General features: G+C 33.0%; 48 protein-coding genes and 2 tRNA genes (1 of these 50 running past the window's edge). 29 read left to right on the top strand and 21 right to left on the bottom strand.

The features are described from left to right. Nucleotides 1–981, bottom strand: partial view of a LysM peptidoglycan-binding domain-containing protein gene (locus ACIQ0M_RS05770; protein WP_396150639.1) — the 5' portion only. 1,332 nt of this gene lie to the left of the window's left edge; the window shows 981 of its 2,313 coding nt (coding positions 1–981); the start codon lies at nucleotides 979–981; its stop codon lies off the left edge, out of view. A gap of 115 nt (nucleotides 982–1,096) precedes the next feature. Further along, the gene (gene glyA / locus ACIQ0M_RS05765) at nucleotides 1,097–2,371 is read right to left on the bottom strand and encodes a serine hydroxymethyltransferase (protein ID WP_396150637.1); all 1,275 of its coding nucleotides are present in this window, start codon (nucleotides 2,369–2,371) and stop codon (nucleotides 1,097–1,099) included. 108 nt (nucleotides 2,372–2,479) lie between these two features. Here glyA and fahA point away from each other — a divergent pair, with 108 nt between their 5' ends. Next, nucleotides 2,480–3,763 carry a fumarylacetoacetase gene (gene fahA / locus ACIQ0M_RS05760; RefSeq protein ID WP_396150635.1) on the top strand — a complete coding sequence of 428 codons (1,284 nt, stop codon included), beginning with the start codon at nucleotides 2,480–2,482 and terminating at the stop codon, nucleotides 3,761–3,763. A gap of 252 nt (nucleotides 3,764–4,015) precedes the next feature. Continuing rightward, complete coding sequence (locus ACIQ0M_RS05755; RefSeq protein WP_396150633.1) at nucleotides 4,016–5,197, top strand: hypothetical protein; 1,182 nt, start codon at nucleotides 4,016–4,018, stop codon at nucleotides 5,195–5,197. A 237-nt stretch (nucleotides 5,198–5,434) separates the two neighbouring features. Here ACIQ0M_RS05755 and ytxJ read toward each other — a convergent pair whose 3' ends face one another. After that, on the bottom strand, nucleotides 5,435–5,824 hold the full coding sequence (gene ytxJ / locus ACIQ0M_RS05750) for a bacillithiol system redox-active protein YtxJ (protein ID WP_396150631.1): 390 nt from the start codon (nucleotides 5,822–5,824) through the stop codon (nucleotides 5,435–5,437). 164 nt (nucleotides 5,825–5,988) lie between these two features. Here ytxJ and clpB point away from each other — a divergent pair, with 164 nt between their 5' ends. The 3 genes from clpB to ACIQ0M_RS05735 all read left to right on the top strand — a co-directional run bounded on the left by clpB (nucleotide 5,989) and on the right by ACIQ0M_RS05735 (nucleotide 10,016). Beyond that, nucleotides 5,989–8,592 (top strand): ATP-dependent chaperone ClpB, encoded by a 2,604-nt coding sequence (gene clpB, locus ACIQ0M_RS05745; RefSeq protein WP_396150629.1) that lies wholly within the window; start codon nucleotides 5,989–5,991, stop codon nucleotides 8,590–8,592. A 307-nt stretch (nucleotides 8,593–8,899) separates the two neighbouring features. Beyond that, on the top strand, nucleotides 8,900–9,610 hold the full coding sequence (locus ACIQ0M_RS05740; protein WP_396150627.1) for a hypothetical protein: 711 nt from the start codon (nucleotides 8,900–8,902) through the stop codon (nucleotides 9,608–9,610). Further along, on the top strand, nucleotides 9,600–10,016 hold the full coding sequence (locus ACIQ0M_RS05735) for an energy transducer TonB (RefSeq protein WP_396150625.1): 417 nt from the start codon (nucleotides 9,600–9,602) through the stop codon (nucleotides 10,014–10,016). The genes ACIQ0M_RS05740 and ACIQ0M_RS05735 overlap by 11 nt, the downstream gene beginning before the upstream one ends. A 60-nt stretch (nucleotides 10,017–10,076) precedes the next feature. Here the strand turns inward: ACIQ0M_RS05735 and ACIQ0M_RS05730 are convergent, their stop codons facing one another. Both ACIQ0M_RS05730 and ACIQ0M_RS05725 read right to left on the bottom strand, forming a co-directional pair. Continuing rightward, nucleotides 10,077–10,370 (bottom strand): hypothetical protein, encoded by a 294-nt coding sequence (locus tag ACIQ0M_RS05730; RefSeq protein WP_396150623.1) that lies wholly within the window; start codon nucleotides 10,368–10,370, stop codon nucleotides 10,077–10,079. An 11-nt stretch (nucleotides 10,371–10,381) separates the two neighbouring features. Next, nucleotides 10,382–10,675 (bottom strand): hypothetical protein, encoded by a 294-nt coding sequence (locus ACIQ0M_RS05725; protein ID WP_396150621.1) that lies wholly within the window; start codon nucleotides 10,673–10,675, stop codon nucleotides 10,382–10,384. Between the two features lie 751 nt (nucleotides 10,676–11,426). Between ACIQ0M_RS05725 and ACIQ0M_RS05720 the strand changes: the two genes are divergently transcribed. Then, the gene (locus ACIQ0M_RS05720; protein WP_396150619.1) at nucleotides 11,427–11,894 is read left to right on the top strand and encodes a GNAT family N-acetyltransferase; all 468 of its coding nucleotides are present in this window, start codon (nucleotides 11,427–11,429) and stop codon (nucleotides 11,892–11,894) included. A gap of 295 nt (nucleotides 11,895–12,189) precedes the next feature. On the opposite strand, the gene ACIQ0M_RS05715 is transcribed toward ACIQ0M_RS05720, so the two are convergent. Beyond that, nucleotides 12,190–12,263, bottom strand: a tRNA-Pro gene (locus ACIQ0M_RS05715). Between the two features lie 93 nt (nucleotides 12,264–12,356). Here ACIQ0M_RS05715 and ACIQ0M_RS05710 point away from each other — a divergent pair. After that, complete coding sequence (locus tag ACIQ0M_RS05710; RefSeq protein ID WP_396150617.1) at nucleotides 12,357–12,842, top strand: phosphoglycerate mutase family protein; 486 nt, start codon at nucleotides 12,357–12,359, stop codon at nucleotides 12,840–12,842. A gap of 104 nt (nucleotides 12,843–12,946) precedes the next feature. Here the strand turns inward: ACIQ0M_RS05710 and ACIQ0M_RS05705 are convergent, their stop codons facing one another. Further along, entirely contained in the window at nucleotides 12,947–14,461 is a 1,515-nt protein-coding gene (locus ACIQ0M_RS05705; RefSeq protein WP_396150615.1) for a S8 family peptidase, read from the bottom strand. A gap of 146 nt (nucleotides 14,462–14,607) precedes the next feature. Next, nucleotides 14,608–15,291, bottom strand: coding sequence for an OmpW family protein (locus ACIQ0M_RS05700; RefSeq protein ID WP_396150612.1), 684 nt, complete (start codon nucleotides 15,289–15,291; stop codon nucleotides 14,608–14,610). A gap of 138 nt (nucleotides 15,292–15,429) precedes the next feature. Between ACIQ0M_RS05700 and smpB the strand changes: the two genes are divergently transcribed. Together smpB and ACIQ0M_RS05690 are read left to right on the top strand one after the other, a co-directional pair. After that, nucleotides 15,430–15,882 (top strand): SsrA-binding protein SmpB, encoded by a 453-nt coding sequence (gene smpB / locus ACIQ0M_RS05695; RefSeq protein ID WP_396150610.1) that lies wholly within the window; start codon nucleotides 15,430–15,432, stop codon nucleotides 15,880–15,882. A gap of 155 nt (nucleotides 15,883–16,037) precedes the next feature. Further along, on the top strand, nucleotides 16,038–17,090 hold the full coding sequence (locus tag ACIQ0M_RS05690; protein ID WP_396150608.1) for a Fic family protein: 1,053 nt from the start codon (nucleotides 16,038–16,040) through the stop codon (nucleotides 17,088–17,090). Nucleotides 17,091–17,118: 28 nt separating this feature from the next. Here the strand turns inward: ACIQ0M_RS05690 and ACIQ0M_RS05685 are convergent, their stop codons facing one another. Both ACIQ0M_RS05685 and ACIQ0M_RS05680 read right to left on the bottom strand, forming a co-directional pair. Beyond that, nucleotides 17,119–18,399 carry a T9SS type A sorting domain-containing protein gene (locus ACIQ0M_RS05685; protein WP_396150605.1) on the bottom strand — a complete coding sequence of 427 codons (1,281 nt, stop codon included), beginning with the start codon at nucleotides 18,397–18,399 and terminating at the stop codon, nucleotides 17,119–17,121. Between the two features lie 148 nt (nucleotides 18,400–18,547). Then, complete coding sequence (locus ACIQ0M_RS05680; protein ID WP_396150603.1) at nucleotides 18,548–19,189, bottom strand: protein-L-isoaspartate(D-aspartate) O-methyltransferase; 642 nt, start codon at nucleotides 19,187–19,189, stop codon at nucleotides 18,548–18,550. Between the two features lie 182 nt (nucleotides 19,190–19,371). On the opposite strand from ACIQ0M_RS05680, the gene mnmE reads away from it, so the two are divergent. The 15 genes from mnmE to ACIQ0M_RS05605 all read left to right on the top strand — a co-directional run bounded on the left by mnmE (nucleotide 19,372) and on the right by ACIQ0M_RS05605 (nucleotide 41,644). Next, nucleotides 19,372–20,772 carry a tRNA uridine-5-carboxymethylaminomethyl(34) synthesis GTPase MnmE gene (gene mnmE / locus ACIQ0M_RS05675; protein ID WP_396150643.1) on the top strand — a complete coding sequence of 467 codons (1,401 nt, stop codon included), beginning with the start codon at nucleotides 19,372–19,374 and terminating at the stop codon, nucleotides 20,770–20,772. Nucleotides 20,773–20,990: 218 nt separating this feature from the next. After that, nucleotides 20,991–21,362, top strand: a complete 372-nt coding sequence (locus tag ACIQ0M_RS05670) for a helix-turn-helix domain-containing protein (RefSeq protein ID WP_396150601.1) — start codon at nucleotides 20,991–20,993, stop codon at nucleotides 21,360–21,362. A gap of 7 nt (nucleotides 21,363–21,369) precedes the next feature. Further along, nucleotides 21,370–22,476: a phage integrase SAM-like domain-containing protein gene (locus ACIQ0M_RS05665; RefSeq protein WP_396150599.1), complete on the top strand. Its 1,107-nt coding sequence runs from the start codon at nucleotides 21,370–21,372 to the stop codon at nucleotides 22,474–22,476. A 1-nt stretch (nucleotide 22,477) separates the two neighbouring features. Further along, the gene (locus ACIQ0M_RS05660) at nucleotides 22,478–23,299 is read left to right on the top strand and encodes a hypothetical protein (RefSeq protein ID WP_396150597.1); all 822 of its coding nucleotides are present in this window, start codon (nucleotides 22,478–22,480) and stop codon (nucleotides 23,297–23,299) included. A gap of 32 nt (nucleotides 23,300–23,331) precedes the next feature. Then, nucleotides 23,332–24,660, top strand: a complete 1,329-nt coding sequence (locus tag ACIQ0M_RS05655) for a hypothetical protein (protein WP_396150595.1) — start codon at nucleotides 23,332–23,334, stop codon at nucleotides 24,658–24,660. 230 nt (nucleotides 24,661–24,890) lie between these two features. After that, a complete protein-coding gene (locus ACIQ0M_RS05650) occupies nucleotides 24,891–25,187 on the top strand; it encodes a helix-turn-helix domain-containing protein (protein WP_103804733.1) in 297 nt (98 codons plus the stop codon). Nucleotides 25,188–25,190: 3 nt separating this feature from the next. After that, complete coding sequence (locus ACIQ0M_RS05645) at nucleotides 25,191–25,469, top strand: helix-turn-helix domain-containing protein (RefSeq protein WP_396150592.1); 279 nt, start codon at nucleotides 25,191–25,193, stop codon at nucleotides 25,467–25,469. After that, nucleotides 25,466–27,742, top strand: coding sequence for a DUF3987 domain-containing protein (locus ACIQ0M_RS05640; RefSeq protein ID WP_396150590.1), 2,277 nt, complete (start codon nucleotides 25,466–25,468; stop codon nucleotides 27,740–27,742). The genes ACIQ0M_RS05645 and ACIQ0M_RS05640 overlap by 4 nt, the downstream gene beginning before the upstream one ends. A 1-nt stretch (nucleotide 27,743) precedes the next feature. Further along, complete coding sequence (locus tag ACIQ0M_RS05635) at nucleotides 27,744–31,064, top strand: helicase-related protein (protein WP_396150588.1); 3,321 nt, start codon at nucleotides 27,744–27,746, stop codon at nucleotides 31,062–31,064. A gap of 134 nt (nucleotides 31,065–31,198) precedes the next feature. After that, nucleotides 31,199–34,465 carry an Eco57I restriction-modification methylase domain-containing protein gene (locus ACIQ0M_RS05630; protein ID WP_396150586.1) on the top strand — a complete coding sequence of 1,089 codons (3,267 nt, stop codon included), beginning with the start codon at nucleotides 31,199–31,201 and terminating at the stop codon, nucleotides 34,463–34,465. A gap of 10 nt (nucleotides 34,466–34,475) precedes the next feature. After that, on the top strand, nucleotides 34,476–36,362 hold the full coding sequence (locus ACIQ0M_RS05625) for an AAA family ATPase (protein WP_396150584.1): 1,887 nt from the start codon (nucleotides 34,476–34,478) through the stop codon (nucleotides 36,360–36,362). Nucleotides 36,363–36,393: 31 nt separating this feature from the next. Further along, nucleotides 36,394–36,867: an aspartate-ammonia lyase gene (locus ACIQ0M_RS05620; RefSeq protein ID WP_396150583.1), complete on the top strand. Its 474-nt coding sequence runs from the start codon at nucleotides 36,394–36,396 to the stop codon at nucleotides 36,865–36,867. Nucleotides 36,868–36,977: 110 nt separating this feature from the next. Beyond that, entirely contained in the window at nucleotides 36,978–39,044 is a 2,067-nt protein-coding gene (locus ACIQ0M_RS05615) for a DUF262 domain-containing protein (protein WP_396150581.1), read from the top strand. 27 nt (nucleotides 39,045–39,071) lie between these two features. After that, nucleotides 39,072–39,641, top strand: coding sequence for a hypothetical protein (locus ACIQ0M_RS05610; RefSeq protein ID WP_396150580.1), 570 nt, complete (start codon nucleotides 39,072–39,074; stop codon nucleotides 39,639–39,641). A gap of 1,580 nt (nucleotides 39,642–41,221) precedes the next feature. Continuing rightward, entirely contained in the window at nucleotides 41,222–41,644 is a 423-nt protein-coding gene (locus ACIQ0M_RS05605; protein ID WP_396150578.1) for a DUF6943 family protein, read from the top strand. A gap of 153 nt (nucleotides 41,645–41,797) precedes the next feature. Here the strand turns inward: ACIQ0M_RS05605 and ACIQ0M_RS05600 are convergent, their stop codons facing one another. Continuing rightward, nucleotides 41,798–42,601 (bottom strand): hypothetical protein, encoded by an 804-nt coding sequence (locus ACIQ0M_RS05600; RefSeq protein ID WP_396150576.1) that lies wholly within the window; start codon nucleotides 42,599–42,601, stop codon nucleotides 41,798–41,800. An 89-nt stretch (nucleotides 42,602–42,690) separates the two neighbouring features. On the opposite strand from ACIQ0M_RS05600, the gene ACIQ0M_RS05595 reads away from it, so the two are divergent. Next, entirely contained in the window at nucleotides 42,691–43,182 is a 492-nt protein-coding gene (locus ACIQ0M_RS05595) for a thermonuclease family protein (RefSeq protein WP_396150574.1), read from the top strand. A gap of 205 nt (nucleotides 43,183–43,387) precedes the next feature. Then, nucleotides 43,388–45,049, top strand: coding sequence for a GLPGLI family protein (locus tag ACIQ0M_RS05590; RefSeq protein ID WP_396150572.1), 1,662 nt, complete (start codon nucleotides 43,388–43,390; stop codon nucleotides 45,047–45,049). Nucleotides 45,050–45,093: 44 nt separating this feature from the next. Here the strand turns inward: ACIQ0M_RS05590 and ACIQ0M_RS05585 are convergent, their stop codons facing one another. The 9 genes from ACIQ0M_RS05585 to ACIQ0M_RS05545 all read right to left on the bottom strand — a co-directional run bounded on the left by ACIQ0M_RS05585 (nucleotide 45,094) and on the right by ACIQ0M_RS05545 (nucleotide 53,843). Beyond that, a complete protein-coding gene (locus ACIQ0M_RS05585) occupies nucleotides 45,094–45,282 on the bottom strand; it encodes a DUF2892 domain-containing protein (RefSeq protein ID WP_396150570.1) in 189 nt (62 codons plus the stop codon). Between the two features lie 94 nt (nucleotides 45,283–45,376). Beyond that, nucleotides 45,377–45,682, bottom strand: coding sequence for a hypothetical protein (locus tag ACIQ0M_RS05580; protein ID WP_396150568.1), 306 nt, complete (start codon nucleotides 45,680–45,682; stop codon nucleotides 45,377–45,379). 68 nt (nucleotides 45,683–45,750) lie between these two features. Further along, nucleotides 45,751–48,945: an efflux RND transporter permease subunit gene (locus tag ACIQ0M_RS05575; RefSeq protein WP_396150566.1), complete on the bottom strand. Its 3,195-nt coding sequence runs from the start codon at nucleotides 48,943–48,945 to the stop codon at nucleotides 45,751–45,753. 68 nt (nucleotides 48,946–49,013) lie between these two features. Further along, the gene (locus tag ACIQ0M_RS05570) at nucleotides 49,014–50,093 is read right to left on the bottom strand and encodes an efflux RND transporter periplasmic adaptor subunit (RefSeq protein ID WP_396150564.1); all 1,080 of its coding nucleotides are present in this window, start codon (nucleotides 50,091–50,093) and stop codon (nucleotides 49,014–49,016) included. A 96-nt stretch (nucleotides 50,094–50,189) separates the two neighbouring features. After that, nucleotides 50,190–51,503, bottom strand: a complete 1,314-nt coding sequence (locus ACIQ0M_RS05565) for a TolC family protein (protein ID WP_396150562.1) — start codon at nucleotides 51,501–51,503, stop codon at nucleotides 50,190–50,192. Between the two features lie 110 nt (nucleotides 51,504–51,613). Then, a complete protein-coding gene (locus tag ACIQ0M_RS05560) occupies nucleotides 51,614–52,069 on the bottom strand; it encodes a methyltransferase family protein (RefSeq protein ID WP_396150560.1) in 456 nt (151 codons plus the stop codon). Then, nucleotides 52,053–52,664, bottom strand: coding sequence for a class I SAM-dependent methyltransferase (locus ACIQ0M_RS05555; protein ID WP_396150557.1), 612 nt, complete (start codon nucleotides 52,662–52,664; stop codon nucleotides 52,053–52,055). Before ACIQ0M_RS05555 ends, ACIQ0M_RS05560 begins: the two co-directional genes overlap by 17 nt. Next, nucleotides 52,661–52,861, bottom strand: coding sequence for a DUF6132 family protein (locus ACIQ0M_RS05550; RefSeq protein ID WP_396150555.1), 201 nt, complete (start codon nucleotides 52,859–52,861; stop codon nucleotides 52,661–52,663). Before ACIQ0M_RS05550 ends, ACIQ0M_RS05555 begins: the two co-directional genes overlap by 4 nt. 4 nt (nucleotides 52,862–52,865) lie before the next feature. Beyond that, on the bottom strand, nucleotides 52,866–53,843 hold the full coding sequence (locus ACIQ0M_RS05545) for a DUF3365 domain-containing protein (protein ID WP_396150553.1): 978 nt from the start codon (nucleotides 53,841–53,843) through the stop codon (nucleotides 52,866–52,868). A 211-nt stretch (nucleotides 53,844–54,054) separates the two neighbouring features. Between ACIQ0M_RS05545 and ACIQ0M_RS05540 the strand changes: the two genes are divergently transcribed. After that, nucleotides 54,055–54,756: a peroxiredoxin gene (locus ACIQ0M_RS05540; RefSeq protein WP_396150551.1), complete on the top strand. Its 702-nt coding sequence runs from the start codon at nucleotides 54,055–54,057 to the stop codon at nucleotides 54,754–54,756. Nucleotides 54,757–54,847: 91 nt separating this feature from the next. On the opposite strand, the gene ACIQ0M_RS05535 is transcribed toward ACIQ0M_RS05540, so the two are convergent. Next, nucleotides 54,848–55,825, bottom strand: a complete 978-nt coding sequence (locus ACIQ0M_RS05535; protein WP_396150549.1) for a Gfo/Idh/MocA family protein — start codon at nucleotides 55,823–55,825, stop codon at nucleotides 54,848–54,850. A gap of 151 nt (nucleotides 55,826–55,976) precedes the next feature. On the opposite strand from ACIQ0M_RS05535, the gene ACIQ0M_RS05530 reads away from it, so the two are divergent. Together ACIQ0M_RS05530 and ACIQ0M_RS05525 are read left to right on the top strand one after the other, a co-directional pair. Next, entirely contained in the window at nucleotides 55,977–57,107 is a 1,131-nt protein-coding gene (locus ACIQ0M_RS05530) for a redoxin domain-containing protein (RefSeq protein WP_396150547.1), read from the top strand. A gap of 152 nt (nucleotides 57,108–57,259) precedes the next feature. Further along, nucleotides 57,260–57,341: transfer RNA gene (locus ACIQ0M_RS05525), tRNA-Tyr, on the top strand. The last annotated feature ends 330 nt before the right edge of the window (nucleotides 57,342–57,671 follow it).

Below are 57,671 nucleotides of genomic sequence, written 5' to 3'. Positions count from 1 at the left end.
TTCAGCTGTTGTAGAATCCGATTTCTCTTCATTTTGAGGCTCTGAAACCGCTACTTCTTCTTCAATCTTATCAATTTTGGTTGGAGTTTCAGTAATTTTAGGCTCCGATTTAATTTCTTCATTTATAGGAGTTTGTTCAACTTTCGTTTCTTGTTTTGCTTCTGTTTTCTGAACTAAACTTGAAGAAGTGCTTCCCGGTATAACAATTCGTTGTCCGGTTTGAAGCATTCTTACAATTTGAGGGTTTCTTTGCTCTAATTCATCAATAGTTACCCCATATTTTTTTGATAAACCATATTTAGTTTCTCCGTCTTGTACTAGATGAAATTGACCATTTTGATTGTTTTCATTCTGACTACCTTTTACCGGAATTCGCAAGATTTGGCCGATTTGTAAAATTCCTGACAATGAATTTTCTTCCATCAAATCATCAACTGTCAGACCATATCTTCTTGAAATCCCATATAATGTTTCTCCAGGAAGTACTTCATAACTTATAAATTCTGTAGAAGTAAAATTTGATGTCTTATTTTGTGTTTTTGAGGGATTAGTATCTACTCCTCCTCTAATTTCAAGTTGATGACCAGCTTGAAGCATTTTGATAATGTGTGGATTTTGTCTTTCCAATTCACCAATGGAAATACTAAATCTTCTTGAAAGTCCAAACTTAGTTTCCCCAAATTTCACATCGTGATAAATAATTCCATCAGCGTTCGTATTTGAAATGTTCATCGGTTTAGAATCTTTAGGCTGACTTTTTACAACAGAATTGGGTATGGTGAGCACTTGACCTTCTTTAATTCCATCATAAATATCAGGATTCAATTGATATAAATCGTTTGGTGTTACTTTGTATTTTCTGGCAATGGAAGATACTGTTTCGCCTTTAATTACGGTATGTTTAGAAGAATTTTCCTGTGCGAACCCACAAAAAAAATTCAATTGAAACACCATTAAAAACAGTAAAATATGTTTGTTCATTTGTTGATTTTGCAATAGTAAACAAAAACTTACTTTTAATGTATAAATTTAAAAAAAAACCTTCAGAAGTTGAGTACTCCTGAAGGTTGTTATTAAGATTGTTATTAACAATTTTTTAATACACAAAAATGGCTCTCTCGCCCATAAAATCATTTACTTCGTTAGCAACTTCTTCAATGATTTTTTCATTAGTATGATTTTGAATAACCCGGTCAATGAATTCAACTACTGTCTCCATATCGTCTTCCATCAATCCTCTTGTTGTAATAGCCGGTGTACCGACTCGTATTCCGGAAGTAACAAAGGGGGATTTATCATCAAAAGGAACCATATTTTTATTCACAGTAATTTCGGCTTTTACTAATGCATTTTCCGCTTCTTTACCGGTGATATTTTTGTTGCGTAAATCAATAAGCATCATGTGGTTATCCGTTCCACCTGAAATGATATCATAGCCTCTTTTTACAAATGCTTCCGCCATGGCTTTTGCATTCTTTTGAACTTGCAATGCGTACCTGAAAAATTCGTCTGATAAAGCTTCGCCAAATGCAACTGCTTTTGCTGCAATAATGTGTTCTAAAGGTCCGCCTTGATTTCCGGGAAATACAGCGGCATCCAGCAAAGAAGACATCATTCTGGTTTCTCCCTTAGGGGTTTTAATTCCGAATGGATTTTCAAAATCTTTACCCATCAAAATCATTCCGCCACGAGGTCCACGAAGGGTTTTGTGCGTAGTAGTTGTAATAATATGACAATAAGGAACAGGATCATTCAACAAACCTTTGGCAATCAAACCGGCAGGATGTGAAATATCGGCTAGCAAAATAGCTCCAACGCTATCGGCAATTTCTCTAAAACGTTTAAAATCCATATCACGCGAATAAGCAGAAGCACCTGCAATAATCATTTTCGGATTTTCTTTGGTGGCAATTTCTTGAATTTTATCATAATTCAATCTGCCTGTTTCTTTTTCAACCCCATAAAAAACAGGATTATATAATCTTCCTGAAAAATTAACAGGAGAACCATGTGTTAAATGTCCACCATGTGATAAATCGAAACCTAAAATTTTGTCACCCGGTTTTAAACAAGCAAAAAATACAGCTGTATTGGCTTGCGAACCCGAATGCGGTTGAACATTCGCATACTCAGCTCCAAACAAAGCTTTTGCTCTGTCGATAGCAATCTGTTCCACTTGATCTACCACTTCACAACCGCCGTAATAACGTTTGCCCGGATAGCCTTCAGCATATTTGTTGGTTAATACAGAGCCAGCCGCTTCCATCACCTGATCACTCACAAAGTTCTCAGAAGCAATCAATTCCAATCCGTGAATTTGTCTGTCTTGCTCATCTAAGATAAGCTCAAAAATTTGTTCGTCGTGTTGCATTTGATAATATTTCGTTAAATTGAGCTCAAAATTACGAAAATTGTTTGTTAAATTAATAGTTAATAATATATTTGATTGATAATTTTTCAACATTAAATTCAAAAAAAAATGCCTGCAAAAACAAATGATCCTAACCGAAAATGTTGGTTAGATGTTCCGGGAAACAGTGACTTTCCAATTCAAAATATTCCTTTTGGTGTTTTTTTGACTAAAGATGATATTATAACAATTGGAACTAGAATTGGAGACTATGCGATTGATCTGGGAGCAATGCAACAATTAAATTATTTTGAAGGTATCGAACTTACAGATGATATGTTTATGCAAGATACCCTGAATGATTTTATATCTGACGGAAAAAAAACTTGGCGATTAGTTCGAAATAGAATAGGTGACATTTTTGACATTAACAACCCAAAACTAAGAGACAATAATCAGCATCGCAACATCATTATTTTCAATATTAATGAGGTTGAAATGCAATTGCCGGTTTTAATTGGCGATTACACAGATTTTTATTCCAGTAAAGAACACGCTACCAATGTTGGAAAAATGTTTCGTGATCCAGAAAATGCACTATTGCCGAATTGGCTTCACATTCCGGTGGGTTATCATGGAAGAAGTTCTACAATTATTCCATCCGGTATTCCGGTACACCGACCAATGGGGCAAACATTACCAAATGGTGATACTCAGCCCGTCTTTGGTCCTTCGCGATTAGTTGATTTTGAATTAGAAACCGCTTTTATTACAACAGATGCAAATATAATGGGTGAAAACATTCCGGTCTCTGAAGCAGAAGATTATATTTTTGGGATGGTTCTATTAAATGATTGGAGTGCAAGAGATATGCAAAAATGGGAATATGTTCCACTAGGACCCTTTTTGGCTAAGAATTTTGCCTCATCCATTTCGCCTTGGATTGTAACAATGGATGCCTTGGAACCCTTTAGAACAAAAGGTCCAAAACAAGAACCTGCTCCACTTCCTTATTTACAACAAAAAGGAAAACATACATATGATATAAATTTAGAAGTTTACCTGACACCTAATAATGGAGAAGCAAATTTGGTTAGTAAATCAAATTTTAAATACATGTACTGGTCAATGGCACAACAATTGGCTCATCATACTTCAAACGGCTGTAAAGTAAATTCAGGTGATATGATGGGTTCTGGAACCATTTCGGGACCAACTCCTGAGAGTTTTGGTTCGATGTTAGAACTTACTTGGGGAGGAAAAAACCCAATCAAATTATCAAATGGAACCGAACGTAAATTTATTGAAGATAATGATACAGTTACCATGAGAGGATACTGCAAAAATAGCCAAGTGAGGATTGGATTTGGAGAAGTATCAAGTAAATTGCTCCCTGCTTTTGTTAGAAATTAATTGTTGACTCCGGTTTTTTGACCGGAGTTTTTTTATATTTATTCATTTCTATATTTTCTATCATTTAATACAGATTTCTAGCCCGGATTGAAGTAGAAAGCCTTTTGCAGTCTAGTAGTATTTTTTCTTGCTAGAAAAGAGCGACTAACAGAAACTCCTTTTTTGGCTTAGAAAAAAAAACTAGACAAAAAAGCTTGGAACGGAAAGCCGGATTAGCTTTAAAAAATAAATATATTTGCTAAAATTTAACTGATGAAAAAAATTACTTTTTTGTTTTTAGCTCTTATTTTGGCTTCTTGTGGTGTGAAGCAAACGACCAACAGATTAACATCGGGAGATTATGATGGTGCAATTGAATCGGCAGTAAGAGGTTTGCGTGGCAACAAAAATGCAAAAGGAAAACAAGACTATGTCTATTTGTTGGAGGAAGCTTTCGCTAAGGCAAAAGAACGTGATTTACGAAATATAGAAACGTGGTCGCAAGATGCTAATCCCGCCAATTTAGAGAAAATTTTTAATGCTTATATAAATTTGAATAATAGACAAGAGTTGATTCGTCCTTTGCTTCCGCTGAAATTATTGAACGAAGGTCGGGATGCTATTTTTCCCATGGAAAATTATTCAACAGAAATTGTCAACAGCAAAAATGCTTTGTCTAATTATTTGTACACCAGTTCTAAAAATGAATTAAAAACTGCCAATAAACTTCAGGCCCGAGCTATTGTAGACGATCTAGTTCATTTGAATCAAATTAATCCCGGCTTTAAAGATGTAAATAGTCTGTTGGAAGAAGCTCGATTTAAAGGAACTGATTTTGTGCACGTTTACACGAAAAACGAAACGAATATTATGATTCCGGTTCGTTTGCAAAATGATTTATTAGACTTCAGTACGTATGGTTTAAACGATAAATGGACGGTTTACCATAGCAACAGACAACAAGGAATTACCTATGATTTCGGAATTATTTTGAATTTTAGAGAAATAAATATTTCGCCCGAACAAATTAGAGAAAAAGAAGTTACACAAGAAAAACAAATTAAAGACGGTGTAAAAAACTTGGTCGATGCGAATGGAAATATTGTTCGTGACAGTTTAGGCAATCCTATCAAAGTGGATAAATTTATAACGGTGAAAGGAACTGCTTATCAGTTTACCCAGTTCAAAGCCTGTCAAGTGACTGCAAAGGTGGATTATATTGATTTCAATAACAATCAGTTGATTAATTCGTATCCGCTGGCAAGTGAATTTATTTTTGAACATATTTATGCTACGGTTCGTGGAGATCGACGTGCATTTGACGAACAATTTGCATCTTATTTCGGCAGAAGAGCAGTTCCGTTTCCGAGCAATGAACAAATGGTTTATGATACGGGTGAGGATTTGAAAGCGAAGTTGAAGGATATTATTAGTAGAAATAGAATTAGAAGGTAATTTTGTTTTGAAACTAAACTCAATGGAACACGGATTGAACGGATTTGCGTTGCAAAACGCGGATGTTCACGGATTTTGATAGCTTCGCTATGTAGATTTCCACGGATTAAAAACTGCTAAAATAGCACTATTATCATCGCCTCGTTTCCCCTCTCCTTTGGAGAGGGGTTGGGGTGAGGTTTTATAAGTTTAAATATTTTACAATTGGATTCTGAAAACTGAGACTGCTACTGCGAACTAAACCAAAACTCTCTTCAAACCCGCCACCTCAATCCCATCGTGTGATTCATGATAAACACATTTTCCTTCTTTTATCAAAAGAATTTGTGGTGATTGATGCATGACATCAAACCGATTGGCAATTTCGTTTGAAATATTTCTGAATTCTAATAAGTCTAAAAAATAAGGCTGTAATTGTTCAATTGAAAAATCATATTCGTTTTCAAAGTTTTTCAACGCAAAACGACTGATGCTGCATCGTGTACTATGCTTAAAAATCAAAACAGGTTGTTGATACGATAATTCAGTGATCTCGTTAAGTTGACCTAAATCAGTTAATACCCTCCATCCTACTTTGGATGATTTTACTTCTTCAGATCTCTCGAATAAATTAGTAAAAAAACTCATTTTGACGTATTATAAGACATTTTGACTTGCTTTTGAAATGATTTTATTCAAAAAACAGTCATTTTGTCTTAGATTAAGATTTGGAATAATAGTTGACAATTCTCTCACAAAGGTAACAAACATATAGGTATTTACTTGACTCAAAAAAAATAAAAATATTACAAATGAATTTAAAAAATTTAACCATTAAATCGCAAGAAGCTTTGCAACTAGCTCAGCAAATTGCACAAGGTTTTGGTCAGCAACAACTGGAAAACGAACATATTTTTAAAGGAATTTTAGAAGTAGATCAAAACGTTGCTCCGTTTATTTTGAAAAAAATGAATGTGAATGTCAACTTATTTTCTCAGATTTTAGATAGTACAATCCAAAGTTTTCCAAAAGTTTCCGGGGGCGAAATTATGCTTTCCCGTGAATCCGGAACGATGTTGAATGAAGCTTCCATCATTGCCAAAAAAATGAATGATGAATATGTTTCGATTGAACATTTACTTTTAGCTATTTTCAAATCTAAAAGTAAAGTTGCTCAGATTTTAAAAGATCAAGGTGTAACCGAAAAAGGTTTAGAAGCGGCCATTTCTGAATTAAGAAAAGGCGAACGAGTAACTTCCGCCTCAGCAGAAGAAACCTATAACGCATTGAATAAATATGCTAAAAACCTAAACGAATTAGCAAAAAATGGCAAACTCGACCCAGTCATTGGGCGTGATGAAGAAATTCGTAGAGTGCTTCAAATTCTTTCTCGCCGAACAAAAAATAATCCAATGTTAGTGGGTGAACCCGGTGTTGGTAAAACCGCCATTGCCGAAGGTTTAGCTCACCGAATTGTAGATGGAGACGTTCCCGAAAACCTGAAAGACAAAATCGTTTTTTCGTTAGATATGGGTTCGTTAATCGCCGGTGCCAAATACAAAGGTGAATTTGAAGAACGCTTAAAATCAGTTGTCAAAGAGGTTATTGCTGCGGAAGGTGACATAGTGTTATTCATTGATGAAATTCACACCTTAGTGGGTGCCGGCGGTGGCGAAGGTGCGATGGATGCCGCCAACATATTAAAACCTGCTTTGGCTCGTGGCGAATTACGTGCCATTGGTGCCACCACGTTAGACGAATACCAAAAATATTTTGAAAAAGATAAAGCTTTAGAAAGACGTTTTCAAAAAATTATGGTGGATGAACCGGATACGGAAAGTGCGATTTCGATTTTACGTGGAATCAAAGAAAAGTATGAAACGCACCATAAAGTACGTATCAAAGACGAAGCAATTATTGCAGCTGTCGAATTATCGCAACGCTATATTTCCAACCGATTTTTGCCGGACAAAGCCATTGATTTAATGGATGAAGCCGCTTCTAAACTTCGAATGGAAATCAATTCAAAACCGGAAGAACTAGATGTTTTGGATCGAAAAATAATGCAATTGGAAATCGAAATAGAAGCCATTAAACGGGAGAATGATGACGCTAAACTGAAAATTTTAGGATTGGAATTAGCCAACTTAAAAGAAGAACGCAACGAGATTTTTGCCAAATGGAAATCCGAAAAAGAAGTAGTGGATAACATCCAAAACGTAAAAATTGAAATCGAAAACTTCAAGTTAGAAGCCGAACGTGCAGAACGTGATGGCGATTATGGAAAAGTTGCCGAAATCCGTTACGGAAAAATCAAAGAAGCTCAAGAACGTTTGGACATCCTTCAAACACAATTAATAGAAAATCAGTCCGGAACTTCCCTAATAAAAGAAGAAGTTACTCGAGAAGATATTGCCGAAGTAGTAGCAAAATGGACAGGAGTTCCTGTGATGAAAATGCTACAAGGTGAACGTGAAAAATTATTAAAATTAGAAGATGAATTGCACCATAGAGTGGTTGGTCAAGAAGAAGCCATTGAGGCAATTAGTGATGCTGTTCGCAGAAGTCGTGCCGGATTGCAAGATATGAAAAAGCCCATCGGAACATTTCTTTTCTTAGGAACAACCGGCGTCGGAAAAACCGAATTAGCGAAAGCCTTAGCTGAATATTTATTTGATGACGAAAATGCCATGACACGAATTGATATGAGCGAATACCAAGAACGTCACGCTGTGAGCCGATTAGTAGGTGCTCCTCCGGGATATGTGGGTTATGATGAGGGCGGTCAGTTGACCGAAGCCGTGCGTCGAAAACCGTATTCTGTCGTATTGTTGGACGAAATTGAAAAAGCTCATCCTGATACATTCAACATACTATTACAAGTATTAGATGAAGGAAGATTAACGGATAATAAAGGTCGCGTAGCCGATTTCAAAAACACCATCATCATTATGACTTCGAATATGGGAAGTCATATTATTCAAGAGAAGTTTGAAAATCTATCGGGTGGGATTGAAGCCGCAACCGAAGCCGCTAAAGTGGAAGTATTAGGTTTATTAAAACAAACCGTACGTCCTGAATTTATCAACCGTATTGATGAAATCGTAATGTTCACGCCATTATCCAATGCAAACATTCGAGAAATTGTTGGCTTACAGTTAAAAAGTGTCACCAAAATGTTAGCTCAACAAAACATTACGATGGATGCCACTCCTGAAGCGATTGATTATTTAGCGAAGAAAGGCTATGACCCACAATTTGGAGCCCGACCGGTGAAACGAGTGATTCAACGCGAAGTATTAAACAAATTATCAAAAGAAATTTTGAGTGGCACCGTAAAAACCGACAGCATCATTTTGCTTGACAGTTTTAATAACGAATTGGTTTTTAGAAACCAAAGTGAATTAGTAAAGTAAGTATTTTTTTGGCCACAGATTCACAGATTTTCCTTTGAAATTTTAAAAATAGTAGAAAATAATCAGCGAATCTGTGGCTAAATACAAGTCATTAAAAAATTTACACCTCAGATTTCGAAGTTTTGATTAGATTTAAAGTATATGTAATTAGTCTAATAAAATTAAGATATGATATCAAAATTCGTTAATTCGTGGCAAAAATAAGTCTTAAAAAATTAGTATGTCATAAATTGAATAGTTTCTCAGTCAAAAGTACCTATTTAGAAATGTGTTAGTGTTTTTTTTTATCTTTGATAAAAAAAATCAAATGAAGATTACAAAAATTCTTATTTTCTTTTTTTTATCATTGAATCTCTTTTCTCAAAATATTGATAAAACCCCTAATCGTGATAAATATGATTTAAAAAATATAAAAAAACATTATTTTGACATTGATGGAGTTGAAATATCTGAAGAAATTTACAATAAGAAATTTAGAGAACGAGGAGTTTCAGCATGGGAATACATAAAAAAGGATAGTGGATATATACATCGTCTTCATGAAAAGAGATATGATTTTTTTCAGTTAGATTATAAAAAGTTTTTAAATAAGATCGAGATATTAACTAAAAAAAAACTATCCGATAGTTCTATAATTTTAATTGAATATATATACAGAGATGATTTGTGCTCATCTAATTCAACAAACTATTATGATAGAGCAGAAATTAACAAAAAAAAGGTTTTCACGAATAAGTACCGAGAGAAATTGAACCAAAATTTTAAAAATATATTATATTTTGTAATATTTGAAGAGGGAATTAATTTGAAAAATTCTAATACTAAAAATGAATATTATTACACAGATAAAAATAATGAACTTAAATTATCGTTTTTTAAAAATAATTCATTGTGCGGCTCTTTCATGATAGTAAATACAGATAGTAAAGCATTTATTCTAAATGGTGAGTTTAATGCTGAATCTATGATGCTTTTTTTAGAACCCAATAATTGGAAAAGTATTTTTTATGAAGACTAATATTGTTTTTTTTATTTTACTTTTATTTTCATTGACACCAAGCTTTTCATTTTGTCAAGAAATTAATAAGTCTGCTTATAGTAATAGTACCACAACTAATGATAGAATATATTTAGAAAGCGAAGTCGATATCAAACCTAAATTAATGTATGGCGAAAATGCCATGCAACGTTTCATTGCACGAAACCTAAAACAAGACATCAAAGAGCCGGTGGTTCCCAAAATTGTGTGCAGTTTTATTGTAGAAATCGACGGAACAATCTCAGATATTAAAGTACTAAATTCTGTTTCAGAGCACTACAAAGCCCAAACCATTAAAGTGTTCACCAAGTTTGACGAACCTTGGTATCCTGCCGTTAAAGACAAAAAGCAAGTGCGTTGCCAATACGTTTATACGATTAATTAAGCACAAAAAAAACACCAACCGGCACAGTTGGTGTTTCAACTTAACAAACTAACAAGAGATCTATTGCGAATAATAGATTCTGTTTATCGGTATGATGGTTCCTTGTTTCAAAATCACTTTGTCGTCCGTAATTCCCCAAATGGTAGTTTCAACTACGCGTTTAGACAAATCGTCTTCAAAGTAAATTTTCGTCTTAATGTGTTCTAAATTGCCGAGTGCCAACGCTCGTGAAAGTCCGGCAATTCTACTTCTCTTTAATTGTTTATCTTCCAAAACATCTACTTGCGGAAAATGCAAGGAATGAATTGTTTCTTTCTCTATTGGTTCAAAGAAAGTGGTAGCCGTTTCTATCATAAATAGTCTTTTTAATTATAAAACTTAAACGTCCTATATATTCTATTAATCGGAATACCAATACCTTGGGTCAAAATCACACGGTTTTTTGTGACACCGCAAACTTTTGCTTCCACTACCTTCTTAGACTGATTGTCTTCAAAATAAATTTTAATCTTAAAATAATCGAGATTACCGAATGTTAAGGCCATTTTCAACTCAGAGAGTCGTTGATGAATTGCTTCGTTTCTACTTAAAACATCGGACTTGGGGAACACGAGAGAAGAAATTTTCTCGTTTTCGATGGATTCGTAAACAGTAGCCATAAATAGTCAATTTAGGTTAATAATAGATTTAAGGGGAATCAAATTTAACATAAATTTTTAAATAACAATACTTTTATTGATGTTTTTTTAATTATTTTTTAAAAATTAAAGAAAATAAGCTGTTTTCCATCCAAATCACCAAGGTGAAACTTTGAACTTGAAACCTGAAACTTTTAAACCAATTTTCAATGGGCGTGCCCCTCCGCAAGCTACGGGTCGGGCTATCCGCTGCAAGTCCTCGTTCGTCGTGCCTCCTCTCTGTGGGCTTTCCGCTGCTATCCCTCACGCGGGTGAAGTGCTAAGGAAGAGATAAAAGTTATAAAGTAAATATTTATTAATATCTTAGCATTACTAAATAATTGTTATTACTATTGAAAAATAAACTGTACAATGAATAAATTAATTACTATATCTAATTTATTGATAAACATATTTTATTTTTTTCTAATTACCTGTGATATGATTGAAAAAAAAGGTGGTCCATTTGGCTACGGAATAATAGTATTATTTTTCACAATTCCTTTAAATTTACTTATAATTCCAGCTATAATTAGTTTACTCAAAAAATATAAAAACTCTAAATCAATCTTCTACCTAAACTTTTTTGCTTGCATAACTTTAGTATTGAGTCTGTTGTTTTTTAAATTCATATTAAATTATTAATTTAATATCCAAAATATTCCATTTCAAAATAAAAAAATTCTCTCACCGAAGTTATATGACTTAAGAGCACAATATAAAATCAAGCTTTATGACCGAAAATAAAATTGAACTTATCGATTTTTCAGAAGAACTACACGAACCCATCAAAATACTTAATTATGAATGGTTGGAAAAGTATTTTCGGGTGGAAGAAAGTGATCGAATTTCACTTTCCAATCCAAAAGAACAAATTATTGATAAAGGAGGATTTATTTTTTATGCCAAACTAAACGATGAAATTGTTGGAACGGCCTCCTTATTAAAGAAAAACGAAACTGTTTTTGAATTAGGAAAAATGGCGGTTACTTCAAAAGCACAAGGACACAAAATTGGCACTCTCCTACTTGAACATTGCTTAGCCATAGCAAAACAAAAAAACATCAAAACAATTATTTTATATTCAAACACGCAATTAGAATCGGCCATTCACCTTTATAAAAAGTATGGTTTCACTGAAATTGAACTCGAAAAAGGACTTTATGAAAGAGCGAATATAAAAATGGAAAAACAGCTTTGAAAGATTAGATTGAAGTGAAATTGTTTTGAGTTAGATATAACTGGATTATTTCATGATCCAGAGAGGGGGTTTGATGCTAGTAAAATCCATAAAACTTTTGAAAAATGCTTCATGGTTTACTTTCTGATAACTGGATTATTTCATGATCCAGAATGGGGCTTTGATGCTAGTAAAATCCTAAAAACTTTATGCAAAAGTTTTGGAATTTTTTTTACGTCTAAAATTTTCTCAAGCAAGCTTGGAAAAATTTTAGACGTAAAAAAATCCCTTGAGCTGAGCTCAAGAGATTTTACTGTCGGGATGACTGGATTCGAACCAGCGACCCCTAGCACCCCATGCTAGTACGCTACCAGGCTGCGCTACATCCCGAAAAGAGATGGCAAAAGTAAGGGTTTGAAAATAATATCACAAAAATTATAGCATAGAAATTTTCAAATTTATACTTTTATCAAAAAGTATTTTATGAAAAGCGTTGTTAATATTATTCTACTGCTTCTTTTTCAAGTAACTACAGCCCAATCCAAAACCACGACTATCTATTTAATTCGCCACGCCGAAAAAGCAGATAGCTCTCAAAACCCTGAACTTTCAGAAGAAGGCATTAAAAGATCTGTTCGGTGGACAAAACTTTTTGAAAAAACAAAAATTGATGTCTTTTATACTACGTTAACTCGCAGAACCCAAATGACATGCAGCACAATTGCTACTTCCAAACAAAAAGACATGATTTTTTATGATGCTACAAAATTTTCATTAAAAGAAACTATCGAAAAACATCCCGGAAAAACTATTTTAATCGTTGGCCACAGCAATACTATTCCAACACAAATTAATACATTTTTGCAAAAAGACATTTATCCTCAGATAGATGAAGAACAATTTGGGAACCTTTATACTATAACTGTTAATGGAGATAAAATTGAACACAAAATGACGCATCACAAGTAAAAACCTCTCTTTATCAAAAAAATTAGCCACTAATTTCACTAAGTTAGACGAAAAAATTCGTGGCAATTAGTGGAATTCGTGGCTTATCTAAATCTAAAAATGTATTACTGCACTGCAGTCAACGCATTAATAATTCCGTGACCAAACTGTGAATTTTTGGTTGGGTAAAATTGCGATGATTGTTTCATTTTGGTTAACACTTGAGCTTTGGTCCAACTTGGATTTTTTGCCCAAACTAATGCTGCGATTCCTGCCGTAGTTGCTGTAGCTACCGATGAACCACCCACATAATCAGCTTGGTTATTATAGTAACTCAAGACTGGTACTTTATTTCCGGTTCCGGCACGTTCCATCATGATGGTAAAATCAATTTCAGCACCACTATGGCACACATCACATTTTTGGTATGTAGATGCTTCTTTAATTCCGGTTACTGCCACTGTTTCGGGCATCCACGCAGGGAAAATCACACCTACAAAATTGGTAAATGAGGTTGATGTTCCACCTGCACAAAAGATTAATTTACCTTTGTTGTTAGCATAACGAACACCATCTTCAATCCTTCCCACCGAAAAAATGTGTCCCATTGACATCGAAATAATTTTTACATCCGTACGATTTCCTAATGCTGTAAATGCATTTTGAACCCCTCTTTGCTCATGATAGCCATTCAACACTACATCGGAAGAAGCACGATAGGAAACTAAATTAGCATTATATGCCACCCCAACAGGTAAACCGGCATTGTTTCGTGGAGCGGTTGCCACAGAAGCCATACTAGTACCATGGCTACACAAATCGTTTACACCATCTGTTGTGATAGACCAAGGCCAAATTGAATCTACATACGTTCCATATTTTTGCACAAAACGTCCGGAAGATTGACCTGTGTTGAAACTTCCATTCATGAGTGATTGTTGCGGAGATAAACCGGTATCAACCACTCCGATGGTCACACCATTTCCGGAGGTTAAACTCCATGCAGCAGGAATATTGTGTTTGTAAAATGCCCAAGGAACTCTGGCATTAGGCGTAACGGTTGTATAATCAGCTGTACTTAATGTTGATGAACTATAACCACAACCGGAACTGGATTGTATTTGATTATCATTTGGATTTCCTAGATTTTCATAAGTAAAATAACGATAATCCGCAGGTTCTACATAACGAACGTTACGGTTTCTTCTAAGTGCTTCTAATGTTTCTTGTTTAGTGATTCGGACGTCAATTAAATTCAAAAACGGATCTTCATAAATTACGATATCTTCTGTTTGATCTGATTCATAGCGTTGAATCAAATTTAAAATTTCGGTTTGTATTTGGTTGGCCGAATTGGATAGTGAGCGATCAAAATCGTTAGCATTTCTGCCAAACCCGATGGTAACTAAATTATTTCCTTTTAATACGGCACTCCACAACATGTGTGTACTAGCTTCTTTCCAATAAAACTTTTTACTGTTTTGATTAAATGAATTGATTTTGTCATTAATCTGACGAGCCGTTAGAGGTTCTTGCTGATTTTCGATAGTAATTAATTCTTCTTTAAAATCTTCTTCTTTTGAACAAGAAGCAAAAACCAATAACGCCAAAACTGAAATTTTGAATACTTTTTTTATCATACTATTAATTTTTTAGCTTGAGTATGACGAATATAACAATAAAATGATTCAAAAATTAAAAAGTTAATAAAAAGTTAATAAAAAAGGTTGGCGTTTGACCGCCAACCTTTTGTTATTTAAAATGCTAAATTTAGCAGTTGTATTCATTAAAATTTCATGCCGAAGCCCAAGCCGACAATCCACGGATTAATTTCTACCTCGGCAGGAATTACTAAACCCTCTGCTAAATTAGTGGCATCTACAGTAACATCGGTTTTTAAAAATAAACGTTTTACGTCAAAATTCACAAAAAATGTATCGTCAAACATGACGTCAAAACCAATTTGAGCGGCAAAACCGATAGCATTATCATATTCAATATCTTTAACAACATCACCTTCTTTTATGTTATAAAATAAAGTATAATTGATACCGGCTCCCACATAAGGTTTAAATTTTTTCTCTTTTAAAGGGAAAAAATGATACTGAGCAGTCAATGTTGGAGGCAAAAGCATCACGCTTCCTAAATCCACATCAAAACTTGTTGGTCCACCTATTGCAGAAATATCAGACCCAACGGTACTAACATCGTGTTTTGCAGTCCCTAAGATTAATTCGGCTGCAAAATTTTCAGTAAAAAAATAAGTAAAATCCAATTCAGCAACAATAGCGTTGGAAATGGCTACATCGCCACCAATAATACCGATTTTTGCACTTTCGTTCGGCATTACTCCGATACCTCTTAAGCGAACTTGCCATCTTTTAAAATCATTACTTTTTTCTTCTTGAGCTTGAGTGAAAGTTGTCACAAATAATGACAATGTCACTAATGCATAAACTAATTTTTTCATTTTTTTGTTTGTTAGAATTATTATTCAAAAATAATTTTAACTAAAAACAGAAATACTGATAAAAGTCATTGACTGAAAATTATTTCTACTGTATAAAATTTTAGTTTTCGTAAAATTTGTTCATACCTTTGCACACCTATGCAAAAAACGATTAACATACTCAACAAAAGAGCCAAATTTGATTATGAAATTTTGGAGCGATATGATGCAGGAATCGTATTGACCGGAACCGAAATCAAATCCATCCGATTTGGAAAAGCATCGATCACAGAAAGCTTTTGCGAATTTCATAATGGCGAACTATTTGTGATTAACTCACAAGTGGAAGAATATTTGTATGGCACACACTACAACCACAAAGCCAAAAGCGAGCGTAAACTTTTGTTGAATAGAAAAGAGTTAAAAAGTTTAGAAAAAAGTATGCAAAACAAAGGTTTAACTATTGTTCCTTTGCGGCTTTTTATCAACGAAAAAGGATATGCAAAGATGGAAATTGCTTTGTGTCGCGGAAAGAAAAACTACGACAAACGCGAAACGATCAAAGACCGAGACACCAAACGCGATATTGATCGAGTTAAGAAAAGCTTTTAGATTTCTAGAATAAATTTCAATTGAATTTCATAATTGCATTGCGTTAGGGTTTGAAGCGGAAAGCCCGACCGGAGCTTGCGGAGGAACGCAAAAAGTTGAAAAAAGTTTTGCGATTCAAAAAAAATGACTAAATTTGTCATGACAATAATTGGAATATGAAAGATTTACTTAGAACAGCCAGAGAAAAAAAGAATCTCAAAACTCGTGAAGTAGCCCAACTTCTTGGGATAGATCAGGCATTGGTGAGTAAGTTTGAAAGTGGAAACAGAAAACCCACCCGAGAGCAAGTGGTAAAATTAGCTTCGGTTTTGGAGATTGATTTTGAAACGTTGATGGTAGCTTGGTTGAAAGAAAAAATTCTTTATGAAATTGGCGATGATACTAATTTTGGTATTAAAGCGATGAAGGTTGCAGAAAGTGAAATGAAGTATGAACTCACTCCACAAAAGAGAGAATTATCACCTTCGTTGATGGAGATTTTGAATGAAATTGATTCGCTTAAGAAAATTTTAGACCAAAAAAGAGCGTTTGATAGTTTCAGAATTGCTCAAGCCTTAGAGCTAGAATATACGTTTGAAAGTAACCGCATTGAGGGAAACACACTCACCTTGCGAGAAACCGATTTAGTTATTAACGAAGGGTTGACCATTTCCGGAAAAAGTATGCGAGAGCATTTGGAAGCCATTAACCATCAGGAAGCGATTGGTTATATCAAGCAAATGATGGAAAGAGGTTTTAGTTTTAATGAGCGAGAATTGTTGTCCATACATAATCTGATTCTTCGCGGAATAATTCCAGAAGATGCCGGAAGATACCGCAGAGTTCAAGTCATGATTAAAGGAAGTACACACATGCCTCCTCAACCCTATTTGGTTGCCAAAGAAATGGAAGACTATTTTTTGTGGTATGAAAGTGAGAAAAAGAAGTTGCATCCGGTGGTTTTGGCTGCAGAAATGCATGAAAGATTGGTCACAATTCATCCCTTCATTGATGGAAACGGTAGAACTTCTCGGTTAGTGATGAATTTGATTTTGCTGCAACACGGTTATGTAATTGCCAACATTAAAGGCGATTATGACAATCGAATGCGGTATTACAATGCTTTAGAAACCGCTCAGACAAAAGGCAATAAGGACGACTTTTTACTTTTTATTGCTCAAAATGAAAAGGAAAGTTTAAAACGCTATTTAAGTATTATTGGTTCATAAAAATACCCGCTTCGGCGGGTATTGAATTTTAATTTTTAATTATTTTTTTTGTTTTTATTTGACTTTCTTCTTCAATCTGAAGTACATAAACACCTGGTTTTATTATTGTTGTATCAATTTTATCACCAGCATAATTTTCTTTTTCTAAAACTCTTCTGCCCTGAACATCGAATAATGAAATTTTAGCAGAAGTTATACCTTTAACAGAAAAATTAGTAGAAAACGGATTTGGCGAAACTTGAAAAACCGTTTCAGAAAAATCATTTACGGTTAAAGAACAATCTATCGGTGTGCCGGGTATAGCTGCAAATATACCGTTACTAACAGACCAATGTTCCCAACTTCCGCCGGAAACGGTACCACTTTCCCAATTGTCTACATCAAAAAAATGCTCACCACTCATAGTTCCGGGAACTTTATAGACCTTTAAGGCTTGTCCATTATAATTCCATGTTAATGGAACGCCTGACTGAATGGTTTCAATATCGTTTGGATTACTACAATTGGCTTGTACAAAAAAGGCATATTCCTCATAGGCCGGATATTCGCCAAAAACTCTAGCTCTACCGGTTTCATCAATACAAATGGCAACATATTCATTTGCGGCAATACCTTTTACATTCATATTAAAATCATTTTTAAATCGGGCCATAAAAGTACTTTGTCTTCCTCTTCTGTCCGGATTATCATAATGTGTATCGGTAATCACATCATCTAAAAACGGAACGGAAAGAAAATCATCATAACCCAACGTTACATTCGGATGATACGGATTATTCATCGCTTGCGAAGAAGTAACCGAGCCATTTTGAGCATTAAAATATTTGCCACTTAAAATTGCCATTCCGGCACTTGTTCCGCCGATAGGAGCGTTTTTTAAATTGATGTGTTGATTGAGCAAATCTTCTAAAGCGTTATCTTTGAAAAATGATACATAATTCCATTGGTCCCCTCCGGCAAACCAAATCATTTCGGCATTGGCCACTTTATCTAAAACATATGGATTTGTCGCACCCGCAACAGATGTAATTACTAAGGTTTCAACTGAATTAACCGTTACTCCCAAACCGGAATACAAATAATTATTATAGCCATTGCTGCCGGAGCTTCTTAAAACCACAACATCACCGCCATTTGCTTTTTGAAGTAACCACTTCATAGCTTCATCGTGTTCGGAAGCACCGCCCATCAAACAAACACCAAATTCCGGAGTGGTGGTTATGTTGGTTGTATTTCCTGTAAAATAACTGGTATAACCTTGTGCATTTATAAAAACCGGAAACAGTAAAAAGAGTAGTTTTTTGAGCATTGAATTAATTTTTTCATAAAAATAGAAAAAAAACCTTTTGGTTATTATGGTATAATAAAAGTTATTTTTTTTAGACCTGACAGGTTTTAAAAACCTGTCAGGTCTAAATACGAAGAAAATCAAAAGAAATTTTATCTTAAACTACATCCTAATTCTTATCCTCCAACAACGGTACAAATCGAAACTCTCCAAATTCATGTTTTTCAAATTGGGTTTCGTTTTTGCGGATTAATAAGGTCATAATTTGTTCTTTTTCGCCAAGCGGAATCACTAACCTTCCTCCTATTTTAAGCTGAGCCATCAATGGTTTTGGAATTATTGGAGCACCTGCTGTCACGATAATACTATCAAACGGAGCATAATTAGGCAACCCTTTGTAACCATCGCCAAACGTTAGAAGTTTTGGACGAATGCCTAATTTTGGTAATAACAATGAAGTGATTTTAAACAATTCATTTTGTCGTTCCACTGAATAAACTTTAGCTCCCATGGTGCATAAAACAGCGGTTTGATAGCCTGAACCTGTACCAATTTCCAAGATTTTATTCTCCTTTTTTACCTCAAGTAATTGCGATTGAAAAGCTACAGTATAAGGTTGCGAAATAGTTTGACCTGCCCCAATCGGAAAGGCTTTGTCCTGATAGGCAAATTGTTCAAATCCGGAATCAAGAAACAAGTGTCTTGGAATTTTTCGAATGGCTTCCAACACATTTTTGTCGGTAATTCCTTTTTCTTCTAAAATTTTAACTAATTGATTTCTAAGTCCTTGATGTTTTTCAGTATCTCTCACTTGGGGTTCGGGTTAGTTTGGTAAAATTAAACTTTAAAAAATGAACTTGCAAATGTTGGAAGATGGAAGTTGGGATTTACAAGTTGAGAGTTGGGAGTTTTCAGGAAAACGAGAACAGACAATTGATAACCGTTGACAATCAACCAAAAAAAATTCCTAATTTTGCAGAAATAAAAAGAACTATGATTCCTACTGAAACCATTGTTGCGTTGGCAACCCCTTCCGGTGCAGGAGCAATTGCCGTTATTCGTCTTTCGGGAAAAGAGGCTATTGCTATTGCTGCCAAGGTTTTTGTCTCGGTTTCAGAAAAGAATTTAACAAAGCAGAAAACCCATACCATTCATCTAGGTCATATCGTTTCGGACGGAAAAACCTATGACCAAGTATTGGTTTCGATTTTTAAAAATCCTAACTCCTATACAGGTGAAGATGTTATTGAAATATCGTGTCATGGTTCTACTTTTATTCAGCAACAAATTATTCAACTTTTGTTGCGAAAGGGAGCCAAAATGGCTCAACCCGGTGAGTTTACGTTACGGGCTTTTTTGAATGGAAAATTAGATTTGTCACAAGCGGAAGCGGTGGCCGATCTGATTGCTTCTGATAACGAAGCTTCTCACCAAATTGCAATGCAACAAATGCGTGGCGGATTTAGTAATGAAATTGCTCACTTGCGTCAAGAGTTACTAAATTTTGCCTCTTTGATTGAATTAGAGTTAGACTTCGCAGAAGAAGATGTTGAATTTGCAGACCGTACCCAGTTTAATGAACTTTTAACCCGAATTGAATTTGTGTTGAAACGCTTAATCGATTCATTTGCTTTGGGTAACGTCATTAAAAACGGAATCCCGATTGCCATAGTAGGAGAACCAAATGTGGGTAAGTCCACCCTGCTCAATGCGTTATTAAATGAAGAACGAGCAATTGTTTCCGACATCGCAGGAACAACTCGTGACACCATCGAGGATGAATTAGTGATTGAAGGCATTGGCTTTCGATTTATCGACACTGCCGGAATTCGTGAAACAACCGATCATGTAGAAAGTATTGGTATTAAAAAGACGTTTGAGAAGATTGAGCAGGCACAGGTAATCCTATATTTGTTTGATAGTTTCAGGTTTCAGGTTTCAAGTTCGGAATACCTAAGTGAAATTGAAAAGGTGAAGAATAAATATCCTTTAAAACCGCTTGTTGTGGTTATCAATAAAGTTGATTTGTTATCTGAAAATGAAATTATAACTATTCGTCAACAACTTGAAACCTTAAACTTGAAACCTGAAACCATTTCTGCTAAAAATAAAATCGGCATCGATGAACTCAAGCAAACCCTACTCTCTTTTGTAAATACCGGAGCTTTGCGAAATAATGAAACTATTGTTACCAATTCACGACATTATGATTCGCTTTTGAAAGCGTTGGAAGAAATTCAGAAAGTGAAATGGGGTCTTGAAAGTAATCTTTCTTCTGATTTGATGGCAATCGATATTCGCGAAGCCTTATTTCACTTTGGTGAGATTACGGGCGAAGTAACGAATGATGAATTGTTGGGGAATATTTTTGCGAATTTTTGTATTGGGAAGTAATTACTTTTCTTTTATTTGTTAACTACCTATTTTTGTTGACTTTATAACAAATATTCTTCTTTTATTTGTTGCCCAACAACCTTTTATTCGTTATATTTGTTGTTCTATTGTTGCCCAATGATGGAATTTGTTGCCCAAATTCAAAGGCAACAATATTGGCGAAATGATGCTACATATTGCTACACTTCGCTACATTATGCAACACAACGCAACATATTATGAGTAGCAATATGGCAATTCCGAAAACCTGTTCTTACTGTGGCAAAGCTTTTATAGCTAAGACCACTTTAACGAAATATTGTTGCCATGTTTGCAATCAAAGGCATTATAAGCAAAAAGCTAAAGAAGAAAAAATTCAAAAAACATTAGTAGAGCAACGGCAAACAATGCAAAGTTTGCCATCCTTGCAAACTGCAAACTCCAACTCTCTTACATCCAAAAACTTTTTATCCGTTCAGGATGCGGCAGAACTAATTGGAGTTAGCCGATGGACAATCAACAGAATGATAAAACGTGGAGAACTACAAATTCACAAGTTTGGTAGAAAGAAAATAATTCAACGCACACAGATAGATAAACTTTTTAATTGATGGTACAATGAAAGTAACTTTAAGACAAAGACAGAAAGCAAATAAAATCAGTTTGTATCTTGATTACTATAAAAATGGTAAACGAGAATATGAGTATTTAGGTTTATACCTCATCCCGGAACCAGAAAAAGGAAAACTCACACAAGCACAAAAAGACGAAAACAAAAAAATCCTTTCTTTAGCGGAAAGTGTTCGTTCCAAAAGACATTTAGAAATTCAAAACGGAATGTATGGTTTCAATGACCAGGAGAAGTTAAAAGGCTACTTCATTATATATATGGAAACATTAGCCGAAATGAGAATGGAAAGCAAAGGCAATTATGACAACTGGGATAGCACAATCAAGCATTTAAGAAAGTTTTGTCCAAAAGATATTTCCTTCGGGCAATTGGATAGAAAGTTTGTGGAAGGTTTCAAAGACTACTTAACCAAAACAGCAAAGACACCAAGCAATAAAAATCTTTCTGATAATTCAGCACACTCCTATTTTAATAAATTTAGAGCAGCTTTAAAACAAGCCGTTAAAGATGGAATTATCCGTTCCAATCCTGCCGAGCAAGTAGATTGTTTACCACAAGGCGACAGCGAAAGAGAGTTTCTGACATTAGAAGAATTACAAAGCATGCTAAAACACGAATGTGAAATACCAATCCTAAAAACAGCATTTGTATTCAGTTGCCTAACAGGTTTACGATGGTCAGATATAAATAAATTAGTTTGGTCAGAAGTGCAGCACTCAAATGATTACGGTTGGTATATTCGTTTTAGACAAAAAAAAACCAAAGGAGCAGAAACATTGCCAATGTCAGACCAAGCTCGTGATTTATTAGGTGAAATCGGTGAGCCCGAAGAAAGAGTTTTCAAGGGACTAAAATATAGTGCGTGGCACAATCTAAAATTACAACAATGGGTAATGAAAGCCGGAATTAGTAAAACTATTACATTCCATTGTGCTAGACACACTTATGCAACTTTGCAACTTACGTTAGGAACTGATATATTTACAGTATCTAAATTATTAGGTCACAAAGACATAAGAACTACACAAGTATATGCCAAAATAATTGATGAAAAGAAAATGGAAGCAGCTAACAGAATAAAATTAGATTTTTAAAATGGATATAAAACAAATTCACTTAGAAGTTATTCCTCATTTGGAGAAACTTTTTTTTCCAACATTATTGTTAGGGGAAGAAATATCATATACTAAAGACGAATTTGGTTATTGGACGCGTTCTAATAAAGACAAAAGCCCAGATGATTATGACTATATTCCTAATAGAATAATCAATATATCACCTTCCGAAAACTTAAGCCGTATCAAAACATATTTTGAATTAAGTTATTTTACTCCAAAACAATTAGAATTTATTTTTAGTCAATTAGACAAATCATTAATTAAATTTAACCAAATACCTTTGGAAAAATTTATATCATACGACAATTCAAATATTAAATTTAAACTCTTTGAAAAAGACTTAAGTTCAAAAAAAAGTGAACTCATAGAGAACTATAACGAATTTAAAAAGTCAATTGAAACACCTTCAAGAAAAAAAAGTGAACTTAAAATAAAAAACTCTGGATTTACTTTTAAAATTAAAGCAGGTGCTTCAAAGAAAAGAAAAGCTAGTGAATTATTTGAAATACTAGCTAAAGATAATTATATTGATCTAGCTTCTAAAAGTGATTTTATTGATGCATTCATCGGTAATTATCCAAAAAATAAAATCAATTGGATTGGAGCATTCGGCGATTTGAAATCTTTTATAAATTATACCATAAGTGAAAATTTAATTGAAAAAGTTTCTGCTAAATGGATTTACACGGCAAATCTTTTTATGTGTAAAGGTTTTGAAATCAACAACAATAGTTTAAACGATGCAAAAAAAACGGTTAATGATTTAAGTGTAAAAAAAATAGTAAAATCAATATTATAATCTAATTTAAGCTAACTCATTTCGTTATAAACATGACCAAAAAAGATTTTCACTTTATTAAGTTTGAAGAAGGAGAAATAATGATGCACCCCTATGAGGTTTATCCTTTAGATGGGTATGAAGAACCTGAAAACTTTCCCTATTGCTGCGAATGGCATAAGTCAATTGTAGATTTGTCCATTGAATTTTATGACAAGTTTCCGAACTGTTGCGAAAAACATAAAAAATTCGCAAAGGACTTTAATATTGACAAATCTCGCTATGAGAATATAAAAATTGACATAGTACGTAAAATGAGTTACACAATGCATTTTATTGAAGTCAAAATAAATAACATCGATTGGTACGAAGACACCTTACATTGGTTTGAATACATAGAAAAAAGTTTTGGACATCCAGAAGTTGGTTTATCTCTCTACCTAGAAAACCTTGCTACTTCAATCGAAAACAGCAAAGTAATTCCTGATGAAAAAAAAGTAATCTTTAATAAGTATTTTGAAGATTTATATAAACCGCCTATAAAAGCTAACGATACCGACATTAATATATTATTCACTACCTATTTAAGCTGGTTAAAGCTATTTCCGTTTGAGCTGAGTATTTTTAAAAATCTAAAAGAGCATTTTGAGAAGAAACTACCTTTTATAAAAGGTAAAACAGATCATAACCCTTACACCGGATTAACTACAGCAAAAATTGTTAATCAAAATGAATTAATTGAAAACTTGATAAATAACACAAAAAGCATTCTTTCGCAAGTAGATACAACTATAATGTCAGATATAAAATATAGAAATCAAGCTAATATCTATAACTTAGAAATTCTAAATAAATTACACAAAACAAAACAAGAAACTCTTTTAAAAGAATTTTCAAAACCAGAAACCAAATACATCAAAACAATTAAAAAGTGGCTTGAAAATGAGCAGGACTATTTTTCAAGAGTTGTTCCAATTATTAATCAGAAAGTATTACCAAACACAACATATGCTGAAAAGATAAAAGCATTTAAACTAATAGGAAATGCGGCTCTAATTAAAGAAAAAGCGACTGACTTACATAATTCAATGGTTTTAAAGAATTACGTTAGTGAAGATTGCAAAAAAGACTTTATTAAATTATTCACAGGTCAAACAACAGAAAATAAGATTTCATGGCTTGGTCAAAAAGGGGAATTAAAATCCTTTATTGATTTCTTATTGTCACTTGGTAAAATCGAAAATTGCCAATCCAGCAAATGGCAAATAACAGCAGCTAACTTTAAATTCTTGAACGAAGAGTTTAATTACGAAAAAATGAATAACACAAAAAAAGCAAAAAACGACATCAAAATAAAACAAATAGTTCAGAGAATTAACTAACCAACTCCGCACCGCCTTTATTTATTTTAACTTTTTTCAAACTATCTTTCTTTTGTATGGTTTATAGTTACTAATCCTAACAAAATCAGCACTCCGCCTTTACTCCGCCTCTCAAAGGCGGAGTTCTTTTTACGTCATATTCCAACATATCTTGCACTCGTGTTTGAGGATAAAACCTCTCGTTCTCAAACACGAGAGAGGAAATTTCAACAATAAAATTTCAAAGCAAGATGGAAGAAATAATCCTTCAGAAATTAAGTAATATCGAAACGATGTTACAAGAGCAAAACCTATTAAAAAAGGACGTGCTCAACTTTAACGAAACCTGCACTTATATAGACATAAGTGCATCTCACTTGTACAAAATGACAAGCCAAAAGCTGATACCTCATTTTTGTCCACAAGGGAAAAAACTGTATTTCAAACGTGCTGAATTAGACGAATGGCTTTTACGTAACCGTCAAGACAGTACTGATGAAATCGAGACAATGGCAGCGAATTATTTATTAACTCACAAAAGAAAGTAAGCGATGCCATTCTACGAACCTTCAGAAAAAATGTTCCAAGAAATTCAAGAACATTTAAGAGAGATTACTGTTATTCTTAAAGAAAAACAGCAAATGAACCCAGACGACTTATTCTGCGACAATCAAGAGTTTATGAAAATTATGAACATAAGCAAACGATTAGCACAAAGTTGGAGAGATAGCGGATTTATCGGCTATTGTCAATTAGGTAATAAAATCTATTACCGACTAAAAGACATTCAAGAGTTATTAAATGAAAACTATAAACCGAAGAAAAAATGAGTGAAGTAGCAAACAAACAGCTGATGGTAAGCGTTTATAAAGAGTTTAAATACAACTTAGGAGAAAGAAACCTTATTGATGTTCTTCTAGAAATCAAATCCGACAAATACCAAAGTGAAGTAAATTCAATTCGATACGCATTACATAAAGGAGACGAGAAAACAGCTGATGAAATCAAAAGTAGCCTAAATGGTTTTACAATGTCCGGCACGTATGGAACGAGCAGAACAAAAGCCTCTCTTAACTCCTATTCGCAAATAATCGGATTAGACTTCGACCATATTCCAGTTAATGAACTCGACACTTTAGTAAAACTAATAAACGACTGCAAATACACATTTGCATCGTTTATTAGTCCAAGTGGCGAAGGAATTAAAGTATTCATTAAAATCAACTCCAATGCAACACAGCATGCTACCGCATACAATCAAGTGGCAACTCATTACAAAAACTTATCAGGTTATGATTTTGATGCAAAATGCAAAGACATTACCAGACTTTGTTTTGTTTCTTATGATCCAGAAACTTATATAAAAGACGATGCAACGATATTTGAAGTTCAAGAAGAAGTCATACCACTTCCAAAAGTGCAAAAAATGGAAACAACTTCTTTTGAAGCAACGGATACTTTATTGGATAGATGCCTAAAATTCACAGAGCAAAAAGAACAGTACACCAACGGAAACAGAAACAATTTCATACACTTATTTGCATCCAATGCTAATCGCTTCGGAATATATGAAATAGATACACTAAATTTTTGTACTACCAATTTCGATTTAGACGAAAAGGAAATTAAAAACTCAGTTGAAAGTGCTTATAAAAATCAGTCGGCAGATTTTGCCAAGTTTGCCGACTTTGCCAACCGTAAACCTGCAAAACAAAAAACAATGAATAGTAAAAAATCAAATGAACCAATTGATGAAGAAAACTATTTATTAAACACACCTACAATACCGCAATCGGTTTACGATAACTTACCTCCTATTTTAAAACAAGGAGCAGAAGCGTTTAAAGAAGCTAGAGAAAAAGACACTTTTCTAACAGGTGCGTTAGCAGTTTTGTCAGGTTGCTTACCTAATGTTACTGGTGAATATGGCGGTAGAACCGTTTACCCAAACATATTTTCTTTTATTCTAGCTCCTGCAGCTTCAGGCAAAGGTGCGTTACAATCTTCCAAAGAGTTGGCCGACAAATACCATTTAGAAGTTTTAAAAAACTCAAGAGAGCAAAAAAATGAATATGACCTAAAAATGGCTGCTTACAAAAAAACACAACGTTTTAAAAAGAAAGATGACGATACACAAGAAGAAATTCCCGAAGAACCGCCGTTCAAAATAGTTTTTATTCCCGCAAATGCGAGTAATGCAAGTTTAATTCAGCACCTACAAAAAAACGAAGGGAAAGGAATTATATGTGAAACAGAAGCCGATACAATGGGGCAAGCATTTAAAAATGATTGGGGTTCCTATTCAGATTTATTAAGAAAGGCTTTTCATCACGAAAAGATTTCTATCACTCGTAAAACTAATAATGAATACCATGAAATTAATGCACCTCAACTTTCAGTAGCTTTATCAGGCACTCCTAAGCAAGTCTATAATATAATCTCATCTGCTGAAGATGGTTTATTTAGTCGTTTTATATTCTATGTTTTTAAAACCGATAGTAAGTGGATTGACCCTTCTCCTTATGGCGACAGAGTAAACTTAACAGATCTTTTTGGAAAATTAGCTAATGCAGTTTATGAAATGGTTTTGTTCCATGAAAGTGGCAAAACTACTATTCATTTAACACGAGAGCAATGGAACAAATTCAATCCAACATTCAGTGAATATTTAAGTCAAATAAGTGCATTTGTTTCCGAAGATGCTCAAAGTATTGTCAAACGTTTAGGGCTGGTATTATATCGTTTATGCATGATTTTCACTGCAATAAGAAAGTACCAAGCACAAGAACTAGCAACCGACATTCAGTGTTTAGACGAAGATTTTGAAACAGCTTCACAACTAGTCGAAGTCTATTTAAAACACAACATTCTAATGTTCGAGAACTTGCCAAAACAGGAGGACGAAGAAAAAGGTCCATTTAAGTCCGGACAAAACAAAAAACTATTCTTTGATGCATTACCTCCTCGATTCTCCCGTAAAGAGGCGGTTGAATTAGGTGCTGCCTTCAATTTAGCTGAAAGAACAGTGGGTTCTTTTCTTAAATCTTGTTTAGGCAATTACTTACAACAACCTGAATACGGGACATATACTAAAATCATCTAAAGTGAAACAAAAACAAAAAAAAGAAGTTAAATTTTACTATTTTTGGGGATTAACTTATTTTAATTTAATGGCTTCTAACTTTTTTACTAATCAAGGAGAAAATACACTTTACAAAAAATTTGAAGGTATTTTTACCAATATGCAAAATATCGAACTTTTCAAATCTGTTATTGGATACTTTCGGGCATCGGGTTATTTTGCTATTCGTGAACACTTTCCTCCAGATTTAAAAGTTAAAATCATTGCTGGTATTAATGTTGACCCATTTATTGCATTAGCTCAAAAGCAAGGGTTATTATTTAATCTTAAAGCTAAGGACGCAAAAGATAGTTTCATTGAACAAATTCAAGATGATATTTTTAAAGCGAAATACAGTAGTGAAATAGAGAAAGGAATATTATTATTAATTGATGATATTGTTTCAAATAGAATAGAAATAAGAGCACACAACTCTAAAAAATTACACTCTAAATTTTATATTTTTTTATCGCCTAACTTCAATGAGCACAATCCAAACGGAATGGTAATAATGGGTTCGTCCAATTTATCTGCACAAGGATTAGGGTTAGAAAATGTTCAATTCAATTATGAAATGAATATTGAATTAAGAGATTATGAAAATGTAAAATTTGCAAACACAGAATTTGAAAAACTTTGGATTGAAAGCACACCAATACTCCCAGTTGATGCTCCTTCTTTAATTAAGAAAACTTATTTAGATGTAACTCCAAAGCCTTTTGAATTATATGTAAAGTTCTTAATCGAATTCTTTGGAAAGAATATTGATTATGATCCTGATAGTATTAGTGATATTCCGCTTAAAAAGTTCAAAAAACTAAGCTATCAGATTGATGCTGTCAATCAAGGATATGAACTGTTACTAAAACATAATGGTTTCTTTTTAGCTGATGTTGTAGGGACAGGTAAAACTGTAATGGCTGCATTGTTGGCTAAAAAATTCATTATCAATAATGGACCAAAAACTAAAATTTTAGTTGTTTATCCACCAACACTGGAGAAAAACTGGAAAAGCACATTCAAAGAATTTAGAATTGATGAAAAATGCCATTTTATAGCTAATGGAAGTTTGAATAAAATTGTTGATGGAGACCATAATTATTCCGATAAAGAAAGATATGATTTAATCTTGGTTGATGAAGCTCACAAATTTAGAAACCATAGTAGTTTACAATTTCAAAATTTACAAATTATCTGCAAAGCAGGACGTGAGAATATTGGAGGAATAGAAGGATTTGAAAAGAAAGTTGTTTTGATTTCTGCTACACCTTTAAACAATAAACCAGATGATATTTACAACCTTATTTCTTTATTTCAAGATATACGAAATAGTAATTTAGCTGTGACTAATCTGCAAAAATTTTTCTATCCACATATTCAAAAATATAAAATTCTCATCCAACAAACACCTTTAGATTTAAATGCAATTCACGAAATTTTTGAAAACATAAGAGACCTTGTAATTAAAGATATTACTATAAGAAGAACAAGAACTGATTTATTTAAAAATGAACGCTACAAAAATGATTTGATAGCTCAAGGAATTATTTTTCCAAAAGTAGCTGACCCATTTAAAAATGAATATGAGCTTAATTCAATTTTAGCGGCATTATTTTTAGAAACAGCAAATAGTATCATCGATAAAACCAAAATAGACTTTTTCCGTTATCAAGCAATTGCATATTTAACTGACGAAGCTAATGCCGGAACATATCAAAACGCTAAAACAGTTTCTCGCTCGTTAGCATACATTATGCAAACCCAATTAATAAAACGATTGGAAAGCAGCTTCTATGCTTTTAAAAAATCATTAAATAAAATCACTACTTCTACAAAGCAAATGATTGAAATGTATGAAAGAGATAGTGTTTTTATTGCACCTGATTTAGATATTTCAGATTTGCTAAACAAAGGAATGACTGATGAAGAAATTGAAATTGAAATTCTAAAGATTGACGATGACAAACCAAAAAATAGAGTTTTCAAAAGGGAAGATTTTAAAGATGGTTTTATTGAAGGATTAAGAGTGGATTATGAAAATTTAGTAAAACTAAATGATCAATGGCAATTGATAGAGCCACATAATGACCCAAAATGGAATGTATTTATTGAACTTTTAGAAACTGAATATTTCAATAAAACCAAAAACGAATTAGGTAAATTAGTAATCTTTACTGAAAGTTCAGATACTTTAAACTATCTAACAGAAAGATTAAATGAAGAAACAGATTATAAAGTACTTTCAATCACATCTGAAAACAGAAACAGACAATTTGAAACCATACGTGAAAATTTTGATGCCAATTTTGAAGGAATATTCAAGGATGATTTCGATATTATTTTAACTACCGATGTATTAGCTGAAGGTATCAACTTACATCGTGCTAATGTAATTGTAAACTATGATACGCCTTGGAATCCAACAAAATTAATTCAAAGGCTCGGTCGTATTAATCGTATTGGAACAAAAGCGAAATTCATATATAATTATAATTTCTATCCATCAGAACAAGGTGATAATCGTATAAACTTACGTCAGAAATCTTTAGTAAAACTACAAAGTGCACACAGTACTTTTGGAGAAGACAGCAAAATATATACGCTCGATGAAATTATTGACCAATTCAATATGTTTGAAGAAAAAGAAGAAGACAAAGACATTAGAACCGAATATTTAGAATGGTTACGAACTTTTAAAGAACAAAATCCAGAAGTGTTCAAAACCATTCAAAAAATGCCTTTAAAATTAAGATGTGTTCGTAATTTAAAAGACAACCAACATAGTATTGCTTTTGTAAAAAATGGTGAGTATAAAAATATTTATATTCAAAATGAAAATGGAGCATCAGTAATAACTTTCGAAAAAGCAGTTAAAATTTTTGAGGCCAACCAAGACGAAGATGGCATTTTGCCTATACCGGAATTACATTACACACAAATAAACAGTATTATAAACCAATTTGAAAAAGACATTACAACTCCTGATATGATTGGTGGTAGTGATGATAAATTGGATGTTAGAACACAATCAGTAATCAATACAGTGTCTAATTGGATTGCAACTATTTTTGACACACAACAATCAAGAGAAGCGGCTTTAAATTTATTACCATTATTGCAAAACGGAACATATTCAAGCTTAACTAACGAAGTGTATAAATTACGAAAAGAACAAAATGCTATTAAATTAGAAAGAGATATAATTTTACTATCTCAAAAATATACATCAAAGATTAAACGGAATATCAAAAAAGAAGTAGAACCGTTAGATCCCAAAATTATCATTTCAGAAACCTTTTTATAAAGAAAAAAGTAATAATGACAGTAACCGAAATAAGAAGTATTCTAGAAGCTCCATACAATCGTAATGTATGGAAAGAGTTCATCAAAACACAATTTACTAATAACCAGTTGACAAAAGACGATTTTACTTTGCAATTGGGTAAAAGCGATTTATATACCGAATGTTACTCATTAGGTAATTATGTAGTAGATGAATATACCAAAATTGGTGTTTTTGAAATTCAATTAGCACCTAAAGTAAATCTTTCTCGTAATCGTGTTGCTTTGCGTAATCTTATTAAAGAAGTTTCTGCACAAGTTGCTGGTGCAATGGTTGTTTTTGTGCAGGGTGATAAATGGCGTTTCAGTTATATTAGTAAAAGAAAAGTAAAAAATAAGAACACTAATCAAATTGAAGATAAAGAAACAGCACCAAAACGTTATACCTATTTGTTCGGAAAAAACGAAAAGGCATTAACAGCTGCAATTCGTTTTGATAAATTGATACAAAAACAACAAGACAACATATTTCAATTTTTAACGCTTAATGATTTCGAAGAAGCATTTTCAGTTGAAAAATTAGGTAAAGAATTCTTTAAAAATTATAAAGATACCTATGAAGATTTTGTTCAGTTTCTTACAGGGAAAAGATATACGAAAAAAGGTAATAAATACGTTGAACAAGTTGTACATGAACCAGATTGGCAATTAACCGCTTTATTTGAAAAAGAAGACAAGCAAGCTCGTGATTTTTGTAAAAGAATGATGGGTAGAATTGTATTTTTATATTTCATTCAAAAGAAAGGTTGGTTAGCTGTTCCACCAAGTAAAAATTGGGGAGAAGGAAATCAAAATTACTTATATGAATTATTTAAAAATTCTAAAAATAAAGACGATTTTTATTATCAAGAATTAGTACCATTATTTTTTAAAACATTAAATAATCCAGACTCTGAAAATGAGAGAAATGATTTTCGTTTTCCTTACTTAAATGGAGGATTGTTTGATGATAGCCATGACAGAAAATTTAATAAGCTACATTTACCTGAAAACATATTTAGTAATTTATTTGAAACATTCAACAACTATAACTTTACAGTTTATGAAGATGCTCCAGATGAACATACGGTAGCAGTTGACCCTGAAATGTTAGGACACATTTTTGAAAATTTATTGGAAGACAATAAAGCTAAAGGAGCTTTTTATACTCCTAAAGAAATTGTACATTACATGTGTAAAGAAAGTTTAAAAGCCTATTTAGTTAGTCAAGATGTGGCAAAAATTACAGATAATGATTTTGCAAACACAACCATTGATAAAATATTATTTCAAAACGAACTTGATACCGAAGAAAAACAATTTGCTGAAAAAAATGCCTATAAAATCATTGACGCTTTAGAACAAGTGAAGATTTGTGACCCAGCTATTGGTTCAGGTGCTTTCCCAATGGGAATGTTACTTGAAATATTTAATACACAAGTTTATTTGCAAGAACTAAAAGGATTTAAAAAAGATATTTCGGATGCTGATATAAAAAAACATATTATCGAAGAAAGCATCTATGGTGTTGATATAGATCCAGGAGCTGTAGATATATCTCGACTTCGTTTTTGGTTAAGTCTTGTGGTTGATGAACCAGTACCACAACCATTACCAAATCTTGATTTCAAAATTGTTTGTGCTAATACCCTAATTCCTTTAGGTAATATTGAAGAATTAGACTTAAATGATAAAGCAGGGAAAGCAGTAAAAGAGCTTGAAAAGTTACGTCATGAATTTTTTAATGTTAGTAGCGAAAACAAATTGAAATTAGAAAGACAATTCAAAAAAATTCAAACAGATTTATTGAGTTTACGAGAATTGGCAACCAAATCTAATTATGACATCTATACTAAACTCTACGAATTTAACCCATTTGAGGATAATTCTTGTTCATGGTTTGATGCCGAATGGATGTTTGGTATCAAAAATGGTTTTGATATTGTAATAGGAAATCCACCTTATGGAGCAAAGCTATCAAAGTCAGAAAAAGATTTATTCAAAAAAACATACAGCGATGTTCACATGCGAACTCCTGATACGTTTAATTATTTCATTTCAAAATCGTTTAAAATACTAAAAGATAATGGTGTGTTGTCATTCATTGTGCCTAACAATTTATTGTTTCAAAATGAAAACACAAAAACACGTTCATTATTAGTAAATACACATCAATTAAAATCAGTTACCAATTTAGGAGACAATGCTTTTGAAAATGCCGACGTACCTACTTGTATTTTTGTTGGTGTAAAAGCAAACAACCCAAGTTATAATATTTATTATAACGACAGCAGAAAGGAACGCATTGAGGAAATTGACTTTTACAAACCTAAAAAAGCTTTTTCAAATACAGATGTAAATGATGCACCAGATATGGTACTCGGTATCAGTAGCGAAGAAATTAAACTTATGAAAGCTATTAATTCAAAATGCTGGAGTATAGATGATATAGCATTAGAAATGGCTAGCGGTATTAGTACAGGAGGCGATAAAATATTTAGAGTTGAAAAACATTTTGCAATTGATAATGATTTTGAAGAGGAACTTTTAAAACCAGTTTTAGTTGGTGGAGAAATTGATAAGTATAAAATTAATGATTCCGAGCATTTAATAATCTATACTGATAGAAATACCGAATTAAAAAGGTTTAAAAATATATATGATTATTTATTACCTCATAAAGATAAATTAATAACAAGAAGCGAAGCTAAAACAGGTATAATGCCTTGGTTTAGTCTTAACAGACAAAGGTATCCATTACTTTTTGAAGAAGAAAAAATTATAATGAGGCAAACATCTGATTGTATTCGTGCTTGTTTTGATGATTCAGGGTACTATTGTATTGACAGTATTTTAGTTTTTAAAATAAATCCAAAAATTCAAGTTAGTTATAAATATGCATTGATGATGCTCAATAGTAAGTTTAATAATTTTATTTATAAAATCATTACACAAGAAGAAGGCAGAACATTTGCACAAGTAAAACCTCAAAATGTGCGTAAACTATTCATCCCAAAAATTACTAAAAAAGAGCAAGAAGTGTTTGAAATACTATGTGACTATTTGATGTTTTTAAATGATGATAAAAACGAAGCTATTTTTAATCATACACCAAATAAAAGAATTGCCACCAATATAGAGGATATTGCTAATATGATGGCAAATGAGTTATGTTTTGAAGAGCATATGAAAACCAATGATTTAGATGTTTTACAGTTTATAAAACCAAAACCTATTGATGATTTATCAGACAAGAAAGAGCAGGCTGAAATTATTATGAATTTTTACTTATGGCTGCAAACAACAGATAATAAAGTGAGACAAAGAATTAATAGTATTGATATTAAAAGTCCTAACATACTTTCAATTATAAATATTTCATAACAAGAAGAGTATGAATAGGATTAATACATTAAAACTAAATAATTTTAAGTTTTTCAGAGAGGAAGCTCCTTTAGAATTAAATAATAACAACTTATTGTTATATGGAGAAAATGGTAGTGGTAAATCATCTATCTACTGGGCTTTATACACATTATTTGAAGCTTCGTTAAAATCAGACAATAATGAAATTAAAAAATATTTTAGTAAAATCATTAAAATTGAAGATAATTTAATCAATATTCATGCACCAGAAACTCCAATTGGTTCAGATGATTACAATAGTTTTATTGAGCTTATTACTACAGACAATCCTTCAAAATCGTTTAAGATTTCTAAAAATGATACAGCTATAAATGCAAACACTGATGCAAAACAAACTAACTATGCGTCAGATTTTATTAATTATAGAATGCTAACCGGAATATCAGCGTTTAGACATTCAGATCGAATAGATTTGTTTTGGGTGTTTGTAGCCGATATTTTCAAATACGTACAGTTTGCTAGAGTTAGAATCACTAGAAATGGTGTTATAAAAGAGTTAACAAGTGCCTATGATATTTGGCAAGAAATTGAACAAGGACATGAAGAAGTTTTAAGTAAAAACAGTGTTAACCCAGGTAAGATTATACGAGCATATAAGGGTAGCGAAGAATATAATGAGTTTGAAGAACTAGTAGCTTCATTTAATGAGAGTTTAAGAAAGCTAATAGATTTCATAAATATTCAAGCTCCGTTATTTTTTGAGAGATTAGGTTATTCATTTACGTTTTATTTACAACTTGAACAAGAAGCAGGATATTACAAAGGCAAAACAGTTTATACTCCAAAACAGTTTATTTTAAGAATAATTATTCCTGAATACGATAATGTTCAAAACCCATTATACAAACCGCATTCTTTTTTAAATGAAGCTAAGCTTTCCGCAATTGCAATCTCAATTCGTTTAGCAGTTCTTAATTCTAAACGTTTAGAAAATTGTTTGAAGTTTATTGTATTAGATGACTTATTAATAAGTCTGGACATGAAAAATAGAGAAAAAGTTTTAGACTTGCTTTTATCTGATGAGTTTATTGATAATTATCAATTATTAATATTAACTCACGATAGAATGTTTTATCAAATGGCAAAATATAAAATTGGCCTTTTAGAACAAGAAGATTGGGTTTATTATGAATTACATGAAAAGAATGATGGCTTAACAACTAGACCAGATATAAAAAAAAGCAGGACCTATATTGAAAAAGCTAAAGACTTTTTAGATGAAAATAATTTAGATGAAAGTGCAAATAATTTAAGAAAAGCAGCAGAATCATTTTGTAAAAAATTTATTTCTAAAACTGATACAATTACCGAAGATTATTCAAATTTAGATTTAAATGGTTTGATATTAAAAAGTAAAAACTTTGCAATTGTTAATGAAATAACAGATGCTCCATTTGAGGAACTAGATAAGCATAGAAAATTTATTTTAAACTCATCCAGTCACGATGATATTGACACTGCTAGATTTAGATCTGAAATTGAAGGTTGCTTGTCTCTTTTCGAAAACTATTTTGAAAAATTAAAAATAAGGAATGTTTTGAAAGTCGGAACAAAAATTTATTTTGAAATGAAAGATTCAAAAACACCAAAAGTATATAGGTTTGACTTTGTAATAAATGAGAATACTAAATTGTATAAAGAGGAAGGAAGTGATAGTATTTTGTTACGAAGCAAAACAACTTATACTATGTCAGATGGTGCATCAACAAAGCAACCAGTGTCAAAACATTTGTCATTAAAAACCTTTTATGAAAATATTTTTTCAACTTCGGATAAATCAAGTAATCCTGATTTTTGGGAAGGAATAAAGTTCACTGATACAAATTTACCATTGAACTCAATTAGGTTATTTTAAAATAAAATCAATTGTTTTTGGATTGCTGAATATGAAAAACACTTATAACTTAACAGGAAACGCAGGAGAATATTTTGTTTGTTCAGAATTAAGTAAACTCAATATATTGCCTCTATTAACGCCAAAAAACAATCCCTTGTTTGATATTATTGCAACAAATAATGATGGCTCAAAACACGTTGCAATACAGGTTAAAACAATGGGTTTAAAAAACGAACAAGGTTGGAAGTTAAGCACAGGCATAACTACAAGAAAAAACAACCCTAATTTATTTCTAGCATTAGTAAACCTAAAAACAAATGCACCAAATGAATTTTACTTATACCAATACGATGATTTTGTAGATAGAGTAAATGAAACTTACATCAATTATATCGACAAACCACACGCAAGAACAGGAGAAGCAAAGAAAGATGTAAAATTTAGATGGTTTAACTTTTCAGACTTCAACGAAGATGATAGATCACGAAAGAATGATTGGACTATGATAATTAATCAGTTATAAATATTTAATCAATTTTTAAAATCTTAATACAAATAACATCCCATTCAATTATATTTCTCAAAGGAAACAGTTTACAGAATCTCTAATAGAATCAAAGAATCAACAATATTATGAAAGCCACAGAAACAGTATTCAAAAACTTCTTAACTCAAAATAAAACTCAATTTGTTATTCCGGTCTATCAAAGAAATTACGATTGGACAACGGCTGAATGCAAACAACTATTAGAAGACATTATCGAGGTAGGAAATAAAACCAGTAATGATGATACACATTTCATTGGAAGTATTGTATTTATTCATGATGGTGTTTATACTTCTTCTGATGTAAAGCAATTAGTGATTATTGATGGACAACAGCGATTGACCACAATGACATTGTTATATCTCGCATTATACCGCTTTGCGTTGGCTAATGATATGGATGAAAAGGCTGCCGAAATAAACGAAACAATATTAATAAATCGTTTTGTAAAAGAAGACAGTAGTAAACTAAAGTTAAAGCAAACTGATGTTAATGCAAAGGCATTCCGTTTTTTAATGAGCGACAATAGTCCTAGTGATTATAATGAATATTCAAGAATAATAGACAATTACAATTTCTTTTACAATACATTAAATAAAGATAATTTTTCAATAGTTACAGAGGGATTAAACCGTTTATTATTTGTAGAAATTTCATTAGAACGTGGCAAAGACGACCCACAACGAATATTCGAGAGTTTAAATTCAACTGGTCTAGAATTATCTCAAGCAGATTTAATTAGAAACTATATCCTTATGGGCTTAGAACCAAGAGAGCAAGTACGTGTATTTGAAAACTATTGGGAAATTATAGAAAATAATGCCAAAATTGAAAACTCACAAGAAAGCAAAGTTTCCGAATTAATTAGAGATTATCTAACATTAATCAATAAAAAGATACCTAACAAAAGTAAAGTGTATGAAGAATTTAAAGCTCGTTTCAAAAAACGTGATGTAGATTTCTATCAAAACACATTACAAACTATTAAGCAATATTCAATTATTTACAATAAGCTTTTAAACCCATCAAATGAAACTGATATAGAAATTCAAAGAGAATTAAGAAGTATTAAGCAATTAGAAATAAATGTTTCTTATCCTTTCCTATTGCCGGTATATGACGATTATATTACTAATGATATTGACAAAAGTACATTTATTGAAGTATTAAGGCTTATTCAATCCTATACATGGCGTCGTTTTATTGTGGGATTACCAACTAATGCTTTAAATAAAATATTCATGACATTATATACTGATGTGGATAGAAGTAATTATTTAAAATCAATAGAAAAAGCATTAATCAAAAAACGAAGCTCTCAAAGGTTTCCAAATAATATTGAAATAGAAGCTGCTTTAAAAGACAAAGATTTATACAATACACAAGCAAAAAATAGATTGTACTATTTTGAGCAAATGGAACATTTCAGAAATCCAGAAAGAGTTGATTTAAGTTCTGCTGATATAACAATTGAACATATATTTCCACAAAACCCAGATGCAAAATGGAAAACGGATATAAACGAAGCGGAATATAAATTATTTTCTGAAAAATACTTAAATACCATTGCAAACCTAACCTTATCAGGTAATAATGGAGCTTTAGGAAACAAGTCATTCTCTGAAAAAAGAGATATGAATAAAGAAGAAGGACGACAAGGTTATGCATACAGTAATCTTTGGATGAATGAAGCATTAAAATCTAAAGAAGTTTGGAATATTGAGGAACTAGAAGAACGATTTAAATTACTCTACAATCGTTATACATCAATTTGGAAATACCCAAGCATTACAATAACTGAAGACAATGACGCTGAAGAATATACTTTGTTTGATGCACCGGAACCAAAACACAAAAAACTAGAATATTATACATATAAAGACGAGTTAGTAGTAACAAAAGAGTTCTCTAAAATGTACAATCATATCATCACTGATTTATTCAACGAAAGCCCATCAAAATTTCTTTTAACAGATCTAAAAGAAGCATTAGGACTTACAACAGACAAAGACAAACCGAGAAGTGCATATGCTATCAATGATACTTACTTCATAGAAGTAAACACTGATAGCAATTCAAAATTCAACAAATTAAAAAAAGTATTAAGTGCTTTTGAGTTAGAAGATGAATTAATAATTAAATATGAGGAGTAATATTTATTTTTAACAAAGCAAATCTTCATGGATAAACCTAAAAGGAAACGTATTGTTAGAGGTGAAAATGGTACAAGTGCATTAACAACACCACTTTTTGACGATAAAGCATATATAGCAAATTCAGCTACTGAAAAAGCTAAAAAAGTTCATGTTTTTGATGAAACACTAAATATTGAAATTTGGATAGATAAACATTATCAAGATAGAGTATATCATGGTTCTGATGATGGAACAAAACGCGACGGCATTGAATATAAAAATATAGAACCTTTGTTAATCAAATCCTTTAAGCATCTTTTATATTATTCATTAAAACATAAAAACTTTGTATTCATTAATCATCCACCAAATAAGGAACGTAATATTCGCATTGTATTAAAAGAATTAGTAGATGCGAGTCTTTTTCTAAATGCAACTGTTGAATTTCATTTTGTTGATTTAAAAACAATTGAAGTAACGATAGTTACCGCAATGTTGATTGAAGATTTTTATATGAGCGAAGGTCAATTTGGTATAGAATTTGTAGATAATTGTTCAACACTAATTCAGTGTAGAATGAAAAAAATTGGTATCGTAGATACATTTGAAATATAAACGATATGTTAATTTTTAAGTTAAGTAGTTTAAAAAGTATTGTTTATATTATATTATTTTTTACTTTTGTTCTACGATTAAGACAGAACGACATCTGGACAGCATTATAGCAGGATTTAGTTTGGACAGTCTTACTCCTTAAAAATAAAATATTTAAAGCCTCACTTCGGTGGGGCTTTTCTTTATTTATTACCTTATTAAATTTAATAAAAATAGTTAAAAGTCGAAGTATTATATATCAATCAAAAAAACTAAAAAACCAAAAGAACTCTTCTCTGCCCGGTTTAACGTTTTAGTCCTCCGTTCACCACCACTTGCCTCCGCTCCAAAAAGTTTTTGTATGCCAGACGTTCAATCCTCCGATACAAAATGGTAATAGGCAACAAAAACTTTTCCCAAAGCTTCTTTACATAATGTGGCATTATAGGGCAATAAAGAAGTTCAGTATTCCAAAAAGAAAGTGTGCATTGCCCTATAATAACATTATGTAAAAAAGCCGCACGGCCAACGCTCGAAAGCCCCGCTCCAGCCACACATTTTTTTCGCTTTCCTCGCACCACCCAGCTTCAAAAAACACGTGGCTTCGCGGGTCTTACTTTGTGTTTTCATAAGAACGTTTATCCTTTGCTTAAAAGCCTTTTTTCAAATAACGTTTTGGCAATGGTTTTTATCAGCGAACCGGTTAAATCGGAAGTATTTGCATTATATTTTGAAGTTGCTTTTAGTTTTCATAACAACTTTTAAACTTTTAAACCCTTAAACATTTAAACCTTTCAAGCAACCTCAAAATATAAATTCAACCGCAAGAGTATAGTTTTTATTTGCTCAAAGAAGTAGTGGTAATTGCTTTTAGTCTTGCCGATGCCATACTGCTTTTTTGAACTTTTAAACTTATAAACTCATAAAATTTTAATCCTTTCTCGGCATCAGCAATCCTCAAAAGCAATCAGAAAATTGTGCTAAGCAAATAAAAACTATACACTTGCTCTTCCTCCGAATCACATTCTTTCTAAACACTTAAAAAAAGCGGTAGTATTTGCATTGTTTTTTGAAGGTGCCCCCCTTCTCCGAATCAACACCTTTTAACTTTATTTTTCAATTCACTTTCAGGCACCCTCAAAAATCAAACAGTGCAGTAAGAGTTTCAAATTTAGTGTTCGGATAAAAAGCGATGCTATTGTTTTTTGGTTTTTTCATCCGCCCCCAAAATTTGAAACCCTTACAAGACGACCCCAACTCCGAACGAGAGAAATAAGTGCTAGGAAAGAAATCCTACTCCGAATCAAAAAAAATAAAATAAAAAAAAAGAGAGCAAAGTTAAGTTCCGGGTTTACAAAAAAGCAAGTTCAAGCCCTGCGGGTTTTTTAAAAAATCTCCACCACCCATACATCTCCGAATGACGTTTTGTCTTTTTTTCTTTTTCATAAGACGTGTCGGGGTGGTAGTATTTTTTAAAAAAAACTTGCTTTTTTGAAACCCTCCACTTGACGAGAGTGCTTTCTTTTTTTTTCTTTTTTTTCTTTTGAAAAAATTTTAAGGAAAAAGTGTGTCCAGTTCAGAAATCCTTTAAACGCCACGATATGATTAATTTTAAGATGAAACACCACCGGAACGAAACTGTTTACTCAGCCCCTCATTTTTTCATTCTAAACAAAGGAATGAACACAGGCAAACCCTTAAATGAGCCTTGCCCGAATTGCTTTGTAATTACTTTTTATTGTTCCGAAGATTGCGAAAACATGAAACAAATTATTTCTTCACTCTGGAGGATAAAATTTTGGCATCAATTCCTGATAGGTTCTGTGATACCTTACATCAGAATCCATGATTTTTCTAAAAACCTGATGATAAAATCAAATGAAATGATGCAAGATTTTGAGCAGCACAAAAAAGATGTCGCAACACTCAAACTTTTGGAGCAAAAAGAAGACCAATTCCATAAAAACATCAATCTAATAAATGACCTTAGAAGAGTTATCCTCTACCGTTATTGTAAAAAGTAGTTCAAAACAATGATTAATGGTTAAAACCTATTTATAGGCAATATAATTCATACATGAGTCGCCATTATAGATAAATTAGTGCAAAACAAAAAACCCTCTCTTTCGAAAGGGTTTACGTTTTTAAAGTAATAAACTTTGCAAACTGATGGTAATTTAAAATACTTCTTGAATTTTCATGGCGTTGCCAGCATTAAACAAATAATAATTTACACCTACTTGCTGATAAAACTCAATTCCTATGCTTCCTAAAACAGCAACATTAGTAGTCAATGTGGGTGAACCAGGTAATGTTGCAACAACATCTGTTAATGAAGTAACAACATCAACGGGTGTATATGGTGAATATGAAATATTCGAAACCTCATTTAATAATGGTTCAGCAGGTTCATAAGAACCAGTAGCAGAGTTAAAAACAAAGTCAGATACAACAGATAATGCATTGATGATTCTAAAATGTGTAGCACCAGATGGTATGTTTAGAAAATTTAATGGATTAAATGCAGGAACAGTTAATGTACTCTCATTTCTGTCAACATTAGCTGTAAGTGTAAATGGAGCTGAAAAAATACCATTAAATGATATATTTCTATTGAAATCTAAACCTTTTAAATATTGAGGTTGTTGAGAAACAAGAACAGCTCTTTGTCCTCTAGCTTCAGAACCATCTTCAATATTTATTTTTTTCATAATTGCAGTTAACCTGCCGGTAAATTGACTATCAGTCATTTGTTTCATTAAAGCAGACAAACCAATTCTAACAGATTTACCTGTATTGGCACATGCTGCAAACTCCGACATGTTTTCACGTGTACGAATGAATCCAGGAGCAGTTTTGATTTGCTCAGCTGTTGGACCACCTTTTAAACCCGCAAAATAACCTTCGTTACCTTTAATTTTGAAGTGACGAACTTCACCTAACGTCCCGACATATTTTATATGTCCTTTCTGTTTTGCCATTTGTTGTGTGTTTTAGCAATTAAACAATATTTTTTATTAAATTTACGCTGTAATTACTTGAAAAACAACAACTTAAATAGAGTAATGTAATGCATTTAAACGCTTTTAAAACCAACACAACAAAAAGTCTTCTCAAAATTGTAAAATTTGTTGATGGGGATGGAATAATTTTGGAAGATATTGTATCAAAAAAAGAATTTGAAGTTCGTTTATATGGTATTGATGCACCAGAAATAAACTACTGCAACAAGATAAAAAAAGACGAAATAGAATTACAAGTTCCAGCTGCTTTACTTATCAAACTTGGTTATTTATCATTCAACTTTTTAAAAGATCAAGTTATTTTGGGTGATGTTTGCACATTAGTACAGGAACCAAATAATTTAATTGACAAATACGGAAGACTTTTAGGCTACCTAATTCTAAATGATGGTAGAGTTCTAAACGAAATAATGATAAAAGAAGGCTATGCGAAGCCATATAATGAAGTATTTTGTGAAATGCTTCCAATGTATCAAGAATGGAACTTACAAGCTAAAAACAACTCAAAAGGATTATATTCAATAGTAAACAAATTTTAAATACATTGTTTATATTTGTCCTGTATTTATTAATATTCAGCTATGTTTGATGCCTATTTGTTGCCCATATCTCGCAAAGCATTGTAAATACTAATAACTTCAAATATTGTATTGGAAAGTAAATTGTAAAAAATAACAATCAATTTTAGTTTAAAATGCAAAGAAAACCAAGTATAAGTGTTAGTTCTATTTTATTAAAAAAAATATGAAAAGCTGGTATTTAATACTACTCTTTATTACTCAATCAATCGTGAGTCAAAATTATACCATCACTTATGAAAAATGGAGTAACGGAGTAAAAATTGGAAATCAAGACCCAATTTTAGTTTACACCAATTCATCTTTAACTTTAGTTAGTTCGGAGGGAATATTTTTCGGTAAAAATGATTTTCCATTGGAACAAATTTACATCGATCGAAATAATCAAATCTTAATTCAATCAGCACAATTAAACAAAAATAAATTCATCGCTACAAAAGATTCGCTGGCCTTGAGTAAACAAACTTTTGAATTACTGAATGAAACTAGAACTATTTTAGGTTATAAATGCCAAAAAGCAAAGACTATCATCAATTCTAATACCATTGAATTGTGGTATACTAACGACCTCAACGTGAAAGGTGCTCCAACCGTTTTAGGTCAGAATTTAGGATTGGTTTTAGAAATAAATCGCAACAATAACTTTGTTATTACAGCAACCAAAATTGAAAAACTAAAAAAATTACCATCAAATATTACTCTACCAAAATCTCAATTTTCGGATGGTTTGACCTATCGTGATTTACTTTGGAAAAGTCGTTTTATCACAATTTCTGTTTTTGAAAACGAAACCATCAACTTTTCAGATCAATCAAAATCAAACGATAGTATTTTGCGATTTGCCAATGGAACCGTCATTTTGAGAAAAGTAAAATTTCCGGAAATCAAAAATGGAAGTCCAATTTTTGCCGAATTAAAAACGAATTCTTCAGGAGATGCTTATGATAGAACCGGTTCATTATTTGTAATTCCAGTTAATGTTGAAAATAATTTTTTTAATGGTTTAAAAAATGGTATGAATACTTTACCTATCTATCAAAACGGAAATGGAAAGATCTATCAAGGTGTTGTTTTAAAAGATGATTATCAGCCGCTAACAGAGTTAATGCGGTTTTTTACACCGTTTGGAATTAAACAGTACAATCATATTTCGTTAAAAGATAAAACGTGGAATAATGAAGTTCCATATCGGCAAGACATTTCTGAATTACAACCCATTTTGAACGGACAAGAACTTTGGGTGGGAGCTTTTATTGGAAATTATGATAAAGGCGGACATCGGGTTTCAGTAGAAATTACGGTTCATCCGCAAGAAAACGCAACTAAAAAAACAACATTTGCTTTGCCTCTTTTCAATACGACTAATGTAATGGAAATGGGCGGACAAGAATATGCCACCATGTTTTCAGAGGAAAAAGGGTTAGAAGTTACTTTTAATTTGGAAAAACCAATTAAAAATGCTCAATTGCGATACATTACCACCGGACATGGCGGCTGGGAAAACGGCGACGAATTTGTACCAAAGAAAAATAGTATTTATTTAAACGAACAACTTACTTTTTCTTTTATCCCTTGGCGACAAGATTGTGGTTCGTACAGGTTGTTTAATCCGGCTTCAGGTAATTTTAGCAATGGTTTATCGTCATCGGATTACAGCCGCTCTAATTGGTGTCCGGGTACGGTAACAAATCCAATATTAATTGAATTGGGCGATTTACCAGCCGGAAAGCATTCCATCCGTGTTCAAATTCCGCAAGGATTGCCGGAAGGTGGCAGTTTTAGTGCTTGGAATGTTTCGGGCATATTGTTAGGAGAACCGGTAGAGTAAAATCCCTACCGATTTCCTATTAATCAACCAATCAACTAAAACTATTACTCTTTTATTTTAAAAACTTTGGTTAAAATATCATCCATCAAACACCATTTGGTTAAGGATGATTGAAGTAAATTAGCTCCTACAAATGCAGTGAACCACAACCAATTAATGTTTACATAAATAGCTAGTAAAATGCTGATGAGGATAAATGTTCCTGCGATGCCGCGTACAATTCTGTTTTTCATTTTTTTAAGGTTCTAAGGTTCTGAGGCACTAAGGTTCTGAGGTTGGGAACTATTTTTAACTTAGTCCCTAAGTTCCTCAGCACCTTAGTACCTTTTATATAAATTTTTCAATACTAAATGTGGCCAAATGCACTCTGGATTTGGTTTCTAATTCTTGATTAAATGTTAGAATTAATTCATATAATTTTTCCAAATTCTCAATAGGAACGAAAGCATAAAAAGCAATCGATTCGTTTTCGTTTACTTCGCTTCCAAACCAATTGGAGGCTAAGGCTTCTTCGGATAAATCTTTAAATCCGGTTACGTCTCGATACGAATAGGTTTTGACATCGGATTGTTTGAGCAAATGCTGTATCTCTCGTTTGAAAGAATAGACAGCGGTTATTAAGACTAGTTTCATTTTTTTTTGAGTTGCTGAGTTACTGAGATACTGAGTTTTGCTAATTACTATTCACTAATTACTATTCACTATTTCTTTTCCCATTTTTTGCGTTCTGTGATGTAATAGATTAATGGTACTACTATTAAAGTTAACAACGTAGATACAATCGCTCCGGCTACTAACGAGATGGCTAATCCTTGGAAAATGGGGTCAAATAAAATTATAGATGCTCCAATGACAACTGCACCTGTGGTTAGTAAAATTGGTGTGGTTCGCACGGCTCCGGCTTCAATGATGGCTTGTTTTAATTCGATTCCGTCGTTTAATCTAATTTCGATAAAGTCTATTAATAAAACAGAGTTTCGAACCATTACACCAGCCAAAGCAATCATTCCGATAAAAGATGTTGCAGTGAAGAAAGCTCCTAACAACCAATGTCCTAAAACAATTCCAACCAACGAAAGCGGAATGGCCAACATCATCACAATAGGCGTTTTGAAGTTTTGGAACCAACCAACAATTAACATATAAATCACTAAGATTACCACCAAGAATGCTACTCCTAAATCACGGAAAACTTCTAAGGTAATTTGCCATTCTCCATCCCATTTCACAGTAAAATTACTTTCATCGGATGGTTGTTCCATGTATAATTCATTGACAGAATGGCCTTTTGGTAACGTCATTTGTTTCAATTTTTTTTCCATTCCCAAAATAGCATACACCGGACTTTCTAAATCACCGGCCATATCTGCTGTTACATAAACAACCCGTTTTTGATCTTTGCGGTAAATCGTATTTTGCAAAGTACTCTCCTCTACTTTAACCAAATCACTCACCGGAACAACATTGCCTTGTGCACCTTTAATTTTCAGGTTTTGAATATCTTGCAAAGACGTTTTGTCTTGGTCGTCAAGCGATAATACTATACCCACCGGATTATTGGACCGTTCGTCATACAAATTGGAAACAGGCATTTCACGTAACAAATACGTTAGATTACCAACCACTTGTTGCGGAGCAATTCCGTTCAACATGGCTTTTTCTTTGTCTACTTCCAATTTATACTCGGTTTGGGCATCTTCTACCATCCAATCGATATCTACAATATCAGTTGTGTTTTCTAAGATTGTTTTTACCTGTTTGGCTACTTTAATTTGTTCCGCATAATCAGGTCCGTAAATTTCTGCTACCAACGTTGATAATACCGGTGGTCCTGGTGGAACTTCAATTATTTTTACATTTGCACCATATTTTTTGGCAATTTTTTGCACTTCCGGACGAACAATTTTGGCAATGTCATGACTTTGCAAATCACGGTCTTCTTTATGTAATAAATTCACTTGAATGTCTGCCATGTTGCTACCTCCTCGCAAATCGTAATGTCTTACTAACCCATTGAAGGTAATTGGTGCAGAAGCTCCAATATAATTTTGATAATCCACTACTTCCGGAACGGTTGACAAGTATTGAGCAATTTCTTTGGTAACGGCTACCGTTCGTTCTAACGTTGTACCCTCCGGCATATCAATCACCACTTGAAACTCATTTTTATTATCAAACGGTAGCATTTTCACGGCAACGGATTTAGTGAAAAACATCAACACCGAACCAATTAGCAATACCGTTGTGATTCCCAACATGACCATTCTTTTCTTTGAACTATTTAAAAACGGACGTTCTAATTTGTTGTAAATTCTATAAATGCGAGAAGTTTCTAAACCTTGTTCTTCTTTGTGTTCTTGTTCCTCTTTTTCTCTTAATAAATGATAACCTAAATAAGGTGTCATAGTTAACGCCACAAACAACGATAATATCATTGCAATAGATGCTCCTATCGGCATCGGACTCATATAAGGTCCCATCATTCCGGATACGAAAGCCATCGGAAGAATCGCTGCAATTACGGTGAATGTGGCTAAAATAGTTGGATTTCCTACTTCATTTATCGCATAAATGGCAGCTTGTTTGAACGGCAATCGCTTCATTTTGAAATGCCGGTGCATGTTTTCGGCGATGATGATACTATCGTCAACCACAATTCCCACCACAAAAACTAGGGCAAAAAGTGTAATTCTATTCAACGTATAACCTAATAAATAATAACTGAATAAAGTCAACGCAAACGTCAACGGAACAGAAAAGAAAACCACTAATCCGCCTCGCCAACCCATCGCTAACATCACTAAAATGGTTACCGCTAAGATGGCAACACCCAAATGCAGTAACAACTCTCCTACTTTGTGCGAAGCAGTTTCCCCATAATTTCGAGTAACTTCCACATGTACATCATCAGGAATTAAATTAGTTTTGAGTTGTTCAACACGTTCAATGATTTTATCTGAAATTTTCATTGCATCGGCACCTTTTACTTTTCCAACAGAAATAGTAACGGCAGGATATTCACTTGGTTTGGCAGAAAACTTTTCATTCGCTTTTCCATACCCAAAAGAAACATAACTTCGAGCTGTAGAAGGTCCGTCTTGAATGGAAGCCACTTGTTTCAAATACACCGGCATGTTTTGATTGATACCGACCACTAAATTTTCTACATCTTCTGCATTGGCTAAAAATTTTCCGGTGGTAATTAAATATTCCGTGTCATTTTGCACAAAACTTCCTGACTGCGAAGAACCGTTGTTGGCTTGAATCATTTGCATAATTCCTAACGCATCTACTTTGTTTTCAGCCATTTTGTCTTTGTCTAAAACCACTTTCAACTCACGGGTTCGTCCGCCAATTTCTCTGGTAATGGCTACATCTTTAACTTTTTCAATTTCCGAAGTAACTTCTTCTGCCAATTGTCGAATTTCAAAATCATCGTATTTTTCACTCCATAATGTTAATCCTAACATCGGAACATCGTCAATGGAACGCGTTCTAACCATCGGTTTAAAAACTCCTTGCGGAAAAATATGTTCGTGTTTGGCTAATTCGTCATACAATTTCACATACGAACGTTCAATGTCTTCGCCTACATAGAACTGAACAATAATCATGGCTTGACCGTTCATCGCCATGCTGTGCAAATGTTCAACACCTTTAATGTTTGATAAAACTTTTTCCAGCGGTTTAATCACACGACTTTCGACTTCCGCCGGTGTTGCTCCCGGATAACCAATCATTACATCGGCCATTGGGACATTAATTTGTGGTTCTTCTTCTCTTGGAATTAAGAACGAACTGTATACGCCAATTACCATCAAAGCCACCATCAATAAAATGGTTAGTTTTGAATTGATAAAGAAATTGGCAATTTTACCTGAAATACCTTCTTGCATAATTTTAATGTGTTAATTTGACAATGTGTCAATATGTCAATTGACATATCGGCTAATTGACCAATTGGCTAATTAATTTGAACTTTTGCACCGTTAAACAATTTACCTTCTGCTGAAACGATATACGGTTCTTTGGACGATAATCCGGAAAGGACTTCTACTTTGTCTCCGTAGGTTTTTCCGATTCGTAACCATCTTAAAATGGCGGTATTGTTGGATACGGTATAAATTCCGGTGAGCTGACCTTGTTTTACTAATGCCGATTCGGGAACTAAAACTTGTTCTGAACCTTCATTTGTATCCGCCATTTTTTCAATTGGAAATTGCACGTTGACAAACATTCCTGAAAGAATGGTTTTATCCATTTCATCTAAATTCACTTTCACTAAATATTGTCCGCCTGTGTTTTTGGCTGATAAACTCACTTCTGACACTTTTCCTGCCACTTTTTTATTCATTGATTTGATGATAATGGAAACCGGCATTCCTTGTTTAATTTTAGAAATATCAGTTTCAGAAACCATAGCGGTCACTTGTAATTTCCCGGAACCTTCCACACTCAATAACGGCATTCCCGGATTAGCCATGTCGCCTTCTTTGATGAATGTGTTAGTAATGGTTCCACTAAAAGGAGCTGTAATGTTGGCGTAATTAAATTGAGCTATGACTTCATTACGCATTTGTTTTGCTCCTTCCAATCCGGCTTTTGCCATTTCAAAACGAGCAGTCATATCGTCTAATTCTTTTTGAGAAGCACTTTGTTGAGCAAACAAGTTTACAAAACGATCGTAATCTTTTTTGGCATTGTTATAACCCGCAGTTGCTTGAAGAATCGCAGCATCTACTTGTGCTTTTTTGGCTTGTAAATCGGTATTATTGATGCTAACTAAAAGTTGTCCTGCTCCTACTTTTTGACCCACTTTTACATGAACTTTGGTCACATAACCCATCATTCTAGTACTCACATTGGCACTGTTTTCAGCTTCAATTTTGCCACTTGCCGTCACAAAAGGACTGGATGAGTTTTCTATTGAACCATTTACTTTTACTGCAATGGCAGGTAATATTTTGACTTCTTTTTGGTCGCTTCCGCAAGAAAAAAGGAATGCTACTGATACAAAGGATAAGATTGCTATTTTATTTTTCATAAGGTTGAATTTATTTTTTAAAATTTTTTTCTTGAACACAGATCTAAGAAATTTTTAAAATTTTTAAAATTTCTTCAATCCGTGTTCCTATTATGATTATTTAGTTAAAAATTCCAAATACATTTTGGTGAAATTGTATTCAAAAACCGCTTGTAAGTATTCTAATTCTTTTTGAGCCGTTTGTGTTTCCGTCATCAATAAATCAGACGTTTTTTCTAAGCCTTGAGCAAAACGATTTTGGCGGATTCTAAAACTTTCCTGAGTTTGTTCAAAAGCCAATTTCGATAGAGCTACTTTATTTTGAGCATCGGCCAATTGACGGTTGGTTTTGTTCAATTCCATCTGACTTTGCTTTTTGTATTGTTCGGCTTCCGTTTCCGCTTTTTGGAGTTCTACTTTTGATTTTTCAAATTTTCCGATGGATTTGTAACCGTCAAATAGGTTCCAAGACAATTGAGCTCCTACTGTATAACCATTTGCTCCAAATTGAAAGATTTCGGTATCATACAGTTCATACGTTCCAAAAGCATTCAAGCGTGGCAGAAAACTCATTTTACCTGATTTCATCATGTTTTTATGGGCTTCAGTTGATTTTTCCATCGCTAAAAAATCTTTTCTTGATGTTGATAATTGAGCGTTTTCTAAAGAGGGATTGATTTCGCTTTCTAAATTTTCAACCGGTTTATAAATTCCGCCTTTGGTATCTTCATTCAACAAAAAAGCAACATAATCGGATGCGTTTCGCACATTACTTTTGGCATACGATAATTGATTGGTGATCTCATTTACACGAACTTGCACATCCAAAACATCTGTTTTTTGAAGCATGCCTTGTTTGAAATAATTGTTGACTAAATTCAGATTGGCTTGTGCTGTAGCATTGGCTTTTTCTAAAACCTCAACCGCTTTATAAGCCAGTTGTAATTGCATGAAGGCTTTGTTTACCTCCAATTCTAAATATTCTTTGGTGCGTTCGGTTTGCAATTGATAGGCTTCCATTTTTGATTTGGCTGCTTTTCGTTCAAATAAACCATCAGCATTTAAAATGGGTTGAAACACTTCAATTCGAGTAGCATAATTTTGCACTTGAGACGGATCATTCAACAAAGCCGGATTAAAATCAGCTTGCGTTAAAATCTCCTGATTCAATTTTGAACCAAAGGCCATTAACGGATTGGTTGTCGAAATAGCAGTATGCGAAGCTGAGATATTGGGCAAAAAAAGAGCATTGGATTGGCGGTAATCCGAACGAGCCGACTCAAAAGTTTGATTTGAAATTTTGAGTTGAAGATTTTGTTCCGATAATTTAGTTGCTAAATCCGTTTTGGAAATTTGCAAAGTATCTTGACTGAATACAGCTGATGAACAGACCAATATCCCGATTGCAATAGTATTTTTAAAGGTTTTCATTCGATTTACTTCTTAATTACAAGGCAAAAGTAGAACGATGAAAAGAGGTGTGCAGTAACATTTGTTACCAAGAAGATTTTTTACGAAAGTAAACCGATTATATCAATCACTTACATTTGAAGTTTTGGAAAAAACCTTCCAACCTTTTCTTGATACAACTTATACTCTTTGAATTTTTGAGCAAGTTGTTCTTCTTCGTAAATTGATTTTAGGTAAAACCAAAGCAATAAAAACAAACTAATCAGAAGTTTATAAGTTGAATAATGGTACAATACATATCCAAAGGCAAACATCAATATTCCGGTATAAATGGGATGACGGCTAAAACGGAAAAATCCGTGTGTTAAAAGAATCGCTTTTTCGGTTGGCGTTGGGAAAACGGATAAGTTAGTTTTCAATTCAAAAACGGTTAAAACAGCTATTATTAATCCTATAATTGCTATTACCATTCCTAATGTGGCAATGTATTTTGGAATGGTTAAAGGAGAAAAAAAATCAAATGTATAAGCTCCAAAAAGGAGAAATTGAACGAATACAAAAAGATAATCTTTACTTGTTTTTTTCATGTTTTGTCCCTATAAACCGAATGACCGCACCTTTTCCTTGGTGATACGGACCTTCTGCTAAATCAATAATTGCTGTTTTTAGAAAATCGAAAAAAATGGAAGGAAATTCAACTTTTACATCTTCTTCTGAGAATAGCATGGCAAGTTCTTTTGGTCCACCGGAAGTAAATTGCGGTTGATTTTTTTCAAAAGCTTCAAATAAAATTTTGCCCTTGGGTTTGAGTAAAGAAACTAACTTTTGATGAGCTTGTTTGCGAAATACAGCCGGAAAATGGACAAAAATGAATACTATCGCATCAAAACTTTCAGATTCAAAAGGTACATCCATCACATCAGAAACCAAATAATCGAGCTGAACATTTTGCTCTTTGGAAAGTGTTAAAGCCTTACTTTTGGCCGATTCACTGTAATCAAAAGCAACCACCTCATATCCATTTTGAGCGGCGAAAACAGCATTTCTTCCTTCTCCTTCTGCCACAAATAAAATTTTACCTTTTGGTAATTTGTGAAGATTATCTTTTAGAAATTGGTTTGGTTCTTTACCATAAGCAAATTCTTTTTCTGCGTAACGTTCGTTCCAAAACTGTTTCATCATTCTTTTTTCTTGGGTGAAGTTACAAACAAATTAAACAATAAACCACCCATTAAACCTCCGTATAAAGTGCTGTTTAAGGGTTTGGAAGTAATGGCACACGTTCCACTTTCACAACCAATCTGTTGATAATATAAATAACCGGCAATTAGGCCTACAACCACCCCAATTCCTGTAACAAGTATTGCTTTTTTATTCATTTGATTATTTTTTAAAAGAAATACTCCAAATCCCTCGTACTTCATTTTCATCATATCCAACCGCTAAATCCTTGGGATATAATTTCAAGATTTGACGTTGCACTTCGGGTTTGATTTGCTTTCCATGGCATTGCAAACACATGGTATTGGTTTCTATCGGGTAATAAAATTGAATTTTATCTCCTTTTTCAAGAGCAACAGGTTTGATGTCTTTTTTGTCAACCAAATCTTTTTTAAATTGAGCAATATAGTATAATTCCTCTGCATTAGCTTTGTTATTTAGGTTTCGATTTTTGTCGGAGACTCTTTTTATGTTAGCGTTAAACTGCGTTGACATACTATCCGTTAAAGGAATCGCTTGAATGTTACAAAAGGTCAAAGCTTCCATGATTCCTTTTTGCTGAATCGCTTCCATTAAATTTTTGCCTAATACTTTTTTGGTACCCAAAGCATAGTCTAAACCTATATCAGCATGCGTTTTAACTACTTCCACTTTTTCCAATTTTTTTCCTGATTGTGTCCAATTTTTATTACCGTGACCTTCCCAATGAGCTTTAAACCAGGCGGGTTCTTCAATTTGATAGTCAAACATAAAAGTAGCAATTTTTTCCACACTACCTTCCGGAAAAACTTGTTTTGGCATAAGTCCGTGTTTTTTTACTGCACCATACATTAAGGCTTTGTCTTCCGTTGGATTGGCTACAAAAGCTACCACATTTTCAATAAACTCGACTTTGTTATACCCTTCTCTATCAATATATCTGGCTTTGATGGCCACCATTGGCGGTGCAATTCTACCTTGATTTTCATCAGCTGTCGGACTATGGCAAAGGTAACAGTGGGTTTCCATTAATTTTTTCGCTTCAAGTGGGTCAAATGTTGAAGTGATAGTATTTTGTTCTCCTACATTTTGATATTCTTTTTTTCCATTTTGGCAACTTGTCAAAAATAAAATGGTGAATATGAAACTTATGGTTTTCATGATATGATATTTTTTCAAAAGTAAACAATCATTATAGGTTGGGTTGTAACGTATGTTACAGAAGCAGGTTAAACATAATAAATAACAAAAATCTATCATTTCAAAAAAATAATAGAAAAATATTATGTTATGATACTTTTGTTACAATTCAGTTGAAATAAACACACGAAATTTGTGCCATTAAAACATATAAATTTATAAAAACATAAAAATGGAAAATCAAGTATTTATGCCAAGAATTGGTGAACAAGCACCTGAATTTACTGCAATTTCGACACAAGGAACCATTAACTTTCCGAAAGATTATGAAGGAAAATGGGTCATCTTTTTTAGTCATCCGGCTGATTTTACCCCTGTCTGCACCTCAGAGTTCATGACTTTTGCGAGTATGGAAAAACAATTTCAAGAAGCAAACTGCGAATTATTAGGATTATCTGTTGATGGTTTGTACAGCCACATTGCTTGGTTGAGAACCATCAAAGAAAAAATTGAGTACAAAGGAATGAAAGACGTCGAAGTAAAATTCCCTTTGATTGAAGACATCACAATGGAAGTTTCCAAAAAATACGGAATGATCATGGAAGGCGAAAGTAATACCAAAGCGGTAAGAGCGGTATTTTTTGTAGATCCGAAGGGAACAATTCGTACTATTTTATATTATCCTTTGAGCATCGGGCGAAATTTTGATGAAATTTACAGAGCTTTGATTGCGTTGCAAACCGCAGATGCTTTTGACATTGCCTGTCCGGCTGATTGGAGACCGGGAGACGATGTGATAGTTCCTACCGCCGGTTCATGTGGTGTAGCCAAAGAACGTATGGATGACACTGAAAACTTAGATTGTAAAGATTGGTTTTTCTGTACCAAAAAGTTAGATAAAGAATTGGTTTTGAAAACCGTTTTAAAACAATAATAATCAATAGTTGAGCAAATGTGGAGGAGCCGTTCTGAAAAGGACGGTTTTTTTTTATTTTAAAAAAGATATACTTACAGTGTTTGAAAAATTACAAACCTAAAATTTTATCCATAACCCAATTGGTTTGAGCTGCTGATTTTCCTTGAGATGGATGAGCTGAAACTCCCAAAAGATGATCACGCATATTTTGAACATGATACAGCTGAATATTTTCGGGATTATCAATAAAGACCTCTTTTGTCCCTCTTTGATTGGTAAGTAATAATGAAAGCTCATCAAAAACTGCAAATTCAATTTTACCTTTACTACCGATAATTTCTACTTTATCTTTTCGTTCAAAACTGCCAAAATTCCATGTTCCGGAACCGGTTACACCCGATTCATGCAACCAATTAGCAACAATTGCATCTTTGGCAGAATATAATTTTTGTTGGTTTAAACTTATTCCGTTCACTGAAGTTATTTCTCCAAAATAATGAGCAAACAAATCGAGCCCATGACTGGCTAAATCTTCAAAATAGCCACCGGGAGCAATTCTGGTATCGGTTCGCCAATTATATGTTTGAGCTAAATCAATTGGAGAAGGAATTTTACTTAAAAACCAACTTACATGACGAATTTCACCAATTTCATCAGTGTCCAGCCATTCTTTTATCTGATTAAAACGTGGTAATGACCTTCTGTAATAAGCCACGAACAAAGGCAATTTTTTTTCTTCGAAAGCATTGAGAATTTCCAAGCATTCGTGATAATTTAAAGCCATTGGTTTTTCAATACAGCATGGCTTACCTGCATGTGCTACTTTTAAAGCATAAAATTTATGTGTATCGGGAGGAGTTGCAATATATACTGCATCAATTTCGGGATGATGTATTAATTCTTCTGCATTAGTAAAATAAAATGGTATTTTGTGTCGAAAAGCATACTCTTTTGCTTTCTCAAGGTCTCTTCGCATGACCGCAAATAACTCAAAACCTTTAGTTTTAGAATAAGCAGGTCCACTTTTACGTTCGGTTACATTACCGCAACCAATGATTCCCCAATTGATATTTTTATTTTCGTTCATTTTAATAGAGTCAATTTAAAAACAAAAACTTTAATTTTCCATACTAAACAGTATTAGCAAAGAAATTATTTTTAATCAAAAATAAGTTAATTAGCACAACTTAACTCTATTTTTTTGAATACTTTTGCAACCGAAATTAATAATCAATAAAATGAAAAAAATAATTGTATTGCTTATTACAGCTTCTTTATTTGTGGCTTGTAATAAATTAGAAGACAACGAATTTGTCATAAAAGGAAACATTACTGGAATAGAAAATGGCAAATCCGTTATTCTGGAGACCCAAGATGAAAATATGGGACTAAAATCTGTTGATACAGTAAAAGTTACGGATGGTAAGTTCGAGTTTAAAGGAATTGTTGCCGAACCTGAATTACATTTTTTACAAGTCGAAGCTGTTCAAGGAAAAGTGGTGTTTGTACTTGAAAATGGAGAAATTAACATCACTGTTTACAAAGATAGTGTGAACAAATCAGTTATAGGTGGAACTTTCAACAATGACCAGTTTGCTAAATATAACAAAGAGCAAGGGAAAATTCAGAAAAAAATGGCTGATTACAGAAATGCTAACAAAGAAAAAATGGAAGCAGCAGTACAAGCAAATGATTCCCTAACAGTAAATGCTTTGAGAGATGGTTTTTTAAAATTAAAAGAAGATGAGAAAAACTATAATTTTACTTTTTGTGAGCAAAACCCAAAAGCTTTCATCTGCGTATTAATGCTTCAAAGTATGCTTTATCAGCCGGATGCCGAGTTTGAAAGAATTGAAAAAATCTATAATGGTCTTGATAAATCCGTAAAAGAGACAAAACCCGGTAAAAGCGTAGGAGAAATGATTGGAAACACTTCTGCTGCAGAAGTTGGAAAACAAGCACCAGAATTTTCTGCTCCAAACCCAGAGGGAAAAATGGTATCGTTAAAAGAATCATTAGGAAAAGTAACCATCATTGATTTTTGGGCTTCTTGGTGTGGTCCATGCCGAAAAGAGAATCCTAATGTTGTGGCTTTATATAATGAACTTCATGACAAAGGTTTGAATATAATTGGGGTTTCTTTAGATAAAGAAGGTGATAGTCAAAAATGGAAAGATGCAATTACTGCTGATAAATTAACGTGGTCCCAAGTTTCAAATTTGCAATATTGGAACGAACCCATTGCAAAAAAGTATAATGTAAAAAGTATTCCAGCCACATTTATTTTAGATGCTTCTGGTAAAATTGTTGCCAAAGATTTAAGAGGTGAAGAATTAAAAGCTAAAGTTATCGAATTACTAGGCTCTTAATTTTTAATTAAATAAAGATGAGTAAAATCCCCAAATTGGGTATTTTTTTATTCTACTCATTCCCAAACGCTTAACTTGTAATTGAAAATTATCCCAAAAAAAGGTTTGCACAATGTAAAAACAATTCTATATTTGCAACCGCATTATGCAGGGGGGAGATACTCAAGCGGCCAACGAGGGCGGACTGTAAATCCGCTGATTACATCTTCGCAGGTTCGAATCCTGCTCTCCCCACAAAACAAAAATCCTCGACACGTCAAAAGCTCGCTTTTGTAAGTGTCGAGGATTTTTGTTTTGGATAAAAAAATAGCCCACGGTTTAAACCGTGGGCTAATGAAGGCTCACCGAAGGTAATTCTTCCTCGCTAGCAGTGAAAGTCCTTTTAATACGAATGAAACCTTACCACAAAATTCAATTGAAAATAAATAGCTCGCTTTTAACGTCAGACTGTGAAAAAACCTCCACAATCTCTTTAACAAATATACCAAAAAACTTGTAAGAAAAACAGAAAAGGTTTATATTTAAAGATGCAACATATCCAAGGAATTTCCCGTAACCAGTTAC

Source organism: Flavobacterium sp. (assembly GCF_044339515.1).
Classification (GTDB): domain Bacteria; phylum Bacteroidota; class Bacteroidia; order Flavobacteriales; family Flavobacteriaceae; genus Flavobacterium.
This window is presented reverse-complemented; position numbering and strand designations above follow the sequence as displayed.

Coding starts and splice junctions, on each gene's coding strand:
- ACIQ0M_RS05565 (WP_396150562.1), bottom strand. CDS start 51,503: ATGAAAACCTTTAAAAATACTATTGCAATCGGGATATTGGTCTGTTCA.
- ACIQ0M_RS05625 (WP_396150584.1), top strand. CDS start 34,476: ATGAATAGGATTAATACATTAAAACTAAATAATTTTAAGTTTTTCAGA.
- smpB (WP_396150610.1), top strand. CDS start 15,430: ATGCAAAAAACGATTAACATACTCAACAAAAGAGCCAAATTTGATTAT.
- ACIQ0M_RS05740 (WP_396150627.1), top strand. CDS start 8,900: ATGAAGATTACAAAAATTCTTATTTTCTTTTTTTTATCATTGAATCTC.
- ACIQ0M_RS05690 (WP_396150608.1), top strand. CDS start 16,038: ATGAAAGATTTACTTAGAACAGCCAGAGAAAAAAAGAATCTCAAAACT.
- ACIQ0M_RS05590 (WP_396150572.1), top strand. CDS start 43,388: ATGAAAAGCTGGTATTTAATACTACTCTTTATTACTCAATCAATCGTG.
- ACIQ0M_RS05570 (WP_396150564.1), bottom strand. CDS start 50,093: ATGAAAAATAAAATAGCAATCTTATCCTTTGTATCAGTAGCATTCCTT.
- ACIQ0M_RS05710 (WP_396150617.1), top strand. CDS start 12,357: ATGAAAAGCGTTGTTAATATTATTCTACTGCTTCTTTTTCAAGTAACT.
- fahA (WP_396150635.1), top strand. CDS start 2,480: ATGCCTGCAAAAACAAATGATCCTAACCGAAAATGTTGGTTAGATGTT.
- ACIQ0M_RS05575 (WP_396150566.1), bottom strand. CDS start 48,945: ATGCAAGAAGGTATTTCAGGTAAAATTGCCAATTTCTTTATCAATTCA.
- ACIQ0M_RS05725 (WP_396150621.1), bottom strand. CDS start 10,675: ATGGCTACTGTTTACGAATCCATCGAAAACGAGAAAATTTCTTCTCTC.
- glyA (WP_396150637.1), bottom strand. CDS start 2,371: ATGCAACACGACGAACAAATTTTTGAGCTTATCTTAGATGAGCAAGAC.
- ACIQ0M_RS05560 (WP_396150560.1), bottom strand. CDS start 52,069: ATGAAAAAAACAAGTAAAGATTATCTTTTTGTATTCGTTCAATTTCTC.
- ytxJ (WP_396150631.1), bottom strand. CDS start 5,824: ATGAGTTTTTTTACTAATTTATTCGAGAGATCTGAAGAAGTAAAATCA.
- ACIQ0M_RS05730 (WP_396150623.1), bottom strand. CDS start 10,370: ATGATAGAAACGGCTACCACTTTCTTTGAACCAATAGAGAAAGAAACA.
- ACIQ0M_RS05720 (WP_396150619.1), top strand. CDS start 11,427: ATGACCGAAAATAAAATTGAACTTATCGATTTTTCAGAAGAACTACAC.
- ACIQ0M_RS05700 (WP_396150612.1), bottom strand. CDS start 15,291: ATGAAAAAATTAGTTTATGCATTAGTGACATTGTCATTATTTGTGACA.
- ACIQ0M_RS05655 (WP_396150595.1), top strand. CDS start 23,332: ATGACCAAAAAAGATTTTCACTTTATTAAGTTTGAAGAAGGAGAAATA.
- mnmE (WP_396150643.1), top strand. CDS start 19,372: ATGATTCCTACTGAAACCATTGTTGCGTTGGCAACCCCTTCCGGTGCA.
- ACIQ0M_RS05535 (WP_396150549.1), bottom strand. CDS start 55,825: ATGAACGAAAATAAAAATATCAATTGGGGAATCATTGGTTGCGGTAAT.
- ACIQ0M_RS05735 (WP_396150625.1), top strand. CDS start 9,600: ATGAAGACTAATATTGTTTTTTTTATTTTACTTTTATTTTCATTGACA.
- ACIQ0M_RS05555 (WP_396150557.1), bottom strand. CDS start 52,664: ATGATGAAACAGTTTTGGAACGAACGTTACGCAGAAAAAGAATTTGCT.
- ACIQ0M_RS05755 (WP_396150633.1), top strand. CDS start 4,016: ATGAAAAAAATTACTTTTTTGTTTTTAGCTCTTATTTTGGCTTCTTGT.
- ACIQ0M_RS05530 (WP_396150547.1), top strand. CDS start 55,977: ATGAAAAAAATAATTGTATTGCTTATTACAGCTTCTTTATTTGTGGCT.
- ACIQ0M_RS05665 (WP_396150599.1), top strand. CDS start 21,370: ATGAAAGTAACTTTAAGACAAAGACAGAAAGCAAATAAAATCAGTTTG.
- ACIQ0M_RS05610 (WP_396150580.1), top strand. CDS start 39,072: ATGGATAAACCTAAAAGGAAACGTATTGTTAGAGGTGAAAATGGTACA.
- ACIQ0M_RS05595 (WP_396150574.1), top strand. CDS start 42,691: ATGCATTTAAACGCTTTTAAAACCAACACAACAAAAAGTCTTCTCAAA.
- ACIQ0M_RS05615 (WP_396150581.1), top strand. CDS start 36,978: ATGAAAGCCACAGAAACAGTATTCAAAAACTTCTTAACTCAAAATAAA.
- ACIQ0M_RS05620 (WP_396150583.1), top strand. CDS start 36,394: ATGAAAAACACTTATAACTTAACAGGAAACGCAGGAGAATATTTTGTT.
- ACIQ0M_RS05580 (WP_396150568.1), bottom strand. CDS start 45,682: ATGAAACTAGTCTTAATAACCGCTGTCTATTCTTTCAAACGAGAGATA.
- clpB (WP_396150629.1), top strand. CDS start 5,989: ATGAATTTAAAAAATTTAACCATTAAATCGCAAGAAGCTTTGCAACTA.
- ACIQ0M_RS05670 (WP_396150601.1), top strand. CDS start 20,991: ATGAGTAGCAATATGGCAATTCCGAAAACCTGTTCTTACTGTGGCAAA.
- ACIQ0M_RS05605 (WP_396150578.1), top strand. CDS start 41,222: ATGATTAATTTTAAGATGAAACACCACCGGAACGAAACTGTTTACTCA.
- ACIQ0M_RS05585 (WP_396150570.1), bottom strand. CDS start 45,282: ATGAAAAACAGAATTGTACGCGGCATCGCAGGAACATTTATCCTCATC.
- ACIQ0M_RS05685 (WP_396150605.1), bottom strand. CDS start 18,399: ATGCTCAAAAAACTACTCTTTTTACTGTTTCCGGTTTTTATAAATGCA.
- ACIQ0M_RS05705 (WP_396150615.1), bottom strand. CDS start 14,461: ATGATAAAAAAAGTATTCAAAATTTCAGTTTTGGCGTTATTGGTTTTT.
- ACIQ0M_RS05545 (WP_396150553.1), bottom strand. CDS start 53,843: ATGAAAACCATAAGTTTCATATTCACCATTTTATTTTTGACAAGTTGC.
- ACIQ0M_RS05640 (WP_396150590.1), top strand. CDS start 25,466: ATGAGTGAAGTAGCAAACAAACAGCTGATGGTAAGCGTTTATAAAGAG.
- ACIQ0M_RS05660 (WP_396150597.1), top strand. CDS start 22,478: ATGGATATAAAACAAATTCACTTAGAAGTTATTCCTCATTTGGAGAAA.
- ACIQ0M_RS05550 (WP_396150555.1), bottom strand. CDS start 52,861: ATGAATAAAAAAGCAATACTTGTTACAGGAATTGGGGTGGTTGTAGGC.
- ACIQ0M_RS05540 (WP_396150551.1), top strand. CDS start 54,055: ATGGAAAATCAAGTATTTATGCCAAGAATTGGTGAACAAGCACCTGAA.
- ACIQ0M_RS05645 (WP_396150592.1), top strand. CDS start 25,191: ATGCCATTCTACGAACCTTCAGAAAAAATGTTCCAAGAAATTCAAGAA.
- ACIQ0M_RS05600 (WP_396150576.1), bottom strand. CDS start 42,601: ATGGCAAAACAGAAAGGACATATAAAATATGTCGGGACGTTAGGTGAA.
- ACIQ0M_RS05650 (WP_103804733.1), top strand. CDS start 24,891: ATGGAAGAAATAATCCTTCAGAAATTAAGTAATATCGAAACGATGTTA.